Source organism: Amycolatopsis sp. NPDC051758 (assembly GCF_044453095.1).
Taxonomy (GTDB): domain Bacteria; phylum Actinomycetota; class Actinomycetes; order Mycobacteriales; family Pseudonocardiaceae; genus Amycolatopsis.
The window spans coordinates 214379-271650 of sequence record NZ_JBITCJ010000013.1; the positions used below are offsets into that span (position 1 = coordinate 214379).

The 57272-nt window shown below is 72.2% G+C and carries 46 protein-coding genes and 1 pseudogene (1 of these 47 cut by a window edge); 27 read left to right on the top strand and 20 right to left on the bottom strand.

All coding sequences use genetic code 11. The features are described from left to right. Both ACIA5G_RS44605 and ACIA5G_RS44610 read left to right on the top strand, forming a co-directional pair. Positions 1-262: the 3' portion of an ATP-binding protein gene (locus ACIA5G_RS44605; RefSeq protein ID WP_395934868.1), read on the top strand. Its footprint begins 131 nt before the window's first position; only the last 262 of its 393 coding nucleotides appear in the window; the start codon falls outside the window, past its left edge; its stop codon occupies positions 260-262. A 1-nt stretch (position 263) separates the two neighbouring features. Next, a complete protein-coding gene (locus ACIA5G_RS44610; RefSeq protein WP_395934870.1) occupies positions 264-632 on the top strand; it encodes a hypothetical protein in 369 nt (122 codons plus the stop codon). A 1-nt stretch (position 633) separates the two neighbouring features. Here ACIA5G_RS44610 and ACIA5G_RS44615 read toward each other — a convergent pair whose 3' ends face one another. Further along, positions 634-2685, bottom strand: a complete 2052-nt coding sequence (locus ACIA5G_RS44615) for a glycosyl hydrolase family 65 protein (RefSeq protein WP_395934871.1) — start codon at positions 2683-2685, stop codon at positions 634-636. Between the two features lie 195 nt (positions 2686-2880). Here ACIA5G_RS44615 and ACIA5G_RS44620 point away from each other — a divergent pair, with 195 nt between their 5' ends. From ACIA5G_RS44620 to ACIA5G_RS44630, 3 genes are read left to right on the top strand one after another with little or no spacing between them, the layout of a single operon-like run. After that, positions 2881-4704: a flavin-containing monooxygenase gene (locus ACIA5G_RS44620; protein ID WP_395934872.1), complete on the top strand. Its 1824-nt coding sequence runs from the start codon at positions 2881-2883 to the stop codon at positions 4702-4704. Next, positions 4701-6227, top strand: coding sequence for a hypothetical protein (locus ACIA5G_RS44625; RefSeq protein WP_395934873.1), 1527 nt, complete (start codon positions 4701-4703; stop codon positions 6225-6227). The genes ACIA5G_RS44620 and ACIA5G_RS44625 overlap by 4 nt, the downstream gene beginning before the upstream one ends. Next, positions 6224-7672 carry an MDR family MFS transporter gene (locus ACIA5G_RS44630; protein ID WP_395934874.1) on the top strand — a complete coding sequence of 483 codons (1449 nt, stop codon included), beginning with the start codon at positions 6224-6226 and terminating at the stop codon, positions 7670-7672. Before ACIA5G_RS44625 ends, ACIA5G_RS44630 begins: the two co-directional genes overlap by 4 nt. Positions 7673-7688: 16 nt before the next feature. Here the strand turns inward: ACIA5G_RS44630 and ACIA5G_RS44635 are convergent, their stop codons facing one another. Continuing rightward, a complete protein-coding gene (locus ACIA5G_RS44635) occupies positions 7689-8126 on the bottom strand; it encodes an SRPBCC domain-containing protein (protein ID WP_395934877.1) in 438 nt (145 codons plus the stop codon). A gap of 58 nt (positions 8127-8184) precedes the next feature. On the opposite strand from ACIA5G_RS44635, the gene ACIA5G_RS44640 reads away from it, so the two are divergent. After that, positions 8185-8814: a TetR/AcrR family transcriptional regulator gene (locus ACIA5G_RS44640; protein WP_395934879.1), complete on the top strand. Its 630-nt coding sequence runs from the start codon at positions 8185-8187 to the stop codon at positions 8812-8814. 34 nt (positions 8815-8848) lie between these two features. Here ACIA5G_RS44640 and ACIA5G_RS44645 read toward each other — a convergent pair whose 3' ends face one another. Both ACIA5G_RS44645 and ACIA5G_RS44650 read right to left on the bottom strand, forming a co-directional pair. After that, positions 8849-9292, bottom strand: a complete 444-nt coding sequence (locus ACIA5G_RS44645; RefSeq protein WP_395934881.1) for an SRPBCC family protein — start codon at positions 9290-9292, stop codon at positions 8849-8851. A 91-nt stretch (positions 9293-9383) separates the two neighbouring features. Continuing rightward, the gene (locus tag ACIA5G_RS44650) at positions 9384-10301 is read right to left on the bottom strand and encodes a cupin domain-containing protein (RefSeq protein ID WP_395934883.1); all 918 of its coding nucleotides are present in this window, start codon (positions 10299-10301) and stop codon (positions 9384-9386) included. A 74-nt stretch (positions 10302-10375) separates the two neighbouring features. On the opposite strand from ACIA5G_RS44650, the gene ACIA5G_RS44655 reads away from it, so the two are divergent. Further along, on the top strand, positions 10376-11758 hold the full coding sequence (locus ACIA5G_RS44655; protein WP_395934885.1) for a dihydrolipoyl dehydrogenase family protein: 1383 nt from the start codon (positions 10376-10378) through the stop codon (positions 11756-11758). Between the two features lie 8 nt (positions 11759-11766). Here the strand turns inward: ACIA5G_RS44655 and ACIA5G_RS44660 are convergent, their stop codons facing one another. Next, positions 11767-12576, bottom strand: a complete 810-nt coding sequence (locus tag ACIA5G_RS44660; protein ID WP_395934887.1) for an alpha/beta fold hydrolase — start codon at positions 12574-12576, stop codon at positions 11767-11769. A gap of 77 nt (positions 12577-12653) precedes the next feature. Here ACIA5G_RS44660 and ACIA5G_RS44665 point away from each other — a divergent pair, with 77 nt between their 5' ends. Both ACIA5G_RS44665 and ACIA5G_RS44670 read left to right on the top strand, forming a co-directional pair. After that, positions 12654-13493, top strand: coding sequence for a helix-turn-helix domain-containing protein (locus ACIA5G_RS44665; protein ID WP_395934889.1), 840 nt, complete (start codon positions 12654-12656; stop codon positions 13491-13493). Between the two features lie 88 nt (positions 13494-13581). Then, positions 13582-14475, top strand: a complete 894-nt coding sequence (locus tag ACIA5G_RS44670) for a TIGR03619 family F420-dependent LLM class oxidoreductase (RefSeq protein ID WP_395934891.1) — start codon at positions 13582-13584, stop codon at positions 14473-14475. A 51-nt stretch (positions 14476-14526) separates the two neighbouring features. Here the strand turns inward: ACIA5G_RS44670 and ACIA5G_RS44675 are convergent, their stop codons facing one another. Together ACIA5G_RS44675 and ACIA5G_RS44680 are read right to left on the bottom strand one after the other, a co-directional pair. Beyond that, positions 14527-14868 (bottom strand): DUF3253 domain-containing protein, encoded by a 342-nt coding sequence (locus ACIA5G_RS44675; RefSeq protein WP_395934893.1) that lies wholly within the window; start codon positions 14866-14868, stop codon positions 14527-14529. Then, a complete protein-coding gene (locus ACIA5G_RS44680) occupies positions 14849-16057 on the bottom strand; it encodes an MFS transporter (RefSeq protein ID WP_395934895.1) in 1209 nt (402 codons plus the stop codon). Before ACIA5G_RS44680 ends, ACIA5G_RS44675 begins: the two co-directional genes overlap by 20 nt. Before the next feature lie 83 nt (positions 16058-16140). Here ACIA5G_RS44680 and ACIA5G_RS44685 point away from each other — a divergent pair, with 83 nt between their 5' ends. Then, the gene (locus ACIA5G_RS44685; RefSeq protein WP_395934897.1) at positions 16141-16584 is read left to right on the top strand and encodes a winged helix-turn-helix transcriptional regulator; all 444 of its coding nucleotides are present in this window, start codon (positions 16141-16143) and stop codon (positions 16582-16584) included. A gap of 66 nt (positions 16585-16650) precedes the next feature. After that, complete coding sequence (locus tag ACIA5G_RS44690; protein ID WP_395934899.1) at positions 16651-17415, top strand: DUF1206 domain-containing protein; 765 nt, start codon at positions 16651-16653, stop codon at positions 17413-17415. A gap of 39 nt (positions 17416-17454) precedes the next feature. Here ACIA5G_RS44690 and ACIA5G_RS44695 read toward each other — a convergent pair whose 3' ends face one another. Both ACIA5G_RS44695 and ACIA5G_RS44700 read right to left on the bottom strand, forming a co-directional pair. Beyond that, positions 17455-18585 (bottom strand): FAD-dependent oxidoreductase, encoded by a 1131-nt coding sequence (locus ACIA5G_RS44695; RefSeq protein WP_395934901.1) that lies wholly within the window; start codon positions 18583-18585, stop codon positions 17455-17457. Positions 18586-18692: 107 nt separating this feature from the next. Then, positions 18693-19250 (bottom strand): TetR/AcrR family transcriptional regulator, encoded by a 558-nt coding sequence (locus tag ACIA5G_RS44700; RefSeq protein WP_395934903.1) that lies wholly within the window; start codon positions 19248-19250, stop codon positions 18693-18695. An 89-nt stretch (positions 19251-19339) separates the two neighbouring features. Here ACIA5G_RS44700 and ACIA5G_RS44705 point away from each other — a divergent pair, with 89 nt between their 5' ends. Beyond that, positions 19340-20479 (top strand): MFS transporter, encoded by a 1140-nt coding sequence (locus tag ACIA5G_RS44705; protein WP_395934905.1) that lies wholly within the window; start codon positions 19340-19342, stop codon positions 20477-20479. Here the strand turns inward: ACIA5G_RS44705 and ACIA5G_RS44710 are convergent. Next, positions 20476-21048 (bottom strand): TetR family transcriptional regulator, encoded by a 573-nt coding sequence (locus tag ACIA5G_RS44710; RefSeq protein WP_395934907.1) that lies wholly within the window; start codon positions 21046-21048, stop codon positions 20476-20478. The genes ACIA5G_RS44705 and ACIA5G_RS44710 overlap by 4 nt on opposite strands. 98 nt (positions 21049-21146) lie before the next feature. Here ACIA5G_RS44710 and ACIA5G_RS44715 point away from each other — a divergent pair, with 98 nt between their 5' ends. Beyond that, positions 21147-22052 (top strand): SDR family oxidoreductase, encoded by a 906-nt coding sequence (locus tag ACIA5G_RS44715; RefSeq protein WP_395934909.1) that lies wholly within the window; start codon positions 21147-21149, stop codon positions 22050-22052. A gap of 20 nt (positions 22053-22072) precedes the next feature. Here the strand turns inward: ACIA5G_RS44715 and ACIA5G_RS44720 are convergent, their stop codons facing one another. From ACIA5G_RS44720 to ACIA5G_RS44730, 3 genes are read right to left on the bottom strand one after another with little or no spacing between them, the layout of a single operon-like run. Next, positions 22073-23041, bottom strand: coding sequence for a GNAT family N-acetyltransferase (locus ACIA5G_RS44720; protein ID WP_395934911.1), 969 nt, complete (start codon positions 23039-23041; stop codon positions 22073-22075). A 49-nt stretch (positions 23042-23090) separates the two neighbouring features. Next, positions 23091-24248 (bottom strand): PrsW family intramembrane metalloprotease, encoded by a 1158-nt coding sequence (locus ACIA5G_RS44725; RefSeq protein WP_395934913.1) that lies wholly within the window; start codon positions 24246-24248, stop codon positions 23091-23093. Continuing rightward, the gene (locus tag ACIA5G_RS44730) at positions 24245-24898 is read right to left on the bottom strand and encodes a hypothetical protein (RefSeq protein WP_395934915.1); all 654 of its coding nucleotides are present in this window, start codon (positions 24896-24898) and stop codon (positions 24245-24247) included. The genes ACIA5G_RS44725 and ACIA5G_RS44730 overlap by 4 nt, the downstream gene beginning before the upstream one ends. A gap of 145 nt (positions 24899-25043) precedes the next feature. Between ACIA5G_RS44730 and ACIA5G_RS44735 the strand changes: the two genes are divergently transcribed. Next, on the top strand, positions 25044-27110 hold the full coding sequence (locus tag ACIA5G_RS44735) for a HelD family protein (RefSeq protein ID WP_395934917.1): 2067 nt from the start codon (positions 25044-25046) through the stop codon (positions 27108-27110). Positions 27111-27166: 56 nt separating this feature from the next. Here the strand turns inward: ACIA5G_RS44735 and ACIA5G_RS44740 are convergent, their stop codons facing one another. From ACIA5G_RS44740 to ACIA5G_RS44750, 3 genes and pseudogenes are all read right to left on the bottom strand, one after another. Then, positions 27167-28585, bottom strand: coding sequence for a type I polyketide synthase (locus ACIA5G_RS44740; RefSeq protein ID WP_395934963.1), 1419 nt, complete (start codon positions 28583-28585; stop codon positions 27167-27169). A gap of 26 nt (positions 28586-28611) precedes the next feature. Then, positions 28612-33513 (bottom strand): annotated as a pseudogene (locus ACIA5G_RS44745) (AMP-binding protein). Between the two features lie 36 nt (positions 33514-33549). Next, a complete protein-coding gene (locus ACIA5G_RS44750; RefSeq protein ID WP_395934919.1) occupies positions 33550-34998 on the bottom strand; it encodes an MDR family MFS transporter in 1449 nt (482 codons plus the stop codon). A 61-nt stretch (positions 34999-35059) separates the two neighbouring features. On the opposite strand from ACIA5G_RS44750, the gene ACIA5G_RS44755 reads away from it, so the two are divergent. The 4 genes from ACIA5G_RS44755 to ACIA5G_RS44770 all read left to right on the top strand — a co-directional run bounded on the left by ACIA5G_RS44755 (position 35060) and on the right by ACIA5G_RS44770 (position 40062). Beyond that, on the top strand, positions 35060-35662 hold the full coding sequence (locus tag ACIA5G_RS44755; protein WP_395934921.1) for a TetR/AcrR family transcriptional regulator: 603 nt from the start codon (positions 35060-35062) through the stop codon (positions 35660-35662). Positions 35663-35847: 185 nt separating this feature from the next. After that, entirely contained in the window at positions 35848-37059 is a 1212-nt protein-coding gene (locus ACIA5G_RS44760) for an MFS transporter (protein ID WP_395934923.1), read from the top strand. A gap of 9 nt (positions 37060-37068) precedes the next feature. Continuing rightward, positions 37069-39423, top strand: a complete 2355-nt coding sequence (locus tag ACIA5G_RS44765; protein ID WP_395934925.1) for a glycoside hydrolase family 3 C-terminal domain-containing protein — start codon at positions 37069-37071, stop codon at positions 39421-39423. Between the two features lie 9 nt (positions 39424-39432). Next, positions 39433-40062 (top strand): TetR/AcrR family transcriptional regulator, encoded by a 630-nt coding sequence (locus ACIA5G_RS44770; RefSeq protein ID WP_395934927.1) that lies wholly within the window; start codon positions 39433-39435, stop codon positions 40060-40062. Between the two features lie 3 nt (positions 40063-40065). Here ACIA5G_RS44770 and ACIA5G_RS44775 read toward each other — a convergent pair whose 3' ends face one another. Further along, positions 40066-41244: a CaiB/BaiF CoA transferase family protein gene (locus tag ACIA5G_RS44775; protein WP_395934929.1), complete on the bottom strand. Its 1179-nt coding sequence runs from the start codon at positions 41242-41244 to the stop codon at positions 40066-40068. Beyond that, positions 41241-42419 (bottom strand): acyl-CoA dehydrogenase family protein, encoded by a 1179-nt coding sequence (locus ACIA5G_RS44780; RefSeq protein ID WP_395934965.1) that lies wholly within the window; start codon positions 42417-42419, stop codon positions 41241-41243. The genes ACIA5G_RS44775 and ACIA5G_RS44780 overlap by 4 nt, the downstream gene beginning before the upstream one ends. A 99-nt stretch (positions 42420-42518) precedes the next feature. Between ACIA5G_RS44780 and ACIA5G_RS44785 the strand changes: the two genes are divergently transcribed. Next, a complete protein-coding gene (locus tag ACIA5G_RS44785; protein ID WP_395934931.1) occupies positions 42519-43205 on the top strand; it encodes a DUF4386 domain-containing protein in 687 nt (228 codons plus the stop codon). A gap of 11 nt (positions 43206-43216) precedes the next feature. Here ACIA5G_RS44785 and ACIA5G_RS44790 read toward each other — a convergent pair whose 3' ends face one another. After that, positions 43217-43951 (bottom strand): hypothetical protein, encoded by a 735-nt coding sequence (locus tag ACIA5G_RS44790; RefSeq protein WP_395934933.1) that lies wholly within the window; start codon positions 43949-43951, stop codon positions 43217-43219. Between the two features lie 213 nt (positions 43952-44164). Here ACIA5G_RS44790 and ACIA5G_RS44795 point away from each other — a divergent pair, with 213 nt between their 5' ends. Beyond that, positions 44165-45754, top strand: a complete 1590-nt coding sequence (locus ACIA5G_RS44795; RefSeq protein WP_395934935.1) for an AMP-binding protein — start codon at positions 44165-44167, stop codon at positions 45752-45754. On the opposite strand, the gene ACIA5G_RS44800 is transcribed toward ACIA5G_RS44795, so the two are convergent. Further along, positions 45751-46704, bottom strand: a complete 954-nt coding sequence (locus tag ACIA5G_RS44800; RefSeq protein ID WP_395934937.1) for a GNAT family N-acetyltransferase — start codon at positions 46702-46704, stop codon at positions 45751-45753. The genes ACIA5G_RS44795 and ACIA5G_RS44800 overlap by 4 nt on opposite strands. Positions 46705-46802: 98 nt before the next feature. Between ACIA5G_RS44800 and ACIA5G_RS44805 the strand changes: the two genes are divergently transcribed. From ACIA5G_RS44805 to ACIA5G_RS44835, 7 genes are all read left to right on the top strand, one after another. Further along, positions 46803-49037, top strand: coding sequence for a hypothetical protein (locus tag ACIA5G_RS44805; protein WP_395934939.1), 2235 nt, complete (start codon positions 46803-46805; stop codon positions 49035-49037). Next, positions 49030-50295 carry a hypothetical protein gene (locus ACIA5G_RS44810; RefSeq protein WP_395934941.1) on the top strand — a complete coding sequence of 422 codons (1266 nt, stop codon included), beginning with the start codon at positions 49030-49032 and terminating at the stop codon, positions 50293-50295. Before ACIA5G_RS44805 ends, ACIA5G_RS44810 begins: the two co-directional genes overlap by 8 nt. A 23-nt stretch (positions 50296-50318) precedes the next feature. Beyond that, entirely contained in the window at positions 50319-50912 is a 594-nt protein-coding gene (locus ACIA5G_RS44815; protein ID WP_395934943.1) for a hypothetical protein, read from the top strand. Positions 50913-50930: 18 nt separating this feature from the next. Then, positions 50931-52232: a hypothetical protein gene (locus tag ACIA5G_RS44820; protein ID WP_395934945.1), complete on the top strand. Its 1302-nt coding sequence runs from the start codon at positions 50931-50933 to the stop codon at positions 52230-52232. Between the two features lie 5 nt (positions 52233-52237). Beyond that, positions 52238-53758 carry a DUF4056 domain-containing protein gene (locus ACIA5G_RS44825; protein ID WP_395934947.1) on the top strand — a complete coding sequence of 507 codons (1521 nt, stop codon included), beginning with the start codon at positions 52238-52240 and terminating at the stop codon, positions 53756-53758. Beyond that, positions 53755-54843, top strand: a complete 1089-nt coding sequence (locus ACIA5G_RS44830) for a hypothetical protein (RefSeq protein ID WP_395934949.1) — start codon at positions 53755-53757, stop codon at positions 54841-54843. The genes ACIA5G_RS44825 and ACIA5G_RS44830 overlap by 4 nt, the downstream gene beginning before the upstream one ends. A gap of 71 nt (positions 54844-54914) precedes the next feature. After that, positions 54915-56972 (top strand): BTAD domain-containing putative transcriptional regulator, encoded by a 2058-nt coding sequence (locus ACIA5G_RS44835; RefSeq protein ID WP_395934951.1) that lies wholly within the window; start codon positions 54915-54917, stop codon positions 56970-56972. Positions 56973-57272: the final 300 nt, after the last annotated feature.

A 57272-nucleotide genomic window follows, 5' to 3' on the forward strand; every position in this document is an offset into this window, starting at 1 on the left:
TCCCGAACGCGTCCGCGACGTCCTGCTCGTGCTGGACGAGCTCGCGTCCAACGCGCTGCTCCACGGGACCGGCCGCCGCCGGGTTGTGCTCGCCGTCCAGCCGGACGTGGCGCTGCTCGAGGTCGCCGACGACAACCCCGAACCGGCCGCGCTGCGCGTCGACGGGATGGGGCTGCAGCTCGTCGACGACCTCAGCTCACGGTGGGGCCAGCGGTCCACCGGGAGCGGCAAGACCGTGTGGGCACGGGTCGCGATCAGCTGACATGGCCGAGCCGCGAGTGCTGGTGGTCGGGCTCGACCCGGCCGAGATCGAGGGCTGGGACCCGGCGCCGGTCCAGGCGGCGATCGCCCGCGGACGAGCCCGGTTCGACGAACTCGGCCTCGCCGCCGACTGGTGCCTCGTGGACCTCGACGCGGACCCCGAAGGAACGATCGCCGCGGCGCTGGGGCACGCCGATTACGCGTGTGTGGTGATCGGCGGCGGCGTCCGCAAGCACGAACCCCTGCTCGAGTTCTTCGAGAAGGTGATCAACCTCGTCCGGCGGCACGCGCCCGGCGCGGCCATCGCCTTCGACCGGACGCCGGAAGACTGCGCCGACGCGGCTCTGCGGTGGCTGTCACCGGCGCCGTGACCTACCGGTACTCGAGCCGGTCGAGGTTGATCGAACCGGTGTCACCCGGCGCGTAGGACAAGGTCACCACCGGGGCCGCCCCGGTCACGGGGATGTCCGCGAACGTGACGGTGCCCCAATCGTCCCAGCTGTCGGACACCTTCGGGAACGTCACCTGCCGCACCGCCTGCCCGTCGACGGACAGCGTCATCGTGCGGGCGTCGCTGTTGGCGTTGGCGTACCGCAGCGTGATCGAGCCCAGTCCCGCGGCCGTGGACGTGCGGTGCAGCGCGAAGGACGACGCCGCGCCCTGCGCCCAGAGTCCGTCGAGGAACGCACGGCCGGAATAGCCGGTGTGGTTCACGTTCGTCTTGACACCGCCGGAGTTGAGCGCGTCTTCCGCCTCGATGTGCGCCGGATCCGGACAGCCGCGCAGCGCGGCCGTGCCGGCGGTGTCCGCGCAGGAATCCTGGGCATCGGCCACCCGGTCACCGTCGCGGTCGCCGGCGCTCGCCCCGGTGAGGGTGATCTCGACGGTGTGCCGGCCGGTCAGCGTGGCCGGAATGGTGTTACCGGGGACGGGCTTGCCGTCGACGGTGAACGCACGGATCCGCGTGCCCGCGCCGCGCAAGGTGATCGTGAGGTCGGCATTGCGGTAGTGCAGGTCCCGCAGGGTGACGTCACCCCAGCCCGCGGGGAGGTCCGGTGTGAAGGACAGGCCCCGGTCGGTGAAGGACAGCCCGAACAACCCGGTGTGGATCATGTCGAGGAACGCGGTGGCCGACCAGGTCTGGTCGGGTTCGGAGCCCCAGTGGAACTTGACGGTGTCCCCCAGGCGCTGCCAGCCGCCGTCGACCACACCGGTGTTCCCGTGGTAGATCTCCCAGAACCCGCTGTTGTTGTCGGCCAGCTTCGCCAGGCGCGCCGTCTCGGCGGCGAAGGCGCCCTGCTCCCCTTGCTTGGCCAGAGCCTTGGCCCACAGCCCCTGCACGAGCGGCCAGACGATCGCGTTGTGCCGCCCCGGTTGTGTGTCGGAGTACCGCGCCCAGTTCGGGTAGGTGTCGGGGATGCCCCAGGGCAGCTCGTGGGTGCGGGCGACGATCGACCGCGCCTGGGCCGGGTCGGCGATGCCGAACAGGAGCGCGAAGGCGAGCCCGGTGCCTTCCTGGTAGGCGCCGGTGGTCCCGTCGGCGAGCAGCTGGTAGTTGTACAGCCCGGTGCTCCGGTTCCAGAAGTGCTTGTTGATGGCCGTTTTGAGCGCGGCCGCCTTCGCCCGGAAGGCGGCGGCCTCCGGGCCGGGACGACGTAGTTTTTCGGCCATGTTCGCCGCGTTGACGTAGGCGGCGTAGTAGAGCTCGTTGGTGCTCAGGAACATCCCGGTCGCGACACCCGGCCACGGCATGCTGCCGGTGCTGACCGATTCGGTGGCGTCTGCCGGCGGCGCGGGGTAACCGGCGATGCCGTCGTTGAAGAACGACGCGCCGGTGAACAGCCCGTACGTGCTGTTGAACCCGGCTGTCGTCGCGTGCTCGCGGATCGCCAGGGTGCCGGTCGCGGTGCGGTAGGCGTTCTCGAGGAAACTCCTGTTCCCCGTGGCCAGGTAGTGGTTCCAGGCCGCGGTGACCCACACGACCTGGTCCCACTGCTGGTCGTCCTGCTGAACACGCAGGGCGCCGTCGGCGCCCTTGTCGACCACCGCCCACAGGGTGTTCTCCGCCAGCGCCGAGGAAAGCAGGCTCGTCGCGTTCCAGCTGTTGATCGACGCGTCGCGGGTCCAGGGCTGGTCGTAACCGCCGCCCGCGCGGACGAGGCCCACGGCCGGGTCCAGCAGGCCGCTCTTGTCGTAACGGGCGTCGTAGCCGATCGTGTTGGTCTGCAGCAGGTTCTTCAGCGCCGCCGCGTAGGCGGTGCCGTAAAGGGCCTGGCTGTCCGGGTTCGTGAACCGGATCGTCGGCGGCTCGGCCGCCACCGTCGCCGCGTCGGCCGCGACGACGATCCCGCCGCCCGCGGTGATCACGGCCAGCAGGGCGAGCCCGGCCCGTCGGCGCCAGCCGGCCAGTGGTCCATACCTCATGGCGCACCCTCTTCCGCGACGGACCAGGATCGCCGTCCATTCCACCACGGGCACGCGGATTCACCTGAAGGGACAGGGAAAGCTGTCCGGTTCTGTCAGCCGCCCCGCACCCCGTGGCGCGACCGGAAGATCATCCTGTATATTAATTCAAGCAGTTGATTTAAATGACCGCGGCAGGCACCAGAAGGGGAACGCATGTCCTCCCACCCGGGATCTCCGGCCAGCAGGCGCTTCACCCCCGGCGAGCTCGGCTTCGACCCCGAGGCCCTGCGCCGGAGGTACCGGACCGAGCGGGATCGCCGCATCCGCCCGGACGGAGCGGCCCAGTACCGGCGCGCGGCCGGCGAATTCGGCTACTACGCCGCCGATCCCTACACCGAGCGCGCCGAGCGGCCCGCCGTGCGGGACAGCGTCGAAGCGCTCGTCGTCGGGGGCGGCTTCGGGGGCCTGATCGCCGGCGCCCGGCTGCGCGAGGCCGGCGTGGAGGACATCCGCGTGGCCGACGAGGCCGGCGACTTCGGCGGCACCTGGTACTGGAACCGCTACCCCGGCATCCACTGCGACATCGAGTCGTACGAGTACCTGCCGCTGCTGGAGGACGTCGGCTACGTGCCGAAGTGGCGCTACTCCCCCGGTGAGGAGATCCGGCAGCACGCGATCGCCCTGGCGAAGCACTTCGGTCTCTACCGCGACACGATGTTCCACACCAGGGTCACCGAGCTGCGCTGGGACGACGACGCCGCCGAGTGGCAGGTGCGCACCGACCGCGGTGACGACTTCCGCGCCCGTTATGTCGTGGTCTCCTCGGGCACCCTCACTCAGCCCAAGCTGCCCGGCATCCCGGGCATCGAGACGTTCCGCGGGCACACGTTCCACACCAGCCGCTGGGACTACGGCTACACCGGCGGCACCGCGGACGGCGGCCTGAGCGGGCTCGCGGACAAGAAGGTCGGCGTGGTCGGCACCGGCGCCACCGGCATCCAGGTCATCCCCCACCTCGGCCGTGACGCCGGGGAGCTGTACGTCTTCCAGCGCACACCGTCTTCGGTGGACGTGCGTGACAACCGCCCCACCGACCCGGGCTGGGCCGCCTCGCTCGAACCAGGCTGGCAGCAGGAGCGGATGGACAACTTCCTGAGCGTCGTCACCGGTGGCGACACCACGACCGACCTCGTCGGCGACGGCTGGACCAGCACGGCCCGGTTGCAGCGCAAGATGCTCAGCGGCACCGTCGAAGCCGGACTGTCGGCCGAAGACCGCGAGTACTTCGACGAGATCGCCGACTTCGGGACGATGAACCGGATCCGTGCCCGCGTCGACGACGTCGTCGAGGATCCGGCCACGGCCGAGCTGCTCAAACCTTGGTACCGCTACATGTGCAAGCGGCCGACGTTCAGCGATCTTTACCTGCAGACGTTCAACCGGCCCAACGTGACCCTCGTCGACACCGCCGACTTCGGCGGCGTCACGCGGATGACCGAGAACGCCGTGGTCGTCGGCGACCGCGAATACCCCCTCGACTGCGTCATCTTCGCCACCGGCTTCGAAGTCGGCGTCTCCGGCATCATCTCCGGCAAGCTGCCGGTGTACGGCCGCGACGGGGTGCCCCTGCTGCAGAGCTGGAGCCAGGGCCCGAAAACCCTGCACGGCTTCTACAGCCACGGTTTCCCGAACCTGTTCCACCTCGGCCCGCTGCAGAACGCCTCCGCCGTCAACTTCGTGCACATCCTGCAGGAGCAGGCGACCCACATCGGCGCGGTGGTCGCGGAGGCCCGCAAGCGCGGCGCCCGCCGGGTCGAGCCGACCGCCGAGGCCCAGGACGCCTGGGTCGCCACCATCCGCGAGAACGCCCGCGACAACCGCGCCTTCCTGACCGAGTGCACCCCGGGGTACTACAACAACGAAGGCAAGCCCCGGGCCGTGAACAACTCGTTCGGCCCCGGCCCGGTGGTCTTCCACGACCTGTTGCGCCGCTGGCGCGCCGAAGGCGGGATGAACGACGTCCTGGTCGACGCGTGACCGGCCGCCGGCTGACCCGGCCCACGTCGCTGCGTGGCTCGAACGGTGTCGCCTTCGGCCCGGACGGCCGCCTGTACGTGGCCCAGTTCCTGGCCGGGCGGATCAGCGCCGTCGACCTGGCCTCGGGGGACGTCGAGGTGGTGGTGCCCGCGGACGGACCCGTGCAGGCGCCGGACGACCTCGCCTTCGGCGCGGACGGCTCGATGTACATCACCGACCTGGTCCCCGGCCGGGTGTGGCGACGGCGCCCCGACGGCACGTTCAGCCTGGTCACCGACCAGGTGCGGCTGCCCAACGGCATCACCTGCGTGGGCGACCGCCTGTTCGTCAACGAGATGATCCCGGACGGGCGGCTGCTCGAACTGCGCGAGGACGGCCCGGTTGTGCTCACCGGCGGGCTGGCCATGGGCAACGCCATGCAGCTCGGTCCCGACGGCTGCCTCTACTACCCGCACATGCTCACCGGCGAAGTCTTCCGGATCCCGCCCGGCGGCGGTGAGCCGGAACTCGTCGCCGCGAACGTGCACGAGCCGGTCGCCGTCCGCTTCGACCAGGGCGGTGTCCTGATGGTGCTCTCGCGCGGCGCGGCCGGCATCGTCACCCGGCTCGACCTGTTCGGCAGCGGCGCCGAATCCCTGGTCACCAGCGGGATCCCCGGGCTCGACAACGCCGCGTTCGACACCGAGAACCGCATGTTCGTCTCCAGCTACGCCGGTGGCGGCATCACGGAGCTGCACCCCGACGGGCGCACCCGCGAGGTCGCGCCGCGCGGGCTGGCCGGCCCGTACGGGGTGACGATCGATCTCGGCGGCGCCGTGCACACCGCCGACCACTACCGCATCGCAAGCCCACAGGGGCCGGCCGACGACGTCACCACCACGGAGCTGCTCACCTTCGTGCACGGCATCACCGCCGACGGTGACCTGCTCCACCTGACTTCGCAGTACGGCCAGGTCCGGACCTACAACCGGACGACGCGGGACGTGCGCACGCGGGCCACCGGCCTCGACCAGCCCCTGGGTATCACCGTCGACGGGGATGGCGCGCTCCTGGTCGCCGAAGCCGGCGCCGGGCGGGTCGTCACGATCAGCCTCGACGACACCGTTGCTGTGCTCGCCGACGGGCTCGGCCGCCCGGTCGACGTCGCGCTGGACGAGCAGGGACGCTGCTACGTCAGCGACGAGGACCGCGGTGCGGTGTACCGGATCGACGACGGGGTGCCGGCCGTCCTGGCCGACGGGCTCGACCGTCCACAGGGGATCGTCGTCACCGGAGGGCGGCTGTTCGCCGCCGAAACCGGGCAGCACCGGGTCATCGCGGTGGATCTGGCCACCGGGGAACGCCGGACGACGGCCGAGATCCCCGCGGGCGAAGCCACCGACCGGGAGCAGCCGGCGTTGTTCGCCCACGGCCTGCCCGGGGTGCCGGGCCCGTTCGCCGGCCTCGCCGCGGCGGCCGACGGCTCGCTCTACCTCGCCGCCGACGGCACCGTCCGGCACTTCACCCCCGCGGAGACCCGATGAGCGCGACCGTCGCCCCGGATCGCCGTCAGATCCTCCAGGCGCTCGGCGGCCTGCTGCTCGCCCTGTTCGTCTCCACGCTGAGCAGCACCGTGGTCTCGACCGCGCTGCCCCGGATGCTGCACGACCTGCACGGCTCGCCCACCCAGTACGCCTGGGTCGTCACCGCCACGCTGCTCGCCGCCACCGCCGCGACGCCGATCTGGGGCAAGCTCGCCGACCTGTACCGCAAGAAGACCCTGATCCAGATCGCCGCGGCCGTGTTCGTCGCCGGCTCGATCGCGGCGGGCCTGGCCCAGGACGCCGGGCAGCTCATCGGCGCCCGCGCGCTGCAGGGCATCGGCGTCGGCGGTCTGCAGTCGCTGGTCCAGATCGCGATCGCCGCGATGATCCCGCCGCGGGAACGCGGGCGCTACGCGGGTTACCAGAGCAGCGTCACCGCGCTGTCCACGATCGGCGGGCCGCTGCTCGGCGGGTTCCTCGTCGACACGTCGTGGCTGGGCTGGCGGTGGTGCTTCTTCATCGGCGTCCCGTTCGCGGTCCTGGCCATGGTCTTGCTGCAGCTGACGCTGCGCCTGCCGGTGGTGCGCCGGGACAACGTGCGCATCGACTACTGGGGCGCCACCCTGATCACCGGCGGGGTCAGCCTGCTGCTGATCTGGGTGTCCTTCGCCGGCGACTCCTTCGCCTGGCTCTCCTGGCAGACCGCGGTCATGGTCGGCGGCACAGTGGTGCTGCTCGGGCTCGCCGTCCGGGTCGAGCTGCGGGCCGCCGAACCCGTCGTCCCGCCGCGCATCATCCGGCAGCGCACCACCGCGCTGGCGGTGCTCGGCAGCCTCGCCGCCGGCACCGCCATGTACGGCGCCGCGGTGTTCCTCAGCCAGTACTTCCAGGTCAGCCGCGGCCACACGCCCACCGAGGCCGGGCTGCTGACCATCCCGATGATGGCGGGCATCCTGATCTTCTCCATCGTCGCCGGGCGCCGGATCAGCCGCACCGGGCGGCTCAAGCCGTTCCTCGTCACCGGCGCCGTCAGTCTCACCGCAGGGTTCGCCGGACTGGGCCTGATCGACGAGCGCACCCCGCTGGTTCTCATCGGCGTCGCCATGCTCCTGATCGGGGCCGGCGTCGGGATGACCCTGCAGAACTTCGTCCTGGTCGTGCAGAACGCCGTCCCGCTGCAGGACATCGGGGCCGCGAGCGCGACGGTCTCCTTCTTCCGCTCCCTCGGCGGCACCGTCGGGGTCGCCGTGCTCGGCGCGGTCCTCGCCCACCAGGTCGCCGACGGCACCGCCCGCGGCGTCCCGGCACCGGCGGCCTACGGCGACGCCACCGGGCACATCTTCGCCATCTCGGCCGGTGTTGCCCTGCTCGGCGTGCTCGCGGCGGTGCTGCTCAAACCGGTGCCGCTGCGCACCAGCCTGGACGTGCCGGCCGACCGGCGCTGAACCGCGGGCACCGCCGCTACCAGCTGGGGTCGGCGAGGACCCCGGGCAGGCCTTCGGTCAGCATCCGGTGCCGGACGCGGCGCAGGAGCCGGGCCATGAAGAATCCGCCGACGCCGCGGAACTCCGTGTGCCGGTAGACGAGGCGGGTGCCGGCGGTGGTTTCGGTGAGCCGGCACGTCACGGTGCTGGGGACGTCCGGCTCCTGGTTGCGCCAGCTGAAGCTCAGCAGCTCGGGCGCGTCGGCCGCGAGGATCTCGCACCGGACGATGCCGTCCCAGCCGGGGACCGGCCGCCCGACGAAACGGAACCGGGTGCCGACCTCCGGGGTGAAGCCTTCGGGGCGGCCGCCCCGGCCGGTCGAGGTCCACCGCGGGACCAGCGCCGGGTCGGTGAGGGCGCGCCAGACCCGGGGCCGGGGCTGCGGGTACTCCTGGACGATCTTGAACTCGCTCATCGGGTGACTCCCTTTGTTACAGTCACTGTAAACAGTACTCGCACTGTACGATCGGGAGGTGCTGAACTCAGAGCCGTCCGTCGAGCCGCTGCGCGAGCGCCGGCGGCGTGAACTGCGCCGCCGGCTGTCGGACACCGCGACCCGGATGTTCGTGGAGCAGGGGTTCGACGCGGTCCGCGTCGCCGATGTCGCGCGCGCCTGCGGGGTCACCGAGAAAACCGTGTTCAACCACTTCCGCAGCAAGGAGTCCCTGGTCGCCGACCGCTGGGACACCCAGCTCGACGCGCTGCGCACCCGGCTCGCCGACACCACGATCGCCCCGCTCGACGCGGCACTGGAAGTGCTCAGCGAGGAGCTCGACTTCCTCGTCTCGTCGGCGCGCCGGCACGGCCTGGCCGAAGTCCGCCGTTTCGGCGAGCTCATCCGCTCGACCCCGGCGCTGGTCGCGCACTACCGCGAGGCCCGCGACCGGCTGACCGACGCCCTGGCCGAGAACCTGGCCACCCGGTCCGGCACCACGCCCGCCGACCCGGCCGCCAGGATCACCGCGGGGGCGATCGCCGGACTGTGGAACGTCTACGCGCACAGCCTCCAGCAGCACCTGGGCACGGGCGCCACCGCCCGCGCCGCAAAAGCGATCCGCGCCGACCTCGCGCGCGCGGCCGACACACTGCGTGGCGGAATCTGACCAGCGTAGAGATCAGGCGGAGGATCGGCCGCGATCAGGACGGAGCAGGAGCCCCGAAGACACGCGTAAGGCTGTCCTCGGTGTCCGCGCCGACTTTCTCGAACACGACCTTCGCGATCGGCGCGCCCAGCTTCGCGGCGCCGTGGAACTCGATCGTGGCGTGATAAGTCAGCGTGCTGCCGCCGCCACCGGTGGCGGTCACGCTGATGTCGTCGGTCGTGGTGGCGGTCTTGTTGCTGCCGCTGAACACCACGCGGCCCGGTTCCAGCCGGGTGAGCTCGTAGGTCAGCTCGGTCTCCACACCGGCGATCTTGGAGACGTTGTGCCAGCGCGCGCCGACCTCGATCGGCCCGTCGCCCAGGCGGTCACACGACAGCGTGCCGGGGTCCCACTCGTTGGCGTTGCCGAAATCCTTCAGGTACTCCACGACCTCGTGCGGGGCGGCCGCAACGGTGAACGTGCGGGTGACTTCGACCACGAGCAGGCCCTCTCTCCGGGACGGACGGTCACGGTTTTCCGCGACCCGACCGCCGGATACCCAGTCGCACGCGAATCACCCCACCCAGGGCTCACCAACGCTGCCGTTCGCGGCGGAACCGGGCGGGTGTCGTCCCGAACTCGGTCCGGAACGCGCGGGTGAACGCGGATTCGGACTGGTACCCCACCCGGCCGGAGATCGTCGCGACCGTCGCGTCGCCGGTGCTCAGCAGCTCGGCGGCCGCCATCAGCCGGGCGCGGGTGAGGAACGTCCCGACCGTCATCCCCGTCTCGCGGGCGAAGTGCCGGAGGAACGTCGCCCGGGACATCGCCGCCGCGCGGCTGAGCCGGTCGATCGTCCACTCCGCACCGGGGTCGTCCAGCACGCTCTCGACACATCCGGCGATGCGGTCGTCGGTCACCGCGGTCCACAGGGTGCTGGCGGTGGCGACGCCGCGGGAGGTCCGCAGCACCATCGCCAGCAGCACCGTGCACAGCGCCGAGAGGATCGCCGCCGTGCCTTCGCCGTCGCGGCTCGCCTCGCCGCGCATCAGGGAACTCAAGGTGCGCAACACTTCGTCGGTCTCGGCGGACTGTCCGAACGAGACGTGCACCGCGCCGGGCAGGCTGCGGAACAGCAAGGCTCCGGCGCCCGCGTTCATGGTGTAGCGGCCGCAGAACAGGTCGATGACCGGGTCGCCGCCGCGCTCGCTGCGCGTGGTGACGAACGCGTCCCCGGCGGTCTCGGCCGTGCCCCGCTGCCGGCCGCGCCCGCCCGTGATGACGCGGTGCTCGGCGCCGCTCGGGATCATCACGACGTCGCCGGGGCGCAGCTCGAGCACCGTGGCGCCGACGTGCAGCCGGCACTCCCCTTCCAGCAGGACGTGGAACGGCACCTCCAGCTCGGCGTGCCGGGCGACGTCCATCCGGGTGGCGGCGCCCAGCAGACAGCGCTTGTCGAGCGTCGCGCCGAGCTGCGCCATCCGCAGCAACCGGCTCACGGTGTCCATGGTGATACTTTGAGGCAGAAAACTGATACTGACAAGCCTGGTCGTCTCATCCGGGCGGCGGCACACTCAGCAGCATGGAAACCACCTCGCTCACCGCAGACGTCCTGGTCATCGGCTTCGGCAAGGGCGGGAAGACCGCCGCGCACACCCTCGCCGCCGCCGGCAAACGTGTTGTCATGGTCGAACGCTCGGCGAACATGTACGGCGGCACCTGCCCGAACGTCGGCTGCGTCCCGACCAAGATGCTCGTCCACTACTCGAACGCCCGGCGCCTCGAGGACGACGCGCAGCAGTTCTTCGCCACGTCGATCGCCGGCGTCCGTGCCCTGACCAGCGCCTTCCGTGCGGGCAACTTCGAGTCGCTCGACGGCCGGGAGACCGCGACCGTCATCACCGGCACCGCCCGCTTCGTCGACCCGCACACCGTCGCCGTCGGCGAGGGCGACGACCGCATCACCGTCACCGCGCCGACGATCCTCGTCAACACCGGCTCCGAACCGGTCGTCCCGCCGATCCCGGGCCTGGCCGGCAGCAAGCACCTGGTCAGCAGCACCGAGCTGACGAAGGCGGCGACCCTGCCCGAGCGGCTGGTGGTGGTCGGCGGCGGGTACCTCGGGCTCGAGTTCGCATCGATCTACCAGCGCTTCGGCACGCACGTCACCGTCGTCGAGGCGGCCGGGCGGCTGCTGCCGAGGGAAGACGAGGACATCGCCGCCACCGCACGGGAGATCCTCGAAGGGGACGGCATCCGGATCATCACCGGCGCGAAGGTCACCCAGGTCACCGACAGCGGCGCCGTCGCCGTCGTCGAGTACACAAAGGACGGTGAACGGCACACCGTCGAGGCGAGCGCACTGCTCCCCGCGACCGGCCGCCGCCCCGTCACCGAAGACCTCCGGCTTGACGCGGCCGGCGTCCGGACCCGGCCGAACGGCGCGATCGAGGTCGACGAGTACCTGCGCACGAGCCAGCCGCACATCTACGCCCTCGGCGACGTCAACGGCGGACCGCAGTTCACCTACGTGTCCCTCGACGACGCGCGCATCGTGCTGGACCAGCTGCTGGGTCAGGGAAAACGCACCACGGCCGACCGGGTCGCCGTGCCGCGCACGCTGTTCCTCACCCCGCCGCTGGCGACCGTCGGGCTGACCGAGCGCGAGGCCCGGGCCCAGGGGCTGAACATCAAGGTGTCGCGGGAAAAGGTCGCCGACATCATCGCCATGCCCCGGGCCTACACGGTCGAGGAAACGCGCGGTGTCATGAAGTTCGTCGTCGACGCCGACACCGACCTGATCCTCGGCGCGGCGCTGCTGAGCATCGACGCGCAGGAGATCGTCAACACCGTCGCGCTGGCGATGCGCCACCACATCACCGCGACGGAGCTGCGCAACTCGATCTACACCCACCCGAGCTCGACCGAAGCCCTGAACGAGGTCTTCGACAAGGTCGTCGGCTGAGACCGCGCTCAGCCGGCGTGGTCCGCGGCGAAGGCCAGCAGGAGGTCGGCGGTCCGTGCGGGGTCCTCGAGGTTGGGCGAGTGCCCGAGGCCGGGCAGCATCCGGACTGTCGCACCGGGGACGACGCGGTAGCCGTCGGCGGACGAGGGCCGCCACCGGCGGTCCTCCTCGCCGAAGAGCACGAGCAGCGGTTTGGCCAGTGGTGCCAGCCGATCCGGGAGCGATCGCTCGTCCAGGTAGGCAGGAACAGCCTGCGAAGTCGCGGCGAACACGGCGAAGTCGATGTCCCGGAACTGGTCCACGAACGCTTGCGGGATCACAAAACCCGGCGCGAACCCGTCGGTCATGGCCAGCCGGATCTGGTCATCGGTCAGCTCCGCCCACGAAACTTCGCGCAGGGGGATCTCCTTTGCGATGTAGGCCGCCATGTCGGGCCCGGTGTTGACGAGCACGGCCCCGGTCACCAGGTCCGGCCGCCGTTCGGCGAGCGCCGTGACGACGATGCCCCCGCTGGAATGGCCGACGGCGACGACGGGCGCGACACCGAGCCGGTCCAGTGCCGAGGCGGCCCGGCGGGCCTGGTCTTCGACCGCGTAGCTCGCGCCGGCGGGCCGGGCCGACCGGCCGCACCCGAGCAGGTCGATCCGGACGACGTGGTGGGATCCGCTCAGCAGCGGAACGATCGGCTCCCACGAGCGGGCCGCCGCGGCGGTGCCGTGGACGAGCAGGAACGCGGGTGCGTCGCGAGGGCCGTCCTGGCACACGTGGATCTCTTCGCCGTCCAGGAGCAGGGTCGACTCGCCGTTCGAAACAGTCATGAACGCACTTTCGCCGCCGGCGGGTGGTGGTGGCTTGGACAAATGTTCCGGCCGGGCGGCGTGCGTAGCATGAAGTGATGGGGCCACTGTGGGACATCGCCTGCCCGGCGCAGCCCGGCCGGGTGCCCGGGGTCGCGATGGCCGGGTTCGCCGACCGCGGGTTCACCCCGCCCGAGCTCCGGATGATCCCGCACCCGGCCGTGACCGTGATCCTGGCGTTCGGCGGCACGATCGCCGTCGAGGATGCCACCGGCCGGCGGCAGCGGGGCAGCTTCGCCGCCGGGCCCGGGTTCGGCGACGTCCTGCGGGTGCGGTGGGAGAAGGACGTCGAGTGCCTGCAGGTGCGCCTGTCACCGGTGGTCGCCCACGCCGTCCTCGGCCCCGCCGCGGCCGACCTCGACACCGGCGTGGCAACCGTCGACGACCTGTGGGGCCGGGAAGCGGCCAGGATCGGCGAGCGGCTGGCCGAGCTTTCCTCGTGGGCACAACGGTTCTCGCTGATCGAGGCGTGGCTCGCCCACCGGTGCGCAACGGCGGCGCAGGTGGACCGGGAGGTGGTGTGGGCCTGGCACCGCATCACCGCCGGCCGTGGTCTGGTCCGGATCGAGGACCTGGCGAGCGAACTCGGTTGGAGCCGCAAGCGCCTGTGGTCCCGGTTCCGGGCCCAGCTCGGCCTGCCACCCAAGCGCGCCGCAAAACTGGTGCGCTTCGACCACGCCGTCCACCGCCTGGTCGCGGGACAACACGCCGCCGACGTCGCCGCGGACAGCGGTTACACCGACCAGTCCCACTTGCACCGCGACGTCATGGCGTTCACTACGCTGACCCCGGCAACCGTGGTCCACGAGCCGTTCCTCGCGATCGACGACGTCGCCTGGGGCTGGCCATCCCGGCAGCTGAACTCACGGAGAGCCTGAACTCCCAAGATACTTGAACGAGCAACTAGATGCGAGTACTAGTGGTTACAGGACCAGTACGGTCCGTTCGCTCTTCAGGGGAGTATTCATGAACTTGGGGTTCAGCCTTCCGGTGTTCGGCAAGGCCGCGGCCACGCCGGGCGGGATCGCGCAGTACGCGCGTGCGGCCGAACAGGCCGGGGCGGCCAGTCTCTGGGTCGGTGACCGGCTGCTCTCGCCGGTCGCCCCCGTGGTGCCCTACCCGGGCTCCGACACCATGCCCGAGGAGTTCTGGACCGCCCAGGACCCGTTCACCGCGCTGGCCGTCGCCGCCGCGGTGACCGAGACCGCGATCCTCGGCTCCAGCACCATCAACGCGACGCAGTACCAGCCCGCCAACTTCGCCCGCCTGCTGACCAGCATCGACGTGGCCAGCAACGGACGCCTGCTGCCCGGCCTGGGCATCGGCTGGTCGCCGGACGAGTACGCGGCCGTCGGCATCCCGATGTCCGAGCGCGGCAAGCGGCTCGACGATCTGCTCGACCTGCTGGACACCTGGTGGACCCAGGACCTGGTGACGCACGAGGGTGTCGGCTACACGATCGCGGAGAGCCACGTCGACCTCAAGCCGGTGCGGAAGCCGCCGGTGCACCTGGCCGGCTTCGGCGAGAAAGCGCTTCGGCGGGTCGCTCAGCGGGCCGACGGCTGGCTGCCGGTCTGGTCGGTGCCCGAGCAGTTCCCCGCGGACGTGCTCACCACGACCCTGGCCAAGCTCCGGGCCGACGCCGAGCAGGCCGGCCGTGACCCGCAGGCGCTCGGTGTGGCGCTGCGGGTGAACGCCGCCCCGGACACGAAGCCGGAGCTCATCGCCGAGTCGGTGACGAAGATCGTCTCGGTCCTCGAGCCGGACCACACCTTCGTCGACATCTCCTACCTGACCGGCAGCGTCGAGGAGCACATCGACCTCACCGGCCGGCTGCTGGAGCTGACGGCCCAGGGCTGATCCTCCGAGCAGGCGTGCTGACGCCCGGTCAGCACGCCTGCCGGCGGCCGCTCAGGAATCCTTACCGCGCCATTGAATCCTGATCGGACCCCGCCATTCGCCGTCGGGATCGAGGAGCCGGCCGCGCTGGGTGAGCCGGACCCGGCCGGTCCGCGCGAGTTCCCGCGCCAGTTCACGGGCCTGCGGCAGCAACGGACGCCAGTCTTCGGCCACCGCCCGGGCCGCATCGGACGGGCAGGTGCTGCTCTCCGCACCCCGCGCCGAAGCGAGGGCAAGGATGGCGGCCCGCAGCCGGTCGGGCGGAGCCTCGGTGCTCAACGCGATCCGGGCCTGGTCCGCGCCGGGGCCACCGCCGTCGCGGATCCGTTCCAGTTCACGCCGGGGATCGGCCATCCTGCCAGGATCGCACCGATTCCCTCCCCTGGCGCGGCGCGGCCAGGCGGCGTCCGATCGCCCAGACGGCCAGCGCGCAGACGGCGAAGCCCGCCCCGAGAAGGCTGGAGCCCGGCCAGCCGTAGGCGGTGAAGACGGCGGTGGTCGTAGCCGCGCCGAGGGCGGAACCGAGCGAGTAGAAGACCATGTACCCGCCGATGACGCCGCTGGTGTGATCCGGGTGCGCGGCGGTGAGCAGGTGCTGGTTGCTCACGTGCACCACCTGGACCGCGAAGTCGAGGACCACGATGCCGGCCACGAGCACCCACAGCGACCACGGCAGCTGCACGATCGCGGCCCACGAAACAACGAGCAAGGTGAGCGCGAGACCGCTGACCGGGATCGCCCGGCCGCCGTCCGCCCACCGTCCCGCGCGGGCCGCGCCGAGTGCGCCGGCGAGCCCGGCGACGCCCAACAGCCCGATCGCGCTCTCGCTCAGCCGCCACGGCGGGCCCGCCAGCGACAGGGACAGCCCGCTCCACAGGGTTCCGAACGACGCGAACAGGAAGAACGCGATGACTCCGCGGGTCAGGAAACCTGGTTGCCCGAACAGTTTTCCGAGCGAGACGAGCGCTCGCCGGTACCCCGCGGGCCGGCCGGAACGCTCTTCCGGCGGCAGGGCGACGAGAACCAGGGCCGCAAGCCCGAGTGACAGCACCGCGAGCACGACGTAGACGCTCCGCCAGCCCCACGCATCGGCGAGCGTGCCGGTGACGACCCGCGCGCCGAGGATGCCGACGACCACGCCCGAAGTCACCACGCCGATGGTGCGTCCGCGTTCGGCGGGCGGCGAAACCGACGCCGCGTAGGCCACCGTGGTCTGCACGACGACCGCGAACACCCCGGCCGTCGCGAGCCCCGCGAACGCCATCCACGCGGCGGACGCCGCGGCCGTCAGGACCATGCCGACCGCGGTGAGCGCCAGGTGCCCGGTGATGAGCCGGCGCCGGTCGGCCACGTCGCCGAGCGGCACCAGGAGCACCAGCCCGGCCAGGTAGCCGAGCTGGCCGGTCGCGACGATCCACCCGGTGCGGTCCGCCGGCACGCCGAGATCGTGGCCCATCGGCCCCAGCACCGGTTGTGCGGCGTAGATGCTCGCCACCGCCACCCCGCACACCACCGCGAGCAGCACCCGCCGCCACGCATCCATCAGCCGTCCAATCAGTAGCGAATTGCAACCAATCGGACCGTACGGCATGATGGTTTCACTTCGCAACTCATCGGGAAGGTGCCATGGACGCCCCGGACTCCGGCTGGACGGACCCCGACTGCCCCGTCGCCCGCACGCTCGACCTCGTCGGCGACCGGTGGAGCCTGCTCGTCGTCCGCGACGCGATGGACGGGGCGCGCTCGTTCACCGAGTTCCAGCGGCGCACCGGGATCGCCCGCAACATCCTCACCGACCGCCTCCGCAAGCTCACCGCGAACGGGCTCCTCGCCCAGCGCACCGCACCTTCGGGCCGGCGCCGGGAGTACGTGCTCACCGACGCCGGCCGCGACCTGTTCCCCGTCGTCCTCACGCTGCGGCAGTGGGGCGAACGCCACGCCTTCACACCCGGCGAGGCCCGTTCCGCCCTCGTCGACCGGCACGGCGCCCCGGTGCCGGACCTCGCGCCGGCCGGCGCCGACGGCACCCTCCTCGACGCCGACACGACCCAGGTGCGGAAGGCCCGGTAGCCGGACAGTCCACTGTGGACCAGACCGCCCCTGGTCAAACGGGCCGAAGTAGGCGAGGATCCCCCCGTGCCCGACATCAGAGGCTTTAGCCTGTTCGCCCGAATCGGGCTGATCTGCTACGCGGTGGTGCACCTGATCGTCGCGTGGTTGGCGGCCCAGGTGGCGCTCGGCGACAACGAAAAGGCCGACAAGGCCGGCGCCCTGCAGCTGGTCGCTTCCGGCAGCGGAGCGTGGCTGCTGTGGCTGATCACCGCCGGGACGGCCCTGCTGGCCCTGTGGCAGCTCACCGAAGCGATCGCCGGCCACCGGCACGCCCCGCCGCGCCGGCGGTGGCTGCGGCGGGTGACCAGCGGCCTCGAAGTCGTCCTGTACGGCCTCGTCGCCTACAGCGCTGCAAAGACCGCGACCGGCGGTTCCGGCAAGGCGGGGTCGATCGTGGCCGCGGCGCTGGGCCAGCCGTGGGGAGCCGCGGCGGTGATCTCGGCCGGCGTCCTCGTCATCGTGGCCGCCGCTTTCCTCGCCTACCGGGGAATCGGGAAGAAGTTCACCCACGACCTCGATTTCGGCGGGGCATCCCGCCGGACCCGATTGTCGACAGAGCGACTCGGCCAGGTCGGCTGGTGCGCGATGGCGGTCGCGGACGGCACCGTGGGCGCCATGTTCATCCTGGCCGCCGTGCGTTACGACCCGGCAAAAGCCGGCGGCCTGGATGCGGCGCTCAGAACACTCGCCGCGCAGCCCTACGGGCAGATCCTGCTGCTGACGCTGGCCGGCGGCATCGCGGTCTTCGGGGTGTTCGCCCTGCTCGAGAGCCGGTTCCGCAAGATCTGACCGCGTGCCGCCGGACGTCCGAAGTGGACGGTGCCGGGGTTACGGCCGCTGCTCGTGGAACAGGTCCAGCAGGCTCTGCGGGACGTCGTCGCCGAACAAGCTCTCGATGAGGTCGGCTTCGTCGATCGGGTTCGCGCTGCGGGTGAACATGGCCTCCTCGTACTCGGCGAGGGCGGCCTCGACGTCGCCGGGATGCGCGGCGAGGGCCTGGCCGAGCTCCGCGCCGTCCAGCATGGCCAGGTTGGCGCCTTCGCCGTTCGGGGCCGTGAGGTGGGCCGCGTCGCCGACCAGGGTCGCTCCGGGCACGCGGTCCCACCGGAGGCCGACGGGCAGGGTGTAGTGCGGGCGCAGGACCGGCGCGGTGTCGCCGTCGGTGATCAGCGCGGTGAGCTCCGGCGCCCAGCCGTCGAACTCCGCCGCGATCCGGGCGGTGGCCGCGGCGGGATCGGTGAAGTCGATCGCGGCGAACCAGTCGAGCGGTTTGGTCAGGGCCACGTAGGTGTGCAGGGTGTCGCCGCTTTCCCGGTGCGCGTTGATCGCCGCGTCCGGGGTGGGCCCGTTCGCGGACAGCGACCCGCCGCCGACCGCCTTCGCCGTGGCGGGGTGGCGGGTGTCGGCGTTGAACAGGTAGGTCTCGACGAACGCCGTGCCGACGTACTCGGGGGTGGCGCCGGTGAGCAGCGGCCGGACCCGTGACCACGCGCCGTCCGCGCCGACCAGCAGGCTCGTGACGATGGTGGAGCCGTCGGCGAAGGTCACCTCGTGGCGGCCCTCGCCGAGCGCGCGGGTCCCGCCGACCTTGTGGCCCCAGCGGACGGTGCCGGCCGGGAGCGCGTCGATCAGCAGCTGCCGCAGCTCACCGCGCTGCACCTCCGGGCGCCTGCCCTGGCCGTCGTCCACCTTCTCGAACAGGAGCTTCCCGTCCTGGTCGAGGATCCGCATCGCCTCCCGGCCCTCGAGGACGAGGCCGCGGAACCCGGCCATCAGCCCGGCCGCCTCGACGGCGAGCTGCCCGTTGTAGTCGTGGATGTCGAGCATCCCGCCCTGCATCCGCGCCATCGGGGACGGCTCGGCCTCGTAAACCGCGGCCGGGATCCCGTGGACGTGCAGGACCCGGGCGAGCGTGAGGCCGCCGAGCCCGGCGCCGATGATCGTGACTGGGGTGTGCATGGAAGCTCCTTCGCCGGTCTGGAATTACATTCCAGAGACTGGCGCGGGTTCCTGGCACGAGGCGCACAGAGCGCTGGCACGGGCCTGGCACACCGTCCTGCGCGGTGTCAGCCCCGCGGTGCGATCAGCGTCTCCGCCAGCCGCTTCGCGACGTGGAACGGCTGCGCGTCCTGGGAAACCACCGACGAGACCGCCGCGCCCTCCAGCAGGAGCATCAGTTCGTCCGCCTGGTCCGAGCCCAGGCGCTCGAGCTGTGTCCGCAGGTAGCCGTGCAGGGCGGTCTTGTGGTGGCGGACCACTTCGCGGACCGGGTCCGCGGGATCGGGGAACTCCGAAGTCGCGTTGAGGAACGCGCAGCCGCGGTAGCCGTCACGGGAGAGCCACACCTCGTACGCGTCGAACACGGCCAGCACGCGCTCGCGCGGGTCGTCGTGCCCGGCCGTGATCGTGTCGATCTGCTCCTGCCACCGCCGGTCGCGCTCACGCAGGTACGCGACGACCAAGCGGCTTTTCGACCCGAAGTTGCCGTAGAGAGCCGCCTTCGTCACGCCCGCCTCGGCCGCCACCGTGTCGACGCCCACCGCGTGGATGCCGTCGCGGTAGAACAGCGTCGACGCCGCCTTGAGCACCTTGGCCCCTGCGTCGCCCGGACGGGTCCTGCCCACCGCGCCTCCACACCACTCGGTCTACACTTCTACCTGGGGTGATCGTACCATCGCTTGACACCAGACAGACCTGTCTGTTTGGTGGAGGCATGGTGACCATGAAGGAGGAGAAGGCGACCCGGTGGTGGCCCACCGCCGCACTCGGCGCGGGTGTCATCGCGCTCTGCTACGGGTTCGCGCGCTACGCCTACGGGCTGTTCGTCCCGCGTTTCAGCGACACGTTCGGGCTCACGACCGTGACCGTCGGTGTGCTCGGCGGCCTGTCCACCGCGGGTTACGGCCTGGGGCTGCTGGTGTCCCCGAAGACGTCGGCACGCTCTCCGCGCGGCACCGTGCTGCTGGCCGGAGCGGCCGCCACCACCGGACTCGCGCTCATGGCGCTGGCGCCGAACGTCGTGGTGTTCGGGGCCGGGATCGTCATCGCGGGTGGCAGCGCGGGGCTCGTGTCACCCGGCGTTGCGCAGCTCATCGGCGAGACCGTCGGGGTGCCCGCCCGGGCGCGGGCGCAGACCTGGGCCAACACCGGCACCGGGCTCGGGCTGGCCGCGTCGGCGTTCACTCCCCTGCTGGTCTTCGGCTGGCCCGCGGTCTGGGCGACGTTCGCGGTGCTCGGCGCGGCGATGACACTGCTCGCGTGGCGGACGCTGCCACGCACCGAACCCGCCGACGTGGCCACCGGTTCCGCTCGGGGCGTGGCGCCGCTGGTGGTCAACTCCGTCCTCATCGGCGTGACGAGCGCGCCCTACTGGACGTTCTCCAGCTCCCGGCTCACCGAAGCAGGCCTGAGCCCGGTCGCCGCGACCTGGTGCTGGTTCACCATCGGCGTCGCCGGCCTGCTCGGCGGGCTGGCCGGCCGCGCCGCCGAACGCATCGGACTGCGGGCCGCCAACCTCGTCACCTGGACGCTCGCGGCCGCCGGCATCGCCCTGCTGGCCCTCCCCCGCCCCGGCCTGCCGGGAGCACTGGTTTCCAGCGCGCTCTTCGGCATCACGTACATGGCTCTGACCGGGCTGTGCATCCTCTGGGCCGCCGAGGTGTTCCCAGCCCGGCCCGCCCGCGGTGTCACCTGGTCGTTCGTCGGCCTCGGTGTCGGCCAGACCGCGGCTTCCCCGCTGGCCGGCGCGGCCGCGGCCGCCATCGGGCTGCCCGCGGTCTTCGGGCTGACCGGCCTGGTCGCACTGGTCGCGTGGAGCCAGCTCCACCCGCGTCTCGCGCCGCGCGGGACCTAGGAACTCCCGCCGGTCAGGGCGAGCAGCTCGCCGAACACGCCGGTGGCGATGTCGGCGAGGGAACGCTCTTCGCCCTCGCGGATCCACTGCGTGAACGCGATGCCGAACACCGTGACGCCCAGTTCGGCCGCCAGCGTGGCCGCCGAATCGCTCACACCGCGGGCCCGCAGGGCGTCGGCGAGCGCCGCGGCGAGGCTGGCCAGCTTGTGCAGTTCACGTTCCTGCAGCGCGGGATTCCGGTTGATCACGGACTGCCGGGTGCGCGAGTGCGGGCGGCGCTCGTCCGGGAAGAACGCCGTCGCCGAGCGCAGCGCGGCGGCGACGACCTCGATCGGGGACGCGGCGGGCGGCGCGGCGGCCACCCCGTCGAGGAACGCCTGGACCAGCAGCTGCTGCCCGTGGAAGAGGACCTCGCGCTTGTCGCTGAAGTGCCGGAAGAAGGTGCGTTCGGTCAGGCCGACGGACTGCGCGATCTCCGCGGCGGTCGTCTCCTCGAACCCGCGGGCGGCGTACAGCTCGAGCGCCGCCCGCTGCAGCCGCTCCGGGGTCCCGGGTTCCCAACGCACCATGCCGCCCAGTCTAGTGATGACAGCGGCTGACTTCAGGGCGTATGGTCGATGTCAGTCACCGACATCAGTCACTGACATCACTTGAGGAGTGCACCCCCATGCGCGTTTTTGTCACCGGCGCCTCCGGCTGGATCGGCTCCGCGGTCGTCGACGACCTGCTGGCCACCGGCCACGAGGTCACCGGGCTGGCCAGGTCCGACAAGTCCGCCGCGGCCCTCGAAGCCAAAGGCGCCCAGGTCCGGCGCGGCGACCTCGACGACCTGGAAGGCATCCGCGCCGGCGCCGCGGCCGCCGAGGCCGTCATCCACCTGGCGAACAAACACGACTTCGTGAACCCGGCCGTCTCGAGCGCGGCCGAGCGCGCCGCCGTCCAGACCATCGGCGAGGCGCTCGAAGGATCCGGCCGCCCGCTGCTGCTGGCCTCCGGGATCGCCGGGATGACCAAGGGCAGGCCGGCCACCGAGGCCGACGCGTCCCCGTTCCACGGCCCTGACTCACCCCGCGGCGGTAGTGAAAACCTCGCACTCGAGTTCGCCGACCGCGGTGTGCACCCGGTCAGCCTGCGGTTCTCCCCGACCGTCCACGGCACGGGTGACCACGGGTTCATCGCCGTCCTCACCGCGATCGCCCGCGAGAAGGGCGTCGCCGGCTACCCCGGCGACGGCACCAACCGCTGGGCCGCCGTCCACGTGACCGACGCCGCCCGCCTCGTGACCCTGGGCCTCGAGAAGGCCCCCGCGGGCAGCCGCCTGCACGCGGTCGCCGAAGAAGGCGTGCCCACGCGCGAAATCGCGGAAGCCATCGGCCGCGCGTACAACTTGCCGGTCGCCTCCATCCCGGCCGAGGAAGTCCCGGACCACTACGGCTGGATCGGCGCGTTCTTCGCCATGGACCTCGCGGCGACGAGCATCCAGACCCGCGAACTGCTCGGCTGGACACCGGGCGGGCTGACGCTCATCGAGGACATCAACACGGGCGCGTACGGCTCGAGCACCGCCGGGTAGCCGTGGGCGGGGTTCAGCGGTCAGACTTCGAGTGCCCAGCGCACGTATCGCAGCTTCGGCGTGAACCCGGCTTTATCGAAGATCCCGAACCCGCCGACCGGGTTGGCCGAGTCCACGTTCAAGCTGGCACGGCCGTAGCCCTGTCCGGCGGCGGCGCGCAGCGCGTGCCCCATCAGCGCGCTTGCGACGCCCCGGTTCCGGTAGCCGCGGAGCGTTCCGATGAGCATGAAGTGCGCGTCGCGGACGCCCGTGGCCGCCGTGTCGGCTTCCCAGCTCATGGTCACCAGCATGCCCGCCGGGGCGCCGGTCGCCTCGTCGCGGAGCAGGAAGCTGACCTCAGGCCGGAACGTCTGGTTGGTGATCTTGTTCCGCCAGGAGTCCACCGGCATCGGCCCCGCGCCCCAGTAGTCCCGGTAGGACTCGTTCCGGACCAGCCGGAAGTCCTCGTCGTTCCGCGCCGACCACGGCTCGACCGCCAACCCGGCGGGGATCGGCACGGCGCCGATTGCGTCGCCGAGCGGGTGCTCCATGCGCTGGAAGTAGCGGACCGGCGCGAAGCCCCGGGACCGCACGAGCTCGGCCACACCGGCGATGTGCTCGGCCTTGTGCACGTCGACCACGAGCTTCCGAGCCGGGTGATGCCGGGCGTGCACCACCTTCGCCGCCGCCACCCCGGCTTCCACGAGCGTGGCGCCGACACCGCGGCCGCGGTAGCCGGGGTGGACCCCGCCGTCCAGGAAGACCCGGTGGACCTCGGCCACGACCGGCTTGTGGCGGATCTTCATGTACCCGACCAGCACGTCACCGTCGAAGGCGGCGAGGCTCGCCCGCTCCAGGTCCGCGTAGGGGTCGATCAGCTCCTGGAGCGTGTCTTCCTCGGTGTAGTTCTCGCCGATCTTGTCGACGGTCTCGATGGTGTTGAGGAGGTCGGCCGACGCCCGGGCGTCGCCGCTGGTGAGCGGCCGCCACGTCAAAGATCCTTCAGGCATGCGACGGACGGTAAACCCCGGGTGTGCGGGCTGTCGCTTCGTTTTCCGGTCACCGGCCCGGCGGCGGCGCGGCTTCGCGAAGACGGCCGACCTCGGCCCGGGCGTGCGCGACGCGGTCGGTTTCCTGGCCGCCGGCGCGGGCGACTTCGCGGGCGAGGTCGTTCGCGCTCTCGATCAGGTGCCGCGCCGTGCGCCGGCTGTGCAGGCGCTTGCGGTAGGCCTTGCGGTCCTTGTGGAGGCCGCTGACCGCGTCGAGCAGCGCGGGGTCGAGCACCCCCGCGGCCACCTCGGGCCCGAGCAGCTCCCGCATCCAGGTCCGCTCCTGCCGGGTCGCCCGCCGCACCACGGCGAACAGGGCCACGAGCTCGACGGCCGCGATCAGGAACGGCAGCACCGCGGCCAGGAGCCCGTGGCCACCGAGGCCGGCCATGTCGTCCCAGGCGAAGTGGAACACCATCGCCATCAGCATGGTCAGCACCCCCAGGACGACGTTGCGCTCGCCGCGGGTCCGGCCCAGCACCCACATCAGGCCGGCGCAGAAGATCGCGCTGAACAGTGCGTGCGACACGATCCCGGCCGCGCCCCGGATCACGAACACCTGCAGCGACGTGCCGATCTGGTTGGCGCCGAAGGTCTGGGCGGCGCCGTTGTAGACGTAGAGGACGTCTTCGAAGACCTGGAAACCCAGACCGATGAACGCGCCGATGAGGAAGCCGTCGTAGGCGCTGCGGACCAGCCGCGGCGCCAGGCCGATCAGCAGCACCAGGCCGAGTGCTTTGCCCCACTCCTCGGTGATCGGGGCGGTGAGCCCGGCGGCCCAGTCGGCGGCGAAGGCGGTGCCGCCGACCTTCGTCCAGATCTCCAGCAGCGCGGTGTTGGCCGGCAGCGCGATCCAGAACGGCGCGGCCAGGCCACCCCAGGCGAACGCCGTCGCCAGCAGCCCGGCCGGCTGCGCGGTGTACCGGTTGTGGTGGCGCAGCAGCAGCAACCACGGCACCAGGTAGAGCCCGAACAACAGCACCCCACCGGTCAGCGCCGGGGTGTAGAAGCCGCCGCCGGAGCCGAAGTACCGCACCATCGACAGCGCGCCGCCGCCGAGCCCGAGCAGGTAGACCCAGAACGTCAGGTTGTGGGGTTGCCGGAAGCGGAACGCCTGGCCCCAGCCCGACTCCTCGATCGCGGTCAGCTGCGCCGCCTTGCCGTTCACCGGCCCGCCCCCGGGGTGATGCTGCGCAGGATCGCCGTCACGTCGTCGCGGTACCGCTCGAACTGGTCCGGCGCGGTCCGGACCCGGACGAGCAGCGCGGGCGCCGCGTCCGCCGGCTGACCGGAGCCGGCCATCTTGAACCCGACGTCGAGCGCGTCACCGCCCGGCCCGGTCCCGGCCTGCACCACCCCGACCAGGCCGGCGGCCGTCGTCACCGTGCCGCGCGCCCCGTCGACACCCGGCGCGGCCCCCTCCGACCGCTCGACCTGGTCGAGGAAGGCGTCCGCGGAACCGTCGTACGGCGCACCCCGCAGCTCGATCGTGGCGCCGCCGGTGGCGAGCAGGACCTGCAGGGTCGCCGCGTTCGCCGCCGCGGCGCCGGTCAGCGTGCCGCTCTCGAGGTGCCAGCCCACCGGCGGGACCGCGGTCGCCCCGGCGCCGAGGTCGAGCACGTCCCCGGCCCGGATCTCGTTGCGCCACGGCAAAGCGGCGTTGAGCGCCGGCAGCCCGTAGATGAACAGCAGTGCCAGGACGAGCACGAACAAGGCCGGTTTGAACGTCCGCCGGTCGAGCCCGAGGAAGCGGTGCTCCACCGGCACCCACTCCCGCACCCCTGCCGCCACCGGCCGCTCCTCCCACGCGTCGAACACGTCGAAGGGAACTTTAAGCAGGCTTGCCCCGCACCCGCACCTTTTCGGCGAGCGGCGGACGGGCCGGAAAAGAACAAGACTGTTCTTCACCGACTTCGCCGGGCACGCTCGACGGCACTGATCGCCGACCCTGGGGAGACCGGCTGTGACCGGCGAAGACGTCAACCGCGAGCTCGAACTCGAGCAGAAGTACGTAGCGGGCTTGTACGCCCGCGTGGACGCCCTGCGCGAGACAGCGGCCGCGCGACTGGTGGCCGCGCAACGCGTCGACGGCGATCGGGATGCAGCGGCCGTCTGGCAGGCCGAGGCGGCCCGGCTCGATTCGGTGGAGCAGGGACTCTGCTTCGGACGGCTCGACACGGACGACGGCGAGCGCCGCTACATCGGCAGGCTCGGCCTGTTCCGGGCGGACGACGGCGAGCCGCTGCTGGTGGACTGGCGCGTCCCGGTGGCCCGGGCGTTCTACACCGCCACCGCGGCCGCTCCCCACGGAGTGCGGCGACGGCGGCACCTCACCACCCGGGGCCGGACGGTCGTCGCGCTGAACGACGAACTGCTGACCCCGGACGACGCCGGCGACGACGGTCTCGTCGGGGACGCGGCGCTGCTGGCGGCGCTGACCGCGGAGCGCACCGGGCGGATGCGGGACATCGTCACCACCCTGCAGGCCGAACAGGACCGGATCGTCCGGCACGGGTCCACCGGGGTGCTGGTGGTGCAAGGCGGTCCCGGCACGGGCAAGACGGCGGTCGCGCTGCACCGGGTCGCGTACCTGCTGTACACCCGTCCGCAGCTGCGCACCCGCGGTGTCCTGGTCGTCGGCCCCAGCCGGCTGTTCCTCGACTACATCGGCCAGGTCCTGCCCGGTCTCGGCGAGCACAGCGTGGTGACGGCCACCCTCGCCGATCTGCGGCCGGGCACCGGCGTCGGCCGGGCGGACGCCCCCGGGACCGCCGAGCTCAAGGGCAGCGCGGTCATGGCCGGGCGGCTGGCGGCCGCGGTGCGGTCGCGGGTCCGGACCCCGGACGACCCCATCAACGTCGAGTTCGAACAGCAGCCGCTGCGACTGGATCCGAGGGTCTGCGAACAGGCCGCGAGCAAGGCCAGGCAGGCCCGGCTCCCGCACAACCAGGCCGGGTTGGTCTTCCAACGGGAGATCGTCGATGTCCTTGCGCGCCAACTGATCGAAGGGATGGAAGCGGTCGTGTTCACCGAAACCGGCGACGCCATCGACGGTGGCAGCCCGGACGGCCGGCTCGGTGAAGCCGACCTGCGCGCGCTGGCCACCGCCGGTGTTGTGCTCGGCGAAGACGAGCACGACGGGCCGCGCAGCCTGCTGGACGAAACCGCTCGCGCCGCGCTGCGGGAGTCACTGCTGGCCGACGCGGCCGTCCGGGCAACGCTCGACGAGCTGTGGCCGCCGCTGACCCCGGAGCAGGTGGTGTCGGACCTCCTCGGCGAGCGGGACGACGGCTGGAGCGCCGCGGACGTCCCGTTGCTCGACGAAGCCGCCGACCTGCTCGGCGAGGGCACCGGTCCCGTGTTCGGGCACGTGGTCGTCGACGAGGCGCAGGAACTGTCCGAAATGGCCTGGCGGATGCTGATGCGCCGGTGCCCGACCCGGTCGATGACCCTCGTCGGGGATCTCGCCCAGACCGGGAACCCGGCCGGGAGCACTTCGTGGGACCGCGTGCTGCGGCCGCACGTCCGTGACCGCTGGGAGCTCGTCCAGCTCACCGTCAACTACCGCACGCCGGCCGAGATCATGGCCGCCACCGCCGCGCTGCTCGCCGCCCACCACCCCGGCACACCACCACCCCGGTCGGTCCGCTCGAGCGGGGAAACGCCTTGGCGCATCGGCACGACACGCGCCGGCTTGCCCGGGGTCGTCGCCGGCCTCGCCGCGGCACACACGGACGGGCAGCTCGCGATCATCGCCCCGGAGGCACAGCTCCGCCCGCTGCTCGCCGCGCTGTCCCGCACCAGCCGCCCGGACCTGAGCGAGCCGGTGGTGCTCCTCACCCCCGGCCAGAGCAAGGGCCTGGAGTTCGACTCGGTCGTCATCGCCGATCCCGCCGCGATCCTCGACGCCACACCCCTCGGCCACAACGACCTGTACGTCGCGATGACCCGAGCCACCCGGCGGCTCGGGATCGTGCACCCCGGCCCACCACCGGCCGAGCTGCTCGCCATGCGGGAACTCGAGCCCTGAGACGGCTCCCCGTCAGTTGCCGGCTTCGGCTCGGAGGGCGGCGGCCATCGGGCAGCTCATCCCGGCGGTGGCTCACCGTGGAGGTACCGGGCCAGCTCGGCCACCGTCTGGTGGTCGAACAGGGCCACCGCCGGGATGTCGCGGCCGGCGAGGGTGGCGATCCGGGCGCGGATCTCCAGCGTGGTCAGGGAGTCGAACCCCAGCTCGGGGAACGGGCGGTCGTCGGTGACGGCCTGGGGATCCGGGTGGCCGAGCACGGCCGCCACCTCGGTCCGCAGGAGCTCCCGGAGTTCACCCTCCGACGGTTGTGCGGGCCAGCTGCGGTCGGCGACCGGCGTGGGCACCACGCCACGGGCCGCCGGCGGGGTTTCCGCCGCCGTGGGGGCGAAGCGGACCGGGATCAGGACCGGCTCGGCGGATCCGAGCGCCGCGTCGAACAGGGCGAGGCCTTGCTCGGCCGTGAGCCCCGCGACTCCGGAGGCGTGGATCCGCTGCCGGGCGGTGGCGGAGATGCGGTCGCCGAGCCCGGTGCCGACGTCCCACAAACCCCAGGCCAGGGACAGGGCGGGCGAGCCGGTCGCCCGGCGGCGGACGGCCAGGGCGTCCAGGAACCGGTTGGCGGCCGCGTAGTTGGCCTGGCCCGCCTTGCCGAACGTGCCGGCGATCGAGGAGAACACCACGAACGCCGTCAGTGGCAGGTGCCGCGTCGCCTCGTCCAGGGCGACGGCGGCGTCCGCCTTCGGGCCCAGCACCGTGTCGAACCGACCGGGGGTCTGGGCGGTGAGGACACCGTCGTCGACGACGGCCGCGGAGTGCACCACGGCGGTCAGCGGCGGGTCGCACGCCTCGACGAGCCGCGCCACCGCCGTCCGGTCCGTGACGTCCGCGGCGACGATCCGGACGTCGGCGCCCAGCTCGGCCAGCTCCGCACGCAGCTCCGAAGCCCCCGGCGCGGCCGGGCCGCGGCGGCTCACCAGCACCAGGTGCCGGACGTCGTGGTTCCGGACGAGGTGCCGCGCCAGCAACGCACCGAGCGCGCCGGTGCCGCCGGTGACCAGCACCGTCCCGGCGGGATCGATCGGCCGTGTGTCGGACGGCGCGGCGCGCACGACCCGGAACACGTGCGGCACCCCGTCGCGGACGGCGACCTGCGGTTCACGGCCGTTGCCGGCGAAGTCCCGTGCGCGGTCCGCCGGGAAGCCGGGCTCCAGGTCGACCATGGTCAGCTGCCCCGGGTATTCGGCGGCCGCCGAGCAGCCGAGCCCCCAAACCGCCGCCGCGGCCGGGTCCGGGGCCGGGCCGGTCGCGTTCCTCGTGACCAGGGCCAGCCGGCCACCCTCGGGCAGCCGCTCCTGGAGGATCCGGAGGGTGGTGGCGGTTGCAGTCCGGACGTCGCCGGTGCCGGCTTCGAGGACCGTGACCGGCTCCGCAGCCGCCATGGGCGCCACCGCAGTCCACTGAGGACGGTAAAGCATCGTGTCCCGCGGGTTCAGCGGCCGGGTCACCATGGACCGCACCCGCGCGACCGGTTCACCGCCGGAGTCGAACAGTTCTACGCTCAGCGCGCCGGAGTCGCCGAGTACCCCGTGTACTCGGGCTCGCCGGGCTCCGGGGGTGTAAAGCTCGACCCCGGTCCACAGGAACGGCAGCCTCGGCTCGGCGTCCGCACCACCGGTCAGCGCCGCCGCGTGGACCGCCGCGTCCAGCAGGACCGGGTGCAGCCCGAACCGGCCACCGGCGGCCGGCGGGAGTTCAACCTCGGCGAACACCTCACCTGCGCGCCGCCAGAGTCGTTTCACCGCCCGGAACGCCGGCCCGTAGGTGTGGAACCCGTACGCCTCGGTGACGTCGACCTCCGTGACATCAGTCGGCGGCCACTCCCCCGTCCACCGGCCGGGCAGCGCGCCGCGGGGCCGGATCCGGCCGGTCGCGTGCCGGCGCCAGTGCTTTTCGCTCGGCCGCCGGGCGTACACGTCCAGCTGCGGCCCGTCGACGACAACCTGCAGGTGCGTGTCCTCGGCCGGGTCGAGCGGCAGCGGCGCTTCCAGGGCGAGTTCGTCAACGGCCTCACCCGCGTGCAGCGCCAGTTCGACGAGCAGCGCCCCGGGCACGAGGGGTGTCCCGCCGATGGTGTGGTCGGCCAGCCAGCGGTGGGAGCGCGGGTCGACGGAACCGCCGTGCACGACCCGCGGCGAGTCCGGGGCTTCCAGCGCCGGCCCGAGCACGGCGTGGCCGGGCCCGGTCGCGACCGGCGCCGACGGCTCCAGCCAGTACCGCGTCCGCTGGAACGGGTAGGTCGGCAGGGACACGATCCGCGCGCCACTGCCGCGGAACACCGTCCGCCAGTCGATCGGGACGCCCGCGGTGTGCAGGGCGCCGAGCGCGGCGAGCACCCCTTCGCCCGACAGAGTTGTGGCCGCCGCGGGGAAATCCGCGAGCCGGGTGAGCACCGCGGCCGGGCCGATCTCGAGGCCCACGTCGGGTGCGGCGGTGTCCAGCGCGTCGGCGAACCGCACGGTCTGCCGGACGTGCCGCACCCAGTGGCCGGAGTCGATCGTTTCGACGCGCTCGCCGGTCAGGCTCGACACAAACGGGATCTCCGGGCGTTCGTAACGCAAAGTCGCTGCCACCGCGGCGAACTCGTCGAGCATCGGGTCCATCAAGGGCGAATGGAACGCGTGGCTGACCCGCAGGCGGGAGCCACCGCCCAGCCGTCGCGCGACCTCCGTGGTCGCCGTCTCCTCGCCGGACAGGACCACCGAGCGAGGTCCGTTGACGGCGGCGATCGCCACCCGCCCGGCCAGGAGCGGCGCAACCTCCGCTTCGGACGCGGCGACGGCGATCATCACCCCGCCGACCGGCAACGCGGCCATCAGCTTTCCGCGCGCGGAAACCAGGGCGGCCGCGTCCCGGAGGGACAGCACTCCGGCGACGTGGGCCGCGGCGATCTCGCCGATCGAATGCCCCACCACGACGTCCGGGCGCACACCCCAGGATTCGAGGAGCCGGAACTGGGCGACCTCGAACGCGAACAGTGCGGCCTGGGCGTGATCCGTGCGGTCGGCCAGATCGCCGTCGAAGGCGATGTCTCCCCCGAGCGCCTCGCAGGCCGCCGCAAAGGCGTCCGAGAACACCGGGAAGTACCGCGCCGGCTCACGTCCCATGCCCGCCCGCTGGGCGCCCTGCCCCGAGAACAGGAACGCCAGCCGCGGCCCACCGCGCACCGTCCGTCCGCGGACCCGGCCCTCGGCGACGGCTCGCAACGCTTCACGGTCACCCGCGGGAACCAGCACCCGATGCCCCGCCGCAGGGCGAGTGGCGAGACTGTAGGCGACGTCGATGCTGTGCGGTGCGTCCACGAGCCCGGCGGCGACCGCGCGCAAAGCGGTGTTGTCGGCCGCGGCGAGCAGCCACGGCGCCGCCGGAAACTCGTTGCGGTCCAAGGGCTTCTCCGGCGGCGGTTCCTCCAGCAGGACGTGGGCGTTGGTCCCGCCGATGCCGAACGCCGACACCCCGGCCCGCCGCGGCCGGTCTCCGGCGGGCCACGGCCGGGCCTCGTCGAGCAGCGCCACGCTCCCGGCCGACCAGTCGATCCGGGGACTCGGGTTGTCCGCGTAGCGCGACGGCGGCAGCTGTTCGTGCTGCAGGGCCAGCACCATCTTGAGCACTCCGGCCACCCCGGCGGCGGCCTGGGTGTGGCCGATGTTGGACTTCACCGAACCGAGCCACAGCGGCCGGTCCCGGCCACGGCCGTACGCCGCGATCAGGGCCTCCGCCTCGATCGGATCCCCCAGCGGGGTGGCCGTGCCGTGGCCTTCCACCGCGTCGACGTCCGCGGGCGCGAGCCCGGCGTCGGCCAGCGCCGAGGCGACCACCGCGCGCTGGGCCCGCCCGCTCGGCGCGGTCAGCCCGTTCGACGCGCCGTCGGAGTTGACCGCGGAACCTCGCAGCAGCGCCAAAACCGGGTGCCCGTGCCGCTGGGCGTCGGAAAGCCGTTCCAGTAGCACGACTCCGGCGCCCTCGGCCCACGCGGTGCCGTCGGCGTCGGCCGCGTAGGGCCGGCACCGGCCGTCCGGGGACAGCCCGCGCTGACGGCTGAACGCGAGGAACGTCCGCGGCGTGGCCATCACCGTCGCGCCACCGGCGACGGCGAGGGAACATTCACCCGCGCGCAAGGCTTTTGCCGCCAGGTGCAGGGCCACGAGCGAGGACGAGCACGCCGTGTCGACGGTGAGTGTCGGCCCGGTCAGCCCGAAGGTGTAGGCGATCCGGCCGGACGCGACCGCGTGGGACGACCCGATGCCCAGCCACGCCTCGAGTTCGTGCGAGTCGAACCGGCTCGCGTAGTCCTCGTTCATCACGCCGACGTACACGCCGGTGGTGCTGCCCCGCAGCGCGGTGCGGTCGAGGCCGGCCCGCTCGAACAGCTCCCACGTGGTCTCGAGCAGCAGACGCTGCTGCGGATCCGTCGCCAGCGCCTCGCGCGGGGAGATCCCGAACAACCCGGCGTCAAATCGGCCGCGTCGTAGAGGAAACCACCCCGCCGGGTCACCGACGTGCCGAGCCGGTCCGGATCGGGGTCGTAGAGCGCCTCGACGTCCCAGCCACGGTCGGCGGGGAACTCACCGGTCGCGTCGACGCCGTCGCGGACCAGCCGCCACAGGTCCTCCGGTGACCGCACGCCGCCGGGGAACCGGCACGCCATCGAGACCACGGCGATCGGCTCCTCGGCCGGCGCCACGACGGTCACCGGCGCCGCGGCCCGCGTCCCCGACGTCAGCCGCACGATCTCCGCGATCACCTCACCCGGCGTCGGGAAGTCGTAGATCAGCGACGCCGGCAGCGCCACCCCCGCGTGTTCGGTGAGCCGGTGCCGCAGCTGCACGCCGGCCAGCGACGTGAGCCCGAGTTCGCTGAACGGCCGGTCCCGCCACCCGTTCCCGACGTCGTGCCCGCACAGGGCGGCCACTTCCGCGCGCACCAGTTCCGCGAGATCACCGTGCGGCGCAGGTGGTTCCGGGGCGGTCAGCACGCCGCGCCGCGGCTTTCCCGACGCCGTCCGCGGGATCTCCTCGACCCGGTGGAACACCACCGGGACCTTGTAGAGCGACAGCCGCTGCAGGCAGAACCTGCGCAGCTCAGCCGGATCGACGTCACCGTCCACCGGCACCACGAACGCGATCGGCACTTCCCCGACGATCTCGTCCGGCCGGCTGCCGACGAGCACGTCCCGCACGGCCGGCGACTCCGCCAGCACCGCTTCGACTTCGGCCGGGTGCACGTTCTGGCCGCCGCAGACGATCACGTCGTCGATCCGGCCGTCGAGCACGAGCTTGCCGTCCTCGAGGCGGCCCGCGTCGCCGGTGCGGTACCAGCCGTCCTCGAACGGCGAGCCGGTTTGCCCGTGGTAACCCAGCATCAACCCCGGGCCCCGCACCAGGATCTCCCCGTCGCTGATGCGGATTTTGTTCCCCGGCAATGGAGTCAGGCCGGTTTCGCCGGGTAGTTCGACGGCGATCTTGCCGCTCGTTTCGGTGGCGCCGTAACCGTTCAGCAGCGGAACGCCGAACAGGTCGCGCACCGCGGCTCGCGCGGCCGGGCCGCACGGCGCCCCCGACGTCAGGCACAGCCTCGGTGGCACCACCGGGCCGCGGATTTCCTGCCGCAGTCCGGCGTACGTGGCGGGCACCCCGGCGAGCACACAGCCGGGGTACTCGGCGAGCAGCTCGGCCGTGCAGCGTTCGGTGAACCGGGTGTGCGCGCCCACGGCGATCGTCCCGAGTACCGCGAGCGACAACGCATACGCGTGGTGCGGCGGCAGTGGCCACAGGATCGTGTCGTCCCGGGTCAGGCCGAACATCGGGACGTAACCGGCGGCGGTGGACCACAGCATCGCCCGCTGCGTCGTCAGCACACCTTTCGGCCGGCCGGTCGTCCCGGAGGTGTAGAGCAGCCAGGCCGGTTCGTCCAGCCCGAGGTCGTCCCTCGGCGCGCCGGCGGCCGGAGGCAGCGTGTCTTCCACGAACAGCACCCGCAGGTGCGGGCGGCTCTCGGCCAGCCGTCGTGCCCGATCAGCGTGCCGCGCCTCGGTGACCAGCAGCACCGCACCGGAATCGTCGGCGACGGCGGCGACCTCCGCCTCGGTCGCCCGTACGCTCACCGGCACCCCGACCGCGGCCGCGCGCACGGCGGCGAGCAGGAACTCGACGTACTCGACGCGGCTGCCGACGTGCAGCAGCACCCGGTCACCCCGAGCCGTCCCGAGCGCGGTGGCGAGCCGGCCGCTGGTTTCGGCCAGCTCGCCGTAGGTCACCGAGCGGGTGCCGTCGGAGAACGCGGTCCGGTCCCGGGCACCCGGCAGAGCCGGCAACGGACGCAGCAGATCGTGTCGGATTTCCCCCATCACCCCAAGATAGCCACGTTCGCCGACGCCGGTGGGCTACCGGGCGGGCACCGGCGCCTCGACGGCCGGGGCCTCCGCCGCCGGCGCGCTCGGCCGTCCGGGCAGGGCGAAGGAGATGAGCACACCCGCGGCGGTGAAGCCGATCGCCCACCAGAAGGACTGCCGGAACGCGCCCGCGAGCGCCGACGCCGAAGTCGCGGCCGTGGTCGCGCCGGTGAGGATCACCGCGAGCACGGCCGTCCCGAACGAGCCGCCGACCTGCTGCGCGATGCGGGTGATGATGCTCGCGTCGGGCACTTCGTGGCGCTCCAGGCCGCGGAAGCCGAGGGCCATCAGCGGCACGGTCACGGTGCCGAGGCCGATCCCGCGCACGAACAGCGCGGCCATCAGCACCCACTCGTTCGTGTGCACGTCGGCAAAAGCGAACGGCAACGTGCCGGCCAGCACCACGAGGAACCCGGTCACCGCGAGCAGGCGCGCGCCGATGGTGTCGGAGAGGCGGCCGGAGATCGACCGGGAGACGAGTGTGCCGAGCCCCTGCGGGATGAGCAGCAGACCGGCCTCGAGCACGGTGGTGCCACGCAGTTCCTGGAAGTACAGCGGCATCAGCAGCATGGCGCCGTAGAGGGTGATGCCGGAGAGGAACAGCAGCAGCGATGCCGAGGCCAGCGGCCAGTGCCGCAGCAACAGCAGGTCCACCAGAGCGCGGCCGCGGCGGCGCAGGGCCCAGGCGACGAAGGCGGCCAGCAGCACGAGTCCGGCGAGCAGCGGGCCGAAGGCGTCGGCGCGGCTGAAGGCACCCGGCTTGCTGGTGTTCGACAGTCCCCAGAGCACACCGGCCAGGCCGGGCGCCATGAGCGCGAAGCCGACCACGTCGAGCGGCGCCCGGCGCACCGGGCCGTCCGCGGGCAGGAAGATCACGGCGAGCACGAACCCGGCGACGCAGAACGGCACGTTCACCCAGAACATCCACGACCAGTGCAGGTGCTGCAGGATCAGGCCGCCGAGGACCGGGCCGAGGATCGGCCCGAGCACCGCGGGCAGGCTGATCACCGACATGATCTTCCCCAGGCCACGCCCGCCCGCGGCCTGCATGACCATCGTCGACATCAGCGGCACGAGCACCCCGCCGCCGACCCCCTGCACCACGCGGAAGGCGATCAGGCTGCCGGCGCTCCACGCGAGGCTCGACAGCACCGAGCCCACCAGGAACACCGCGAGGGCGGCCAGCCAAAGGCGCTTGCCGCCGAGCATCCGCTGGGCCCAGCCCGCGATCGGGATCGTCACGCCGAGCGCGAGCAGGTAACCCGTGCTGACCCACTGGATCGTCGCGACGGAGGCGTGCAGCTCGCTCGCCAGGGTGTGCAGGGCGACCGCGACGATGGTCGTGTCGAACAGCACCGCCATCACACCGACGAGCACGGTCCACACCGTGCGCCACACCGCGGGGTCGACCTGGGTGGCCTCGGTCTTCGGGTCGGACATCCACCACTCCTTAAGAAACACTCTGTATCTTGCAGAGTAGGACGGAAGGATAAGAAACACAATGTCTCTTAACGACGAAGTTCCGGCTCCCCAGCGACGACGCGGGGCGGCGCTCGAGAACGCGTTGCTGGACGCCGCGTGGGACGAGCTCGTCGACCGGGGTTACACCGAGTTCACCATCGAGTCGGTGGCCGAGCGGGCCAGGACCAGCCGGGCCGTCCTCTACCGGCGCTGGCCCACCAAGCCCGAGCTGGCCCGGGCGGCCGTGCTGCACGCCGGCCGCAAGGAGCAGGTCGAAATCCCCGACACCGGCTCCCTGCGTGACGACGTCGTCGAACTGCTGCGGCGCGCGAACGGCTTGCGCGCCCGGCTCGGCATCATGATGACGCTGCAGCTCTCGGGTTACTACGCCGAGACCGGCACCGGCCCGTCCGAACTGCGCAACGCCTTCCTCGCGGGCCGCGGCACCGCGGTCGACACGCTCATTTCCCGCGCGCTCGAGCGCGGCGAGGTCGACCCCGCGAAGCTGAGCCCGCGGGTGGTCGGCGTGCCGTTCGACCTCTACCGGCAAGAGCTGCTGATGACCCTCAGGCCGGTGCCCGACGACGTCATCGAGTCGATCGTCGACGAGGTGTTCATGCCCCTCGTGCGGCCGTCGGCCTGACCGCCTCCCGTCGGTGCTCCACCCGGTCGACGGGTCTGGTGTCCCGCCCTGACAAGTCGTACGCTTCCCCCGACCGAGTACTCGGTTGGCGGAATACGGTCGTCAAGGGAGACGCCATGACCAGCCCCGATCCAGCCCCAGTAACCTCCGCACCCCCGTCCACCTCCGCCGGCCGAGCCCGGCCCGTGGTCGTCGTGACCATGGCGATCGCCCAGTTCGGGCTGTTCGTGGGGCTGCTCGCGCCGGTGACCGTGAGCCTCGCACTCAAGACGCAGACGCTCGTGCCGGGCGACGAGGCCGCCGCGGTCAACGGCAACGTCCTGGCGGTCGCCGCGTTGTTCGCGCTGGTCGGCAACCCCGTGTTCGGCCGGCTCTCCGACCTGACGACGTCGCGGTTCGGACGGCGGCGGCCGTGGATGGCCGGCGGCGCGGTGGTGTTCGTCGGGGCGATGCTGATCGTCGCGCTGGCCGGGTCGGTGCCGGTGATGCTCGCCGGCTGGTGTCTGGCGCAGCTGGCCGGCAACGCGATGCTCGCGCCGTTGCTGGCGACCATCGCCGACCAGGTGCCGCCGCAGCAACGCGCGTCGGTGTCGGCCAACGTCGGTGTGATGCAGAACGTCGGCATCCTGGTCGCCGCCTACATCGCCGCCTGGTTCGTCGACAACATGGTGGTGTTGTTCGTGCTCCCCGGTGTCCTGGCGCTGCTGCTCGTCGGGGTGTTCTGCGTTGTGCTGCCGGACGAGCCCATCACCGAGCGGCCCGACACCGGCGGCTGGCTGGCGCTGCTGCGCACGTTCTGGGTCAATCCCCGGCGATACCCGGACTTCGGCTGGGCGTGGCTGTCCCGGTTCCTGGTCTTCCTCGCCTACTTCCTGTTCATCAGCTTCCGCATCTTCTACCTGCAGGAGCGGATCGGCCTCGAGGCGGCCGATGCCGCCAGGATCCTGGGTCTCGGCGCGCTGGTGTTCACGATCGGCCTGGTGATCACCGCAAAAGCCGGCGGCTGGTTGTCGGACCGGACCGGACGGCGCAAGGTGTTCGTCGTGGTGTCGATCCTGCTGCTGGCCCTCGCGTTCGCCCTGCTCGGCGCGGTGACGACGGTCCCGGGCTTCTTGCTGGTGGAGGCGATCATGGGGATCGGGTACGGCGTCTACTGGTCGGTGGACACCGCGCTCACCGTGGATGTCCTGCCGGACCGCGAGAACACCGCGAAGGACCTCGGAGTCATGAACATCGCGAACGCCCTGCCGCAGTCGCTCGCCGCGGCGCTGGGCGGCATCCTCCTGGTGCTCGGCACCGGCGGCGCCGCCACCAACTACACCGCGCTGTTCGTCGGCGCCGGGGTCATCGGCGTGCTCGGCGCGCTCGCCATCCTGCCCATCCGCTCGGTGCGATAGGAACGATCCGTGAACCTGGAAGTGTTGCTGGACAAGCTGGATCTCACCACGATGGTCCGGTTGCTGACCGGGGCGGCGATGTTCGAGCTGCACGGTGAACCGGCCGTCGGCCTGGCGCCGCTGGTGTTCTCCGACGGGCCCTCCGGCGTCCGCGGCCCGGTGTTCTCCGGCGGCCGGCCGGTGGCGCTGCTGCCGAACGCCACCCTGATCGCGTCCACCTGGGACACCCGGGTCGCCCACGGCGTGGGTGTCCTGCTGGCCGAGGAAGCCCGCGCGCAAGGCGTCCACGTTGTGCTCGGCCCGACGGTCAACCTGCACCGCACCCCGCTGGGTGGGCGATTGTTCGAGGCGTTCTCCGAAGACCCGCTGCTGACCGGCGCGCTGGCCACCGAGTACGTCCGCGGGCTGCAGGAAAACGGCGTGGCTGCGTGCCCGAAGCACTTCGTGGCCAACGAATCCGAGACCGACCGGATGACCGTGAACTCCCGGGTGGCCGACCGGGTGCTGCGCGAGGTGTACCTGCTGCCGTTCGAAATGCTCGTGGCCGACGCGGAGCCGTGGGCGATCATGGCCGCCTACAACGACGTCAACGGGGTGCCGGCCACCGAGCACGGCGAGCTGCTCGACGGTGTGCTCAAGGGCGAATGGGCGTTCGACGGCCTGGTGATGTCCGATTGGTTCGCCACCAAGAGCACCACGGCCGCGGCGAACGGGCTCGATCTGGTGATGCCGGGCCCGGCCGGGCCGTGGGGTGACGCGCTGATCACCGCGGTGCGCGCCGGCGAGGTCGGCGAGGACGCCGTGCGTGACCACGTCCGCCGGCTGCTGCGGCTCGCGTCCCGGGTCGGTGGTCCCGGCCCGGCTGTGGACCCCGCCGATCCCGTGCGCCGCGACCACCTGCGCTCGGTCGCCGCGGCCGGGATGACGGTGCTGACCGGCGGTGAGGTCATCCCGTTCGAGGACTCGCCGGTGCTGCTGGTCGGCCGGCACGCCCTGCGGACCGTCGCCCAGGGTGGCGGGTCCGCACAGGTCCGGCCGCCGCACGTGGTGAGCGTCGCGGACGGCCTGCGTGCCGCGCTCGGCGACCGGCTCACCGTGCTGGACGGCGTCGAAGTGCGCGCGACGCCCGAGGTAGCGGACCCGTCGTTCGTCTCCGACCCCGAAACCGGCGCCCCCGGCATCCGGGTGACCAGCCGGCAGGCCGACGGCAGCGAGCAGGCGTCCACCCACCAGCCGGTGCCGTCGCTGCTGCTGGACCTGGAAGGCGGGCCGCACGACGGCGCCGCGAGCGTGGTCCTTTCCGCCGACCTGCCCCTGACCCACACCGGCGAGGTCGAGGTGGGCGTGATCGGCACCGGCCGGTGGACCGTGCGCCTCGGCGACCACCACCACGAGATCACCTTGGACACCACGGACGTCGGCTCGGCGGTACTCGACCCGCCACATTGGACGGTCCGGCTGGCCGCGACGCCCGGCAGCCGGCTCGTCGCCACCCGCCGTCCGCCGGACGAAGGGGCGCCCGTCGGCCTCGCCGCGCTGGTCGCCCGCCCGGCACCGGCTCCGGACGACGACGTCATCGGCGCGGCCGCGGCGGCCGCGACCGGTGCCGCACGGGCGGTGGTCGTGGTCGGCCTGACCCCGGAGCAGGAGATGGAGGCCAAGGACAAAACGACGCTCGCGCTGCCCGGCCGTCAGGACGACCTCGTCCGCGCGGTCGCGGCCGCCGCCCGCAGCACGGTCGTCGTGGTCAACGCGGCGACGCCGGTGCTGATGCCGTGGCTCGACGACGTCGACGCGGTGCTGTGGGCCGGGCTGCCCGGTCAGGAAGGCGGGCACGCCGTGGCCGACGTGCTGCTCGGCCGCCGCGAAGCCACCGGCCGGCTGGTCACCACCTTCCCCGCCGCGGACGGCGCCGGTCCGGCGTGGTCACCCGTCCCGGTGGACGGCGTCCTGGACTACACCGAAGGCCTGGGCGTCGGTTACCGCGGCTGGACGGCGGACACGCCGCTCTTCTGGTTCGGCCACGGCCTCGGCTGGACCACGTGGGCCTACCACGACGCCGAACCGGGCGGGCCTGACGCGCTCGTGGTCACCATCGAGAACACCGGCACCCGCACCGGCCGCGAGGTCGTGCAGGTCTACCTGCGCCCGGACGACGACCCGGTCCGGCTGGCCGGCTGGGCGGTGGCCGACGACGTCGCGCCCGGCGAGCGCCGCGCCGTCCGGGTCACGCTCGACCCGAGGGCGCTCCGCCGCTGGACGTCCGACGGCTGGGCGCCACTCCCCGGCGGGCGGCTGGTGGTCGCCCGCGGCCTCGGCGACGTGCGGCTCGACGTGGCCCGGCCGGCGCCGGCGGCTGGGTAACCTCGACACGTGTCGTTCCCCCGCCAGTACCGCCACACGCTCACCGGCCGCGCCAGCGCGGCCGGTGACGAAGCGCGGACGCGTGTCCTCGAGGTCGCGCTGGACCTGTTCGCGGCGTCCGGGTACCGCGGCACCTCGGTCGCCCAGGTGGCCCAGCACGCCGGCCTCAGCCAGGCCGGCCTGCTGCACCACTTCCCGTCCAAGGTCGCCCTGCTCACCGCCGCGCTCGAATACCGCGAGGAGACCGAAGGCACCCGGCTGGAGGTCGACGGCGTCGCGCCCCTCGGCTGGGCCGCCTTCGACGCGCTGACCGGCCTGGTCGCGCGCAACGCGGCCCGGCCGTCGATCGTTCGGCTCTTCGTCACGCTGTCGGCGGAGGCCCTCGACCCCGCCCATCCCGCGCACGACTGGATCCTCAACCATTACGACAGTCTCACTGCCTGGCTCACCGCGGCGGTGGAGTTCGGCCGCGCCCAGGGCGAGTTCCGGCCGGACACCCCGGTCGACACGCTGGTCCGGCTCACCATCGCCACGATGGACGGCCTGCAGCAGCAGTGGCTCGCCACGGGCGAAGGCTTCGACATGGCCGAGGAGTTCCGCCGGTACGTGGAAAGCCAGCAGCGCACCTGGAAGGCGTGACACTCAGCCCGTGGTGCTCGCGGCGATCCCGCGGCCGAGGAGGTCGTCGGCGTCCACTCCGGACTCTTCGAGCAGCGCACGGGTGTGCTGGCCCAACGCGGGAACGTCGCCCATCACGGCCTCGACGTCCGCGAACGTCACCGGCGGCAGCAGGGCGTCGGCCCGGGCGTGCTCGGTGCCGACCTTCCGCCAGCGGTCCCGGGCCCGCAGCTGCGGATGACCGACCACCTGGTCGACTTCCTTGAGCTGGGCGGCCGGGACACCCGCCGCGGCGAGGCGGGCGTCGAGTTCGGCGTTGGACCACCGGGACGTGCGGTCCGCGACCTCGGCGTCACACTCGGCGCGATGGGCGACCCGATCGACGTTGGTGACGAACCGCGGATCGTCCGCCAGCGCAGGGGCGTCGAGGACCTGGGTCACCAAGGTGCGCCAGCCCGTGTCGTTCTGGACCCCGATCAACATCTGCCCATCCCGGGTCGGAAAAGCGTCGTACGGGGCGATCGAGCTGTGGCTCAGCCCCATCCGCGCCGGCTGCGTCCCGCCGTACATCTGCGTGTAAAGCGCGTACCCCATCCACTCGACGGTGGCCTCCAGCATCGAGACCTCGATCGTCGCGCCCTCGCCGGTGCGCCAGCGGCGCAGCAGCGCGGCGAGCACCGCCTGCGCGCAGTACATGCCGGACGCGATGTCGGCGGTGGGAATGCCGGTCTTCGCCGGCGCTTCGGGGCTGCCGGTGATCGCGATGAGCCCGGCTTCGGCCTGCACCAGCATGTCGTAGGCCTTGCGCTGCTCCATCGGCCCGCCCGCGCCGAACCCGGACAGGTTCACCACGACCAGCTCGGGGTGCTCGGCCCGGAGGTCACCGAACCCCAGGCGTTCCGCGGCGCCAGGCGCGAGGTTCTGCAGGAAGACGTCGGCCCGCGCGACGAGCCGCCGCACGACGTCACGGCCTTCGGCGGTCTTGAGGTCGACGGCAAGGGACTCCTTGCCGCGATTGAGCCAGACGAAGTGCGCGCCGGTGCCGTGCACGACGTGGTCGTAACCGCGGGCGAAGTCGCCACCCTCGATGCGTTCGACCTTGATCACGCGGGCGCCGAGGTCGGCGAGGTTGCGGGTGGCCAGTGGTGCGGCGACGGCCTGCTCGATGGCGACGACCGTGACGCCCTCCAACGGGCGGGTCACGACTGCTTCTTCTTCTCGGCCCGCACCAGCCCGCCACCGATGATCAGGCGCTGGATCTCGCTGGTGCCTTCATAAAGCCGCATCAGACGGACGTCGCGGTAGATCCGCTCGACCGGGACCTCGCGGATGTAACCGGACCCGCCGTGCACCTGCACCGCCAGATCGGCGACCTTGCCTGCCATCTCGGTGCAGAACAGCTTCGCCGCCGACGGCGCGATCCGCCGGTCCTCCCCCGTCACATACAACCGCGCCGCCTCACGAGCCAGCGAACGCCCGGCCAGCACCCCGGTCTGCTGATCGGCGAGCATCGCCTGCACCAGCTGGAAATCCCCGATCACCGTCCCACCCTGCGTCGCCGTGGCCGCGTAGGCGACCGACTCGTCCAGCGCCCGCTGCGCCGCACCGACCGCCAGCCCGGCCATGTGAATCCGGCCGCGGGCCAGCGATGTCATCGCGGCCTTGTAGCCGACCTCGCCGTCGCCCCCGACCAGCGCCTCCGGGCCGACGCGGACCTGGGAGAAGGTGACGTCCGCGGTGCGCGAGCCTTCCTGGCCCATCTTCGCGTCCTTCGCGCCGACCGTGATGCCCGGCGTGTCCCCCGGGACGAGGAACACCGCGATCCCGGTGCCGGACTCCGACGCGGGCCGGATACGGGCGAACACCACGAACAGACCGGCCTCGGTGGCGTTGGTGATGAACTGCTTACCACCGTCGATGACCCAGCCATCACCGTCCGGCTTCGCGCCGGTCCGCAGGCCCGCCGGGTTGGAGCCCGCACCGGGCTCGGTCAGCGCGAACGACGCGACGATCTCACCGGAGGCGATCCCGGGCAGCCACCGGGACTGCTGCTCCTCGGTGCCGAAGCCGACCAGGACCTGCCCGGCGATGCCGTTGTTCGTGCCGAACATCGACCGCAACGACAACGACGTGTAGCCGAGTGCCATGGCGACCTCGACGTCCTGGACGAGGTCGAGCCCGAGGCCGCCCCACTCCTGCGGGATCGCGTACCCGAACAACCCCATCTCCGCGGCCTGCGCACGCAGGTCGGCCGGGATCGCGTCGGTGGTCATGATCTCCAGCTCGCGAGGCATGACGCGGGTGCGCACGAAGTCGTTGATCTGGCCGAGGACGTCCGCGAAGACGTCGTCGGGCACGTCGGGATTGCCGGTGTACATGGTCATCACTATCGCAGCTCCGCGCGTTCCTCGCGGTCGCCGTGGGCGCGGGCGTACCGTGACACCCCGAGCACTTCCAGTCCGACGCCGGAGCGGCACATGGACTCACCGAGGAAGACCGCGCTCGTCGCGGGCGCGCTGTACCTGCTCACCTTCGTCTCGATCCCGACACTTGCGCTCTACGGCCCGGTGCGCGACCGGAACTACGTGACCGGCGCCGGCCCGGACACCGGCGCCGTGGTCGGCGGGGTGCTGGAGGTGATCGTCGCCTTCGCCTGCGTCGGGACCGCGATCGTGCTGTTCCCGGTGGTGAAGCGGCAGAACGAAGCGGTCGCGCTGGGCTTCGTCGCGTCGCGGGTCCTGGAAGCCGCCACCATCGTCGCCGGGGTCGCCTGCCTGCTGGCCGTCGTCTCCCTGCGGCGGGCCGGAGCCGGCGCCGACGCCCTGATGACCGGCCAGGCGCTCGTCTCGCTCTACGACCGGCTGTTCCTGCTCGGGCAAAGCCTCATGCCCGTCGTGAACGCGCTGTTGCTGGGTTCGCTGCTCTACCGGTCGCGCCTGGTGCCGCGGGCGCTTCCGGTGCTCGGCTTCGTCGGCGCGCCGCTGCTCGCGGCGGCCACGCTCGCGACGATGGCCGGCCTCATCGAGCGGGACTCGACGTGGGCCGTGGTCGCCGCGCTCCCGATCGCGCTGTGGGAGCTGTCGCTCGGCATCCGGCTGGTCGTCAAGGGCTTCAACCCGGCACCCGTCGCGGCCGGCGCCCGGATGGATTCACCGGTGGCCTGAGGGATTTCGCCTCACCGGAGCACCGCCCAGACCACCTTGCCGCCGGACTGCCTCGGTGTCCAGCCGGTGGCGTGCGCGAGGTGGGCGACGAGCTGGAGCCCGCTGCGCGGCGCCGGCGTCCGCCGGCCGGGCGGCGGCAGCAAGACCGGTCGCACATCGTCGTCGGCGACCGCGACGGTGAGCCGGGCCAGCCGCAGTTCCAGGCGGAGGCGGGCCGGCGAACGGGCGTGTTCGGCGGCGTTCTCCACCAGCTCGCCGGCCACGGTGACCGCCGGAACCGCCGGCGGTCCGACGTCCCAGTTGTGGCAGGTTTCGGTGACGAACCGCGTCGCCGCTCGCACGCTGAGCGTCGAGGGCGGCAGCCACAGCTCGGTGCGCTGGCGGGGTGGCGGCTCACCGAGCTCGGCGAGCGCGGCGAGCACGTCCGGCCGGACCGAGAGGAAGCGCCGCAGCGGGCCGTGCCACGACAGCGCCGCGTGCGCCGGTCCGGGTACCACCACCAGGCGCACCGTCGACCACTGGGAAATGCGCAGCCACACCGTGACGAACACGCTCGTCAGGTGGTCGCCGGCGAGTTCGAGGTCCTCCAGGTCGACGATCACCGCGCGGGGCTGGTCGGCCGCGCACTTGAGCAGCAAGTCCCGCAGCACCGGGTAGGTGCGGACGTCCAGGACGCCGGACGGGCGGACGATCGTTGTTCCTTGCAGTTCGGACAGCGCACAGCTCAGCCGTGCGTCCGCATCCATGCCGCAGCTCGCCGCCTCTGGTTGGTCGAGCTCGGATCACCCTCAGAACGGTCAACAGTACGGCCGGGCAACCGGCGGTGACAGCACATATCACCAGGTCCACTCGATTCAGTGATTGCAGCTGAAGATGTGCGTGTAACCGTTGCGAGATCAACGACGACTCATCACAGCCGGGCTTGTGACGACCGGCGGACCGACCGAGAAGAGGCCTCCATGCCCGGCTTGGCGCACACCCCCGCGGTCGACCCGGACTCGGTGCGCGAGCTGACGGTCGGCTCCCTGCTCCGCGACGCGGCCGAGCGCGCGCCCTCCGCGCTTGCGCTCGTCGAAGGTGTTCCCGATCCCGGGGCCCGCCGCCGCTGGACGTACTCGGAACTGCTGGCGGAAGCGGAAGCGGCGGCCCGGGCGCTGCTCGGCCGGTTCCGGCCCGGCGAGCGGATTGCCGTGTGGGCCCCCAACATTCCCGAATGGGTGCTGCTGGAGATGGCGGCCGCCCTCGCCGGGATGACGCTGGTGACGGTGAATCCCGCACTGCGTGAAGGCGAGCTCCGGCACGTGCTGAGCCAGTCGCGGGCCGCCGGGATCTTCCTGGTGGCGGAGTACCGCGGCAGCCCGATGGCGGACCTGCTCGACAAGGTGCGTCCCGACCTCCCGCACCTGCGGGAAACGGTGCTCTTCGAGGACTGGCAAGCGTTTCGCGGCTCCGGCTCCCCCACCGAGGTGCTGCCCGCGGTGAGCCCGGACGACCCGGCGCAGATCCAGTACACCTCCGGCACGACCGGCACCCCCAAGGGGGCCGTCCTGCACCACCGCGGCATCACCAACAACGCGGTGCTGTCCTACGTGCGGACGCTGGAAATGCGGCCCGGCGAACGTTTTGTCAGCCCGATGCCGCTGTTCCACACCGCCGGTTGTGTGCTGGCCACCCTGGCGCCGATCGCCTCGCTGGGCACCCAGGTCCTGCAGCCGTGGTTCGACCCGGGGTTGCAGCTGGAGCTGATCGAATCCGAACGCAGCGCGGTGTTCGGCGGGGTCCCCACCATGCTGCTGGCCCTGCTGGGCCACCCGCGGTTCGCCCGAACCGACCTCTCGTCCGTCCGCTACGCCCTGGCCGGCGGCGCGACGGTCCCACCCGAGCTGGTCCGGCGCGTCGAGACCGCGCTCGCGGTGCCGATGAGCATCATCTACGCGCAGACCGAGGCCTCCCCCGGCATCACCATGACCCGGCTCGACGACAGTCCGGAGAACCGTGCGGAAACGCTCGGGAAGCCGTTGCCCGGCTGCGCGGTCAAGATCACCGATCCCGCCACCGGCGACGTGCGCACCCGTGGTGAGATCGGCGAAGTCTGCACCCACGGCTACCACGTGATGACCGGCTACTTCGACCGGCCCGATCAGACCGCCGAGGCGATCGACGCGGAGGGGTGGCTGCACACCGGCGACCTCGCCGTCATGGACGAGCACGGTTACCTCCGCATCGAAGGCCGCGTCAAGGAGATGATCATCCGCGGCGGTGAGAACATCTACCCCCGCGAAATCGAAAACGTCCTGCTCGCCCACCCGGCCGTGGCCGGCGCCGCCGTGGTCGGCGTCCCCGACCCCGAGTGGGGCGAACAGGTGGCCGCCTTCGTCCGGCTCGCACCCGGCGAGACCGTGGACGAGAGCGAACTCTTCGCCCACGTGCGCGAGAACCTCGCGCCCCACAAGACACCCCGGGTCTGGCGCTTCGTCACCGAGTTCCCGTTGACCGGGTCCGGAAAGATCAAGAAGCACGTGCTGCGCGACTCGCCGGCCGTTTCTTAGCGCGCCGGCGGAGAGCTCACGCGGAGGACGTTGCCGTCCGGGTCCTGCAGCCGCATCTCGTACATCCCCCACGGCCGCACGAACGGCGGCTCGGCGATGTCGGCGCCCCGCTCGCGCCACTCCCGGCACAACCGGTCGACCTGCGCGGCGGTGTGCACGTCGAGGTGCAGGCGGGTGGTGTGCGAACCGGCGGTCCGGGTCAGGATGATCTGGACCTGATCCCGCGCCACCAGCGCGGTTCCCGGTTCGGTGGGCTCGTCCGCGTCGAGGAAGCACGACCGCGCGTCGGACCAGCGCCAGCCGACCCGGAACCCCAGCAGGTCGGCGTAGAACCGAAGCGCGGCGGTCAGGTCGCTCACCCACAGGTTGGGCCGGCAGGCGAAGATTTCCTGCCGATCGGGCCGCTCGGCCGCGTGCGCCCGGTCTTCGGCCAGCAGGCCGAACAGCAGGTCGTCCGTCCATTCCCCCTTGATCCACGTGTGCCCGCGGCGACAGCCCTCCAGGCCGAATCCCAGCCGCTCCAGCAACCGCACCGACGCGGTGTTCCGCGCGTCGCACTCCGCCGAGACCCGGCGGACTCCCGTGCCGAACACGCGGTCCAGCACGCACCGCGCCGCCTCGGTCGCGTAACCCCGCCCTTGGTGGGCCCGGGCGAACGTGAACCCCAGCTCGGCCTGCATCCGGTTGTTGTGCAGGCACACCGCGACGTCCCCGATCAGGTCACCGCCGGCCCGCAGCGCCACCGCGTACTGGAACCAGCCGGGCGCCCCTTCGTCCGCGGCCGCGAAGGCGGCCACGGACCGGGCAGCGTCCACTTCGGACACCGGGTGCTCCCACGACTGGTACCGGGCCACCTCGGGGTCCGAGCGGTAGGCCGCGAACGCGGCCGTGTCACCGGCTTCGAACCGCCGCACGACCAGTCGTTCCGTCAACACCGGCAACTCCGCCATGCGCTCAGCCTACGACTGCGCCGGACCGCGTTGTCGACGAACTGTCGACGTCCCGTGTCACCGTGATTTCCAGTCAGGTGAAACGAGGGAGGTCCCAGATGAGCATGCCCGTGCTCAGGCCGTACGGTCTGGACGGCGAGACCGGCGAGCCGGTGACGACCGAAGCCGGCGCGATCTCGCCGTTCGCGCCGGTGACGCTGTCGGGTGGGGCCGGCCCGGTGGTGGCCGCGCCGCCGCCCGGGCAGGTGCTGCACTCCCCCTTCGCCGAAGCCGCAACCGCCGTGGGGCACCACGACCTGGGCGCCGAGGCGGCCGGTGCGCTGCTGGCCGAGCTCGACGACCCGCGGTTCGCCGAAGCGCTGGAAATGCTGGAGGACGAGGCCGCCGCGCGGCACCTCCAGTCGGTCGGCACCTGGTCGAACGAGTCCGCGGCACCCGTGCTCGCCACCGCCGACACGACCCAGTGGATCACCGAGCTGGCCGAGGAGGCCGACCGCGTGCTCGGCGCCCTGGAAGCACACTTCGGCGATCGTTCGGCGGATTCGCTGCAGGCGGAAGAGATCGACGCCGTCGCCGGGATCCGCGCGTCGGACGGTTACCCCAACCCGCTGAACGCGCAGCAGCTCTTCCTCGGCGGCCTGCTGGACAAGGCGAAGAAACTGGCGAGCGGAGTGGGCAAGCTCGCGAAGAAGGGGCTCGCGTTCGCCGGCCGGCTCGCGCTGGGCCCGCTGTTCGGGATCCTCCGCAAGCTCGTCCGGCCGTTGCTGCGCAAGGTGCTCGACAGCGCCATCGGCCGGCTGCCCGCGTCACTGCGCCCGCTGGCCGGTCAGCTGGCGGCCAAGCTCAAGGGCAGTGGTGAACTGACCGCCGAGGACAACCTCGCGGAGGAGTTCGACCGCGACGTCACCTCGGCCGTGACGGCACCGAACGAGTCCACAGTGGACCAGCAGCCGGAGGAAGGCCACGAAGGTCCTGGCCCCGGGCACGACCTCGACGACGCGCGCGCCCGGCTGGGCCGTGAGCTGGCTTCCGCCGACCCCGGCGTACCGCCCACCGAACAGCTGGAGCAGTTCATCCCCGTGGTGATGGCGGCGCTGCCGCTGATCCGGACGGGCATCGGCATCATCGGCCGCGACAAGGTGGTCAACGGGATCGCCGGTCCCCTCTCCCAGCTGATCGCCGGCATGGTCGGCGCGGACGCGGCCAAACTGCTGTCCCGGCACATCGCGAGCGCCGGGCTCGGCCTGCTCGGGCTCGAGGCCGACAGCGACGGTTCGCTGGGCGGCGAAGCGCTCGTCGCCGCGACCGAAGACACCGTGCGGCAGGTGATGACGCTGCCGCCCGAGTCGCTGGAGCACGAGCTGCTCCTCGAGACCGAAGTCCAGGACGCCTTCGCCGAGGCGGCCGCCCGGCACCTGCCCGCGGCGGTGCTCCGTCCCGAGCTGGTGGAACGCGAGCTCGACGGCGAGCACGGCGTGTGGGTGATGATGCCGCGCGCCACCAAGCCGTGCTTCCGCTACAAGAAGTACGGCCGCGTGATCCCGGTCCGGCTCACCCGGCCGGTGGCCCGCGCCGTCGTCCTGTCGGGCGGCGAGACGCTGGAGCGGCGGCTGCTCGAATCCGGCGTCCAGGCGTGGCCGGTCGACGGTGAAGTGGAGCTCTACGAACTGCTCCCGGGCGGGCGGCCCGGCCACCTGGCCGCGTACGAGTCGGCCGACACCGCGTACGAGTTCGAAGAGCTGACCTCGACGGCCGCGACCCTGCTGGCGGGCAATCCCCGTTTGGCCCGGACCGACCGCCACAGCGGATCCGGGCACCGCCGGGCGGGCGGCCGCTACTTCCGGTTCCGCCGGCACGGGCGGCCGTTGCACCGCGGGCACCGGCAGGGTCTTGTCGTGGGCTTCGACCTCACCGCGCCGCAGCCGGTGCTGCGGGTCAACCTGATCATCGGTGAGCGGGACAGCCACGAGCTCGCGGCCCAGCTGCAGCGCCGGCAGCTCGTCCAGGTCGTCTCGACCGTGCGGCGGCTGCTCGACGACGCCGCGCTCCAGACGATGACGACCCGGCTGGACCGGCTGATGACCAAGCACGGCATCACCGCGGCGGCCGGCGTCGGCGGGCAGCTCGCCCGGCACCTCGCCGACGGGATGCTGCGGACGGTGTCGCAGCAGCTGCCGGCTTCGGCGCAGACGCTCGCCCAGGCGGCGCAGGATCCCGCTCCCGGCGCCACGTTGACCTTCACGTTCTCCTTCGCCGACCGCGCCGCGGTCGCCGCGGGCACCCCGGCGGGTGATCCGGCCGTCACGATCCGCCCGGGGATGCACCGTGACTGACCTCGCACCGGACCGGCAGACCGAGGCCGAGCTGGTGCACTGGCAGCTCGCGGTCGAGGCGCTCGCCGACCTCGACACGATGGCCGCCCCCGAGGCGTGGCAGGCGCTGGAGGACTACCTGCAGCGCCAGGTCCGGGGCCGGCTTTCGGAGGTGGTCGCGGTGCTCGTCGCCGAGGGCAAGGCACTGCACCGCAGTCTCCGCGCGGGCGGGGATCCCGGGCCGATCCGGCAGGCGGTCCTCCGGCTGCGCGCCCGGTACCTGCAGGTGGAGACGATCCTCGACTTCTTCGGTGACGCGGTGAACAGCCGGACGAACCCGGCCCTGCGTGGCCTGCTGCGCGGGTACGACACGCTGGCGGGCGACAGCATGGCTGTTGTCCTCAACCGGCTGGGCATCGAGTCCCCGCCCGCGCTCGTCTACCTGGATCGCGGGCTGGGTGCGGCGATCCTGCGGGCCGGGATCCGGTTGTGGGACCACGGCCACCCGTCCCCGGCCGCGGCCATCAAGCTGACCCGGCACAACCTCGCCTACCCGACCGCGCTGCTGCACGAGACCGGTCACCAGGTCGCCCACCTGACCGGCTGGAACGCCGAACTGGCCGACGCGCTGGCCGCGACGCTGACCCCGCGCTCGGCCGAACTGGCCGGGCTGTGGCGGGGCTGGGCCGGCGAGATCGCCGCCGACGTGCACGCCTTCGCCCAGGCCGGGTGGGCGCCGGTGGCCGCGCTGGCCAACGTCGTCGACGGGCCGACCCCGTCGGTGTTCCGGATCCGGTTCGGCGACCCGCACCCGTTCCCGTTCCTGCGGGTGATGTTCAACGCCGAGCTGTGCCGGAGCTGGTTCGGCGCCGGCCCCTGGGACGACGTCGCCGCCGTCTGGCGGCAGCGGCACCCGCTCGCCCACGCCGACGGGGACGTGGCCGCGCTGACCCGCGCGAGCCTCGCCGCGCTCCCGGACGTCGTCGACGTGTGCACCCGCCGGCCGATGGCCGCCTTCGGTGGCGCACCGCTGTCGGCGCTGCTCGACCCGCGCCGCGTGTCGCCCGCCGCGCTGGACTCGCTCGCCCGGCAGGCCGGGCCGTCGTTGCTGACCTCGGCCTACCTGCGGCGGCGCGAACCGTTGCGGATCCTCGCCCAGCTGTCGACCCGCGCGGTGCTCGAACCGGCCGCCGCCGCCGACCACCAGGCCCGGCTCCTCGCCTGGGTCACCGACGTCGGCGCCGACGCCGCGCCGGGCGCCCGCCACCTTGCCGCTTGACCCGGAGGGGAACAGGAAAGACCATGACGAATCCGAAAACAGCCGAATCCCGGGTGACCGTGGGACGGCCCAAAGCCGCCGCCGCTCCGGCGGCCAAGACCGACAAGCCCGTCGTCACGAAGTCCGCAAAGGACGTCTCGGCGGAGGCGGGGCCCGCGCACAACGGGCAGAACCCGATGCTCGACCAGCTGGTGGCGCTCACCCGGTCGATCGGCGACCTCGTCCAGCAGAACGTCGGGGCGAGTGACGGCGCCGACCCCGATCCCGACGCCGCGGAGCGGACCAGGGTCGTCTTCGCCTACGACTTCCTCGGCGTGGTGCTCGGCCGGCGCGCGCCGAGTGTGTTCCAGCTGAAGACCGTCACCGTGGAACGCGACTTCGGCACGCTCACCTTCACCGGCCTCGCCGGGGCGACCGCGGCCAAGATCCGGGCCGCCGACAACACCGTCAAGGTCCTCGAAGGCCTGCGCGACGGCGACGCCGTCACCATCGACCGAGACCCCAACGCCATCACCGACGACCAGCGGATCGACTCGATCGTCACGTTCACCGCGCTCGGCGGGACGCCGGTGGGGATCGGGCCGTGCCTGGGACCGGTCGGCGGAGTCGTCGGATAGACAACGGGAGAAACCATCATGTTCTTTCCACTGGCCAAAGCCCTCGGCGCGCAGAACGTCGACCTCGGGGCCCAGCGGGTGTTCCGCCTCCACCCGAACCAGATCGCCGCCCTGCTGGACGAAATCTGGGACGCGGCGCGAAGAACGCCCCAGATCCCGGACCCGTCCGGGGAGAAGGACCTGGTCTTCTTCGCCCGGTTCTTCGACGACAAGGTGCTCGACGCGCTCGACCTGCCGACCCAGCCCGGCGACGACCCGTTCTTCTCGACCGACGGGCTGAACGCCTTCCTCGCGCCGTCCGGGGTCACGACCACCGGGCCGTTCGAGTGGAACGGGCGGCCGAACGAGCTGTTCTGCCCGCCGTTGTTGTGGCACCACCTCGCCTACGCCTACGTCCTGGAGAGCACCGGCATCGTCGAGATCTTCGCCGAAGTCGTCCGGCGGCTGCTCGTCGGCGAGACGCTGGGCGTGCTTTCCCCGGACAGCATCGCCTGGCTGCGGGCGACCGAGCAGCTGTTCTTCCGCGACCTGCCGAACTTCTCGGTGGCGAGCGTGCTCAGCCAGGTCCGCCCGTTCGACCGGACCAACCGCCGCAACGCCTACTGGCGGATGTTCGGGCTCGACCTCGCGCACGCGGTGCCGCCGCTGTGGGCCGGGTCCGGACCGCTGGCCGACTGGAAGGGCCTGACCGGCCCGGTGAACCACGACTTCCGGCAGAAGTGGAGCGAGCTGCTCAGGCAGATCTGGATCGGCGTCGAAAACCGGGCCAACGTGAACGGCGCCAACCCGGCGGACCCCAGCTACATCGCGCTGCTCGCCCGCGCGCTCAAGGATCTGCTCGGCAACCGCCGGCGCGGCGGGGCCCTCGCCCGCGAGGAGTTCGCCTACGTGACGATGCTGAACTGGTTCCACCTGACCGTGGACTCCGACACGTCGGTGATCGTCGACCTGCAGGCGCAGGCGAGCAGCGCGGCCGACCGCCTCGGCGCCCTCGGGCAGAAGGTGGGCATCACCCCGGCGCTGCGTTCCCGGGAGCTGTTCGACCTGGCCGAGCCGATGTCGACGCTGCTGCGCGGGATCGAGCTCGGGCTGTTCGACACCGAGGAAACCGCGGCCACGCTGTTCACCGACAAGACCAACATCTTCCGGGACGTCCTGGACACGATCAACAACTGGCAGTCGGCCACCGGTGAGCGGGTCAAGGAAAGCCCCGCACAGCAACTGCCCGCGGGGGGCCGCCAGCCGTTGCGGGTGCCGACCCCGGCGGCGGCCCCGGCGTCGCTGAACGGCTCGGCCCCGACACCGTCGCTGAATGGGTGAGCGCCGTGCGAGCAAGCGGCGCGGACAGCCGGGCAGTTCGGGCGTGGACCCCGCCCGAACCCCTGGGCGAGGGGGAAGACTCGGGGTACGAACCCGAGTGGTACGACGAAGGCGGCGGCCCGGTCACCGAGCCGGAACGCCGGTGGGCGGGTGAGCTGATCAGCCCCTTCGCCGCCGAGGCCGCAGCGGTGCCGGACGGCGAAGAAGAGCAGCCGGGTCCGTTCTCCGTCGAGGGTGAGCTCCTGGTGTGGGCCACCGAACTGGCCCAGGCGCCGCACCAGGTCCGGGCCGCGTTCGGCAGGCAGGCGGACACGGAAGCCGTCGGGTTGCTGGTCGGCCACGGCGTCCGGGACGAGGAGTGGCTGACCGACCTCGTTTTCCACGCGCGGCACCGCGAGCTCGCCGGCCGGCCACCAGGGCCGGACGAGCCTGCGCTGGCGAACGAACGGCAGGCCATCCGCGACGACGAGATCCGGCCCCGGCTCGAGGGTGAGGAGGAGAACTTCCTCGGTGACATCGTCCGTGACGGCCTGGCCAGGAACGCCGTGCGCGCCGCACTCGCCGGCGGTGAGCAGAACGAGAACAAGCTCACCGACCTCGGCTACCGCGCGATTCCGGGCGTGCCCGCGCAGATCAAGGCGGACGATCCCCGCTTCGCCGAGCTCAAGCAGCGGTGGACAAGGGTCAGGGACCGGATCGTGCGGCCCCTCCTGCGGGAGAAGAAGGCCGGGCTCGACCGGCTCGTCCCCCGGAGCCGACCCGGCCTCCGTCCGTGCTGCGTGATCTTCGGGACCGAGCTGCTCGACCTGGGCAGTCTCGGCAGCCACGGGCCCGCTGCCGGCGAGCCGCTGGGTGAGGTCTACACACGCAAACTCGGCTTCGTGGATCTGGGGCACGCCCGCGAGACCGCGGACGTGACGTTGTGGGCTCTGACGCAGCTGCGGCAGAACGCGTCGACCGGCACCGTGATCGACCTCTACCACGGCTCGGCCCGCCTGCTCCGGGAAGTCCCGGTCGAACGCCGGCTCGCGCTCGCCCAGCAGCTGACCTACGTCGACTCGGTCGAGCACGAGATCGTCACCTTCGGGACGATCCAGGACTACTCGGCGTTCTCGCCGGAAGACCTGCCGTCCAACCTCTTCGGCACCCTCGTCGCGGCCGCCGCCTTCCGCGCCGACGGCGGGAGTGACGCCGCGATCACACAGCAGTTCAAGCAGCTGCTCACGGCGGCCGAGGCCCAGCCCGTCGCGGTGGCCCGGCAGGTGCAGGTCGCGGCACTGCTCCGGGGCTGGTGGGCGACGTCGCCGGCGATCGCCTTGCGCAAGCGCAACTTCACCGCCGTCCCTTGGCTCATCAACGAGAACGGGAACGCGCGGATCGGGCACGGCGCCCTGGCCGCCGCGCCGGCGCTGGTCAGCGCCGACTTCGAGTACACCTCGGGGAACAACGGCCTGAAGAACAGCGAGTTCGCGCAGAAGATCGCCGTCATCCGCGCGGCCGTCCCGGCGTCGGCGGTGACCCCGTGACGGTGGAGTTCTCGGTGGACCGGGAGCTGGAAACCTGGTCGGAAACCCTGCTGCGCCTGCCGGCCGGGGTGCTCGCCGCGCTCCGGGCCGGCCGGGCCGCGGAGGCCGTCCGCCTGCTCGTCGCGGCGGGCAAGCGGGACGAGAACTGGCTGACCGACCTCGTGTTCCACGCTCGGCACCCCGCACTGCGCGGGCGGGCGATCCGGCCCGGCGAGCAGGCCCTGGCCCAGGAGTGGACGGCCATCCGCACCGGCATCGTGCACCCGGTCCTGGCGGCTCCCCCGCCGTCCCCGGCTCCGCCGACCCCGCCGACTCCGGTGGTCCGTTCGGTGGCGGACTGGAAACGGCGGGCGCTGGCCGCCGCCGGGATCGACCCGGCCAAGTGGGACCCGGACGCGGGGTTCACCTTCAACAAATCCGTCGTCGAGCGGGTTTACGCCTACTACATGGGGTTGTTCAACCAGAACGAGAACCTCCTGTGGGCCGGGATGGCCAAACTGGCCGGCGGCGAGGTGTACCGCGCACTGGCCGTCACCCAGACCACCATGGAGGCCGCCGCGATGACGGCCGACCAGGTCCCCACGGCCGACATCATCATCGCGTACGCGTCCATGGTGCAGGTGAGGCTGCTCTTCGGGCAGCGGGCGATCTTCGACGACCTGGCCTGGCAGCACCAGGCGTTCGTGGAGGCCGGCTTGCCGGCGCTGGAGGCGCTCGCCGTGCCGCTCGACGCCTGGCGGGACATCGCCTCCCGTGATCCCGGCCTGGTCCGGCGAGGCAACAAAGCGCTGCTCCGGCGGGAGCAGGAGGTCGTCCTGGCGCCGTTCTACGCCGCCATTCGCGACATCCGCGACTTCGACCGGATCCCCGAGCGCATGTCGGCCGAGGCGCGGTCGCCGGTGCCCGGCGGGAAGCCGTTCCGGGAAGTCGTGCCGGGCGGCGACCTCACGGTGTTCGCCGACCGGTGGAAGTGGATCGAGGCCGACATGCTCCCCGCGTACGAGCGGCTCACCCCCGGCCGCCGCCGTCAACTGGTCAACACCCCGCTGGCCGATCTCGCCGCCCGCCGCCTGCCGCCGGGTTGACGGTATCTGCGCAACCCCATCTTCCCTCTTGCAGACCGGATGAGCGGTTTGTCCGGGGGGTAGGGGGCGGCATGGGCGGCAGTTCACACGGCGTCGACGTCCGGGTGCTCGGCCCGCTGGAGGTCGCGGTCGACGGGACGGTGCTCGACCTCGGCGGCCCGCAGCTGCGGGCCCTGTTCGTGGCGCTCGTGGTCGCCGACGGCCGGGCGGTGAGCGTCGCGGCGCTGGTGGAGCAGCTGTGGGGCGAGCACGCGCCGCAGGACGCCGACCGGACCGTGCGCACCTACGTCTCCCGGTTGCGCCGGTACCTCCGGCGCGCGTCGGACGCCCTCGGCGCGGCCGAGCTGATCGTGACCCAGGCGCCCGGTTATCTGCTGAAGCTGGACCGCGGTGTGCTCGACGCCGTCCGCTTCGAGCGCCTGGCGGCCGAGGGTCGCCGGGCGCTCGAAGCCGGGCAGCCGGGCGTCGCGGCCGAACGGCTCGTCGAGGCGCTGGACCTGTGGCGAGGCGCCGCCTACGACGAGTTCACCGACATCGCCGCCCTCGACGCCGAGGCGATCCGGCTGACGAACCTGCGGCACAACGTCCTGGAGGACCGGATCGACGCGAACCTGGCCGCCGGGCAGGGCCGGGAGCTGGTCGCGGAGCTGGAGGCGCTGACCGCCGCGCACCCGGGGTACGAACGGCTGTGGGGGCAGCTGATGCTGGCGCTGTACCGCGCGGGACGGCAGGCCGACGCGTTGCGGACGTTCCACCGCGCGCGCTCGCTCCTGCGTGAGGAGTCCGGTGTGGAACCTTCGCCGGTGCTGACCGGGATCCAGCAGCGGATCCTCGCCCAGGACCAGACGTTGCTGCCCCGGGAGTCCGGTTCGGACACCGGGCCGTTCGAAGCCGGGGAGAAAGCCCTGCTGGACAACGGCGATCTGCGGACCAGCCGGAAGCATTTCGAGACCGCGTACCACCTGGCGTACGGGGCCGGCGACGCGGACGGAGCGGCGCGCTCGGTGCTGGGCCTGTCCGGCCTCTGGGTCCACGAGGACCGCTCGGCCACCGGCACCCACCAGATGCAGACGCGGCTCGAACAAGCGCTTTCCGCCGTCGGCGCCGGCTCACCGCTCGCCCTGCGGCTCCGCGTGCGGCTGGCGGGTGAGGCCGACTACCGGGCGAACGACCATTCGAAGATCCTCGCGCTGCTTTCCGAAGCCCGGCAGGCCGACGACCCGGTGGGCGTCGCGGAGGCGCTGAGCATCGCCCACCACTGCGTGCTCGGCCCGGACCACGGCCGGCTGCGACGGACGCTGGCCCTGGCCCTGATCGGCGAGAGCTCCCGCACCGGCCGTCGCGCCGACCGGCTGATGGGGTTGCTGTGGCACACAGTCGACCTGTTCCTCGGCGCGCACCCGCACGCCGAACGCCGTCTCGAGGAGCTGCGGCGGGCGCTCGCCGAGGGTGACTTCCTCGCGGTCGGGTTCGTGGTCAGCGCGCTCCAGGTGATGCTGACCATCCGCGCCGGCCGGTTCGACGAGGCGGAGAAGGAAGCCAAGCTCTGCGCCGAACTCGGCGAGGCGGCCGGCGACCCCGACGCCCTCGGCTGGTACGGCGCGCACCTGGTGGCGATCCGCTGGTTCCAGGGCCGGCTCGACGAGCTGCTGCCCCTGCTCGACCAGCTGGTGCACGACTCGTCACTGTCCACGGTCGACAATTCGTACTTCGCCGCCCGAGCCGTGGCGGCCGCGGTGGCCGGCGACGACCGCAAGGCGGCGGCTTCGTTGGCCAGGTTGGTCGGCCCTGGTTTGGCGGAACTGCCGCGGTCGAGCACGTGGATGGTCACGATGAACGGCGTCGCGGAGGCCGCGTATCGCCTGCGCGACGCCGAGACGGCGGCGCAGGTGTACGAGCTGCTCAGCCCGTTCGCCGATCTGCCGGTGATGGCCAGCCTGGCCGTCGCGTGCTTCGGTTCGACCCATTACGCGTTGGGGATCGCGGCGACGGCGATGGGTAAGCCGGAGCGGGCGGTGTGGCATCTGCACACGGCGATCCAGCACAACCTGGCGCTGGCGCACTGGCCCGCGGTCGCGTTGTGCGAGGCGCGGTACGCGGAGGCGATGGCGCTGCATCCGGGCCAGTGACGCAGGGGCGGGGCGCGGGCTCGGCGGGATCGCTGTCGCTGGGCCTCCGCCATGCCGGTCGTGCGCCGGGAAATGTTCCGCGCATCGCCGATCAGTGAACGCCGCCGCGGACAAGGCGCCTGCCGCGGCTGGTGTCGCGCGTCCGAGGTTCGTTGACCGGGGCCCGGGGTTGCGCCCCAACATCGAACAACTTGCGACGCACGACACTAGTGTTCCGAGTTGTTAGTTCGCGTCTTAATTGTTGGTAGGGTTGCGGGATGGCGCGCACAGGCCGCCCGAAGGCGGAGCTTGTTCTGTCCG

Excerpts from the sequence above, each read along its gene's own strand:
- ACIA5G_RS44800 (WP_395934937.1), bottom strand. The coding sequence starts at position 46,704 with ATGGCGGAGTTGCCGGTGTTGACGGAACGACTGGTCGTGCGGCGGTTC.
- ACIA5G_RS44750 (WP_395934919.1), bottom strand. The coding sequence starts at position 34,998 with ATGTCCGACCCGAAGACCGAGGCCACCCAGGTCGACCCCGCGGTGTGG.
- ACIA5G_RS44755 (WP_395934921.1), top strand. The coding sequence starts at position 35,060 with ATGTCTCTTAACGACGAAGTTCCGGCTCCCCAGCGACGACGCGGGGCG.
- ACIA5G_RS44695 (WP_395934901.1), bottom strand. The coding sequence starts at position 18,585 with ATGCACACCCCAGTCACGATCATCGGCGCCGGGCTCGGCGGCCTCACG.
- ACIA5G_RS44670 (WP_395934891.1), top strand. The coding sequence starts at position 13,582 with ATGAACTTGGGGTTCAGCCTTCCGGTGTTCGGCAAGGCCGCGGCCACG.
- ACIA5G_RS44610 (WP_395934870.1), top strand. The coding sequence starts at position 264 with ATGGCCGAGCCGCGAGTGCTGGTGGTCGGGCTCGACCCGGCCGAGATC.
- ACIA5G_RS44805 (WP_395934939.1), top strand. The coding sequence starts at position 46,803 with ATGAGCATGCCCGTGCTCAGGCCGTACGGTCTGGACGGCGAGACCGGC.
- ACIA5G_RS44660 (WP_395934887.1), bottom strand. The coding sequence starts at position 12,576 with ATGACTGTTTCGAACGGCGAGTCGACCCTGCTCCTGGACGGCGAAGAG.
- ACIA5G_RS44655 (WP_395934885.1), top strand. The coding sequence starts at position 10,376 with ATGGAAACCACCTCGCTCACCGCAGACGTCCTGGTCATCGGCTTCGGC.
- ACIA5G_RS44720 (WP_395934911.1), bottom strand. The coding sequence starts at position 23,041 with ATGCCTGAAGGATCTTTGACGTGGCGGCCGCTCACCAGCGGCGACGCC.
- ACIA5G_RS44615 (WP_395934871.1), bottom strand. The coding sequence starts at position 2,685 with ATGAGGTATGGACCACTGGCCGGCTGGCGCCGACGGGCCGGGCTCGCC.
- ACIA5G_RS44815 (WP_395934943.1), top strand. The coding sequence starts at position 50,319 with ATGACGAATCCGAAAACAGCCGAATCCCGGGTGACCGTGGGACGGCCC.
- ACIA5G_RS44705 (WP_395934905.1), top strand. The coding sequence starts at position 19,340 with ATGGTGACCATGAAGGAGGAGAAGGCGACCCGGTGGTGGCCCACCGCC.
- ACIA5G_RS44740 (WP_395934963.1), bottom strand. The coding sequence starts at position 28,585 with ATGCTTTACCGTCCTCAGTGGACTGCGGTGGCGCCCATGGCGGCTGCG.
- ACIA5G_RS44715 (WP_395934909.1), top strand. The coding sequence starts at position 21,147 with ATGCGCGTTTTTGTCACCGGCGCCTCCGGCTGGATCGGCTCCGCGGTC.
- ACIA5G_RS44710 (WP_395934907.1), bottom strand. The coding sequence starts at position 21,048 with ATGGTGCGTTGGGAACCCGGGACCCCGGAGCGGCTGCAGCGGGCGGCG.
- ACIA5G_RS44635 (WP_395934877.1), bottom strand. The coding sequence starts at position 8,126 with ATGAGCGAGTTCAAGATCGTCCAGGAGTACCCGCAGCCCCGGCCCCGG.
- ACIA5G_RS44630 (WP_395934874.1), top strand. The coding sequence starts at position 6,224 with ATGAGCGCGACCGTCGCCCCGGATCGCCGTCAGATCCTCCAGGCGCTC.
- ACIA5G_RS44780 (WP_395934965.1), bottom strand. The coding sequence starts at position 42,419 with ATGTACACCGGCAATCCCGACGTGCCCGACGACGTCTTCGCGGACGTC.
- ACIA5G_RS44620 (WP_395934872.1), top strand. The coding sequence starts at position 2,881 with ATGTCCTCCCACCCGGGATCTCCGGCCAGCAGGCGCTTCACCCCCGGC.
- ACIA5G_RS44795 (WP_395934935.1), top strand. The coding sequence starts at position 44,165 with ATGCCCGGCTTGGCGCACACCCCCGCGGTCGACCCGGACTCGGTGCGC.
- ACIA5G_RS44675 (WP_395934893.1), bottom strand. The coding sequence starts at position 14,868 with ATGGCCGATCCCCGGCGTGAACTGGAACGGATCCGCGACGGCGGTGGC.
- ACIA5G_RS44685 (WP_395934897.1), top strand. The coding sequence starts at position 16,141 with ATGGACGCCCCGGACTCCGGCTGGACGGACCCCGACTGCCCCGTCGCC.
- ACIA5G_RS44680 (WP_395934895.1), bottom strand. The coding sequence starts at position 16,057 with ATGGATGCGTGGCGGCGGGTGCTGCTCGCGGTGGTGTGCGGGGTGGCG.
- ACIA5G_RS44835 (WP_395934951.1), top strand. The coding sequence starts at position 54,915 with ATGGGCGGCAGTTCACACGGCGTCGACGTCCGGGTGCTCGGCCCGCTG.
- ACIA5G_RS44665 (WP_395934889.1), top strand. The coding sequence starts at position 12,654 with ATGGGGCCACTGTGGGACATCGCCTGCCCGGCGCAGCCCGGCCGGGTG.
- ACIA5G_RS44790 (WP_395934933.1), bottom strand. The coding sequence starts at position 43,951 with ATGGATGCGGACGCACGGCTGAGCTGTGCGCTGTCCGAACTGCAAGGA.
- ACIA5G_RS44650 (WP_395934883.1), bottom strand. The coding sequence starts at position 10,301 with ATGGACACCGTGAGCCGGTTGCTGCGGATGGCGCAGCTCGGCGCGACG.
- ACIA5G_RS44820 (WP_395934945.1), top strand. The coding sequence starts at position 50,931 with ATGTTCTTTCCACTGGCCAAAGCCCTCGGCGCGCAGAACGTCGACCTC.
- ACIA5G_RS44785 (WP_395934931.1), top strand. The coding sequence starts at position 42,519 with ATGGACTCACCGAGGAAGACCGCGCTCGTCGCGGGCGCGCTGTACCTG.